Raw genomic sequence first — 56,291 nt, 5'->3', positions numbered from 1 at the left:
CAACCACACCGCCGAGGGCAACGAGAAGGGCCCCACGCTGTCCTTCCGGGGCATCGACAACGCCTCGTACTACCGCCTGGTCGACGGCGACTGGGCGCACTACTACGACACCACGGGCACCGGCAACAGCCTGCTGATGCGCCACCCCTACGTGCTCCAGCTGATCATGGACTCGCTGCGGTACTGGGTGACCGAGATGCACGTCGACGGGTTCCGCTTCGACCTCGCGGCCACGCTGGCGCGGCAGTTCCACGAGGTGGACCGGCTGTCGGCGTTCTTCGACCTGATCCAGCAGGACCCGGTGATCAGCCGCGTCAAGCTCATCGCCGAGCCGTGGGACGTCGGCGAGGGCGGCTACCAGGTGGGCAACTTCCCGCCGCTGTGGTCGGAGTGGAACGGCAAGTACCGCGACGCCGTACGGGACTTCTGGCGGGCGGAGCCGCACACTCTGGGCGAGCTCGCCTCCCGGCTGACCGGCTCGTCCGACCTGTACGCCCACAGCAGGCGGCGCCCCCGCGCCAGCGTCAACTTCGTGACCGCGCACGACGGGTTCACCCTGCGCGACCTGGTCTCGTACAACGACAAGCACAACGAGGACAACGGCGAGGGCAACAGGGACGGCGAGAGCGTCAACCGCTCCTGGAACTGCGGGGCGGAGGGCGACACCGACGATCCGGCGGTGCTGGAGCTGCGGGCCCGGCAGCAGCGCAACTTCCTGGCCACGCTGCTGCTGTCGCAGGGCATTCCGATGCTGAGCCACGGCGACGAACTGGGCCGCACCCAGGGCGGCAACAACAACGCCTACTGCCAGGACAACCAGGTGTCCTGGATCGACTGGCGGCTGACGGGGGAGCAGCGCGACCTGGCCGGTTTCGCGCGCTCCGTCATCGCGCTGCGGGCCGCCCACCCCGTCCTGCGCCGACGCCGCTTCTTCCTCGGCGAGACGGTGACGCACGCCGGCCAGCCGCTGCCCGACCTATTGTGGCTGCGGCCGGACGCGCGGGAGATGACCGACCGGGACTGGCAGCGCTCCGACGCCCACTGCGTCGGCGTGTTCCTCAACGGTGACGCGATCGCCGAGCCCGACCCCCACGGGCGCCCCGTGATCGACGACTCGTTCCTCCTGCTCCTCAACAGCTCCTGGGAACCGGTCGGCTTCCGGCTGCCGGACGCCGCCTACGGCGAACGCTGGTCGACCCTCATCGACACCGCCGAGCCCCAGGGCACCCCCGAGGAGGCGGAACACAAGGCGTCCACCGCCCTCACCGTCGAACCCCGCAGCCTCGTTCTGCTGTCCAGGCCGTCCTTGCGGGGGGAGTGAGCCCCCGAGCACGGATCACCCCGGGGCCCGCGGACCCCGGGGGTGATGATCCCTGACTCATGAGCGCACGCGGCGGGACGTCACCGTGAACTGGGCGCCGTCCTGGTCGCGCAGGACGGCTTCGTCGGCGGTCATGCGCAGGACGCTGCCGCCTTGCTGCTCGGCGGTGCGGGCGCAGGTCGTCACGTCCGAGACGGCGAAGTGGACCTGCCAGTGCGGTCGGATGGTGGGATCCGGCGCCGACCCCAGCGCCCCCGACTGGATGCGGGCCACGACGTCACCCTGACTGCGCAGGACGACCTCGTCGCCCTCGTAGCGGACCTCGCAGCAGCCGGCGCGGTCCGAGGCCCACTCGAGGATCTCGCCGTAGAAGATCGCCGCATCGAAGGCGTCCCGGGTGTGGAGCCGGATGAAGGTGGGGGCCGCCCGGCGCCAGGTCTCCCAGGCGCCCATGAGCTCCCCCTCCCAGATCCCGAAGGTCGCGCCGTCCCGGTCGGCGAGCAGCGCGGCCCGCCCGGGTGGGAAGGACAGCGGCCCCACGGCCGCCGTCCCGCCGCGTTCCCGCGCCCGGGCCACGGCCTCGTCGGCGTCCGGTACGGCGAAATACGGCGTCCACGCCACGGCCATGTGCCACATGGAGGCGACCGCGGCGATCCCGGCGACCGGCACATCGTCCGCCAGCGCGATCCGGAAGCGGTCGCCGAGCCGGTTCCTGCGCCATTTCCAGCCGAGCACGGCCGAGTAGAAGTCCTGTGTGGCGTCCAGGTCGCGGCTGGTGAGGCTCACCCAGCAGGGCGCGCCGAAGACGGAGTGCGTGGAGACGACCTCGGCCGTGCCGGGGGAGGGTTTCGTGTCGTGGTTCATGGCACTCGCGTCCTGCTCTCGTCGTTCGGCACCCCGGTCTTCCTCCAGTGTCCGGCCGGATCCGCTCGGGGCGCCTGCCGAGGAGCCCGGTGGCACGATGGAGGGCTGGCACGAGTACCCCCGCAGCCCGACGACGAAACGGGCCTGATCTTCCACCTCCAGGAAGAGGTCGAGCAGCTCAAGGAGGCGATGGTCTCGCACGCCGTCGTGGACCAGGCCATCGGAATGATCGTGGCCCTGGGGCGCGTCACACCGGACGACGGCTGGGTGGTGCTCAGGGAAGTGTCCCAGCACACGAACATCAAACTCCGCAATGTCGCGGAACTCATTCTCATCTGGGGCCGCAGCGGCGAAATGCCCCCGGAAATCCGGGCGGAACTCGAGGACGCCCTCGACCGTCACGGTCCCACCCAGGTTCCGGGGGCACCCCCGCTGGAGTGAGACGCCCCGCGCCTCAGCGTGTGCCGCCCGTCTCGCGCCTCAGCGCGTGCAGCCCGTGTCGGCGAGCACCTCCTTGCGCAGCCGGGCGAAGCAGCCGCTGAGCAGCCGTGAGACGTGCATCTGGGAGATGCCGAGCTGCTGGGCGATGCGGCTTTGCGTCATGCCCTGGAAGAAGCGCAGGTAGAGGATGGTCCGTTCGCGTTCGGGCAGGGCCTCCAGACAGGGCTTCAGGGCCTCACGGTCGACGACCGCGTCGAACCCCGGGTCCAGGGCGCCGATCGCGTCCTGGAGGGCGTAGCCGTCGGTGCCGGGCATCTCGGCCTCCAGCGACAGCGCGGTGAAGCACTCCAGGGCCTCCATCCCGATGCGCACCTCGGCCTCGGTCAGCTGCGCGTGCTCGGCGATCTCGGCGACCGTCGGCGCGCGCCCCGGGATCGTCTGCGCCAGGTCCTTGGACGCGTGCCGGACGCGGTTGCGCAGGTCCTGGACACGACGGGGCACGTGCAGGGTCCACATGTGGTCACGGAAGTGCCGCTTGATCTCGCCGGTGATCGTCGGCACCGCGTACGCCTCGAAGGCGCGGCCGCGGTCCGGGTCGTAGTGGTCGACGGCCTTGACGAGGCCGAGGGCCGCCACCTGGTACAGGTCCTCCAGGCTCTCGCCGCGGCCCCGGAAACGGACGGCGATCCGCTCGGCCATCGGAAGCCAGACCTGGACCAGCTCGTCCCGCAGCGCCATGTGCTCCGGGCCCTCGGGCAGCCCCACGAGCCGGACGAAGGCGGCGGCCGTGTCCGGGGCGTCGTCGTGGGGGTGCTGTCGTGTGCTGCCGGCGGTACGCATCGGCGCGCCTCCCTGAAGCAGGTGCCGGTGGACGGACACCGTGGGAAGGGGCGCGTGCCGGGCCGGGCGAAGTGCGCCGCCAAAGACCGGTCGGGCCGGTTCCCACGGATGTGCCTCCTGTCCGAAGCACTTGAAGTGCCCTTGCCCAGAGAGGGGAATTCCAAAACAAATCGGGATGAATTGACCAATAGGCCCATCCCTTGACCACCGCTTGGGTTTATTACCTCTGCTACAGAGATAACGTCGAGGGCATGGAACAGCAGACCTTCCCGCAGGAGTTGGCCGACACCCTCGTCGGCGTCCAGCGGCTGATCCGGCGCCGGCTGCGCGCCGGGCTCACCGTGCCGCGGCTGCGCGGCGCCGAGGTGGAGCTGCTGCGCCTGGTCGAGACCCGGCCCGGCATCGGCGTCTCGGAGGCCGCCAAGGAGCTCCACCTGGCGGGCAACTCCGTGTCGACGCTGGTCAACCAGCTGGCCAAGGAGGGGTACCTGCTCCGCGAGACGGACCCCGCCGACCGGCGCGCCGCCCGCCTGCTGCTCACCGAGGCCGCCGAGACCCGGCTGCGCGCCTGGCAGCAGCGCCGCGCCGCCCTCGTCGGCCGCCATCTGGCCCGCCTCGACGAGGCGGACCGCGAGGCCCTGCGCGCGGCCCTCCCGGCCCTGCGCAAGCTCGCCGTCACCCTGCACGAGGAGGCCGAGGAGTCATGACGAGCGACGCCGCCGCCGAGGCGGTCACCTGTACCCGGCTGGCCTACTCCTTCGGAGGGACGAGAGCGGTCGACGGGCTCGACCTGACCGTGCGGGAGGGCGAGGTCTTCGGGCTGCTCGGCCCCAACGGCGCCGGGAAGACCACGGCGATCCGCTGCATCACCACCCTCCTGCCGGTCCCGTCCGGCATGATCGGCGTCTTCGGCCACGACGCGGCCCGCGACCGCATGGCGGTACGGCGCCTGCTGGGCTACGTCCCGCAGCAGCTGTCCGCCGACGCGGGCCTCACCGGCCGGGAGAACGTCGACCTGTTCGCCCGCGTCTTCGACGTGCCCCGACGCGAACGCGCCGAACGTGTCGGCCAGGCCCTGGCCGCCGTCGACCTCGCCGACGCCGCCGACCGGCTCGCCGGCACCTACTCCGGCGGCATGGTCCGCCGCCTCGAACTCGCCCAGGCGCTGGTCAGCGCGCCCCGCCTGCTCATCCTCGACGAACCCACGATCGGCCTCGACCCGATCGCCCGGACGAGCGTCTGGGAGCACATCGAGGCCGTGCGCGCGGCCACCGGCATGACCGTCCTGGTGACCACGCACCACATGGACGAGGCCGACCAGTACTGCGACCGGGTCGGCCTGATGCACCGCGGCCGCATCCGGGCCCTCGGCACCCCCGCCGAGCTGAGGCGGGGACTCGGCGAACGCAGGCAGGCCGAGGGCACGGCGGGCACCGGCCCGCTCCCCACGCTGGAGGACGTCTTCCGGGACGTCGCCGGCAGCGGCCTCGACGACGAGTCAGGAGACTTCCGCGATGTCCGAAGCACCCGCCGCACCGCGCACCGCGTCGGCTGACCGCGCCCGCCGGGAGGGCATCGGCCTCCTCGTCCGGCCGCCGGAGCCCCGCGCGGGCTGGCGGCTGCTGCCCGCCCGGGTGGCGGCGATGTGCGCCGTAGAACTCCAGAAACTGCGCCACGACCGCACCGAGCTCTACACCCGGGCCGTCCAGCCCGCCCTGTGGCTGCTGATCTTCGGTCAGACCTTCACCCGGATCAGGGCGATCCCCACCGACGGAATCCCCTACATCGACTACCTGGCGCCCGGCATCATCGCCCAGTCCGCGATGTTCATCGCCATCTTCTACGGCATCCAGATCATCTGGGAGCGCGACGCCGGCGTGCTCAACAAGCTTCTCGTCACTCCGACCCCGCGCTCGGCGCTGATCACCGGAAAGGCGTTCGCGGCGGGAGTGAAGTCGCTGGTCCAGGCGGTCGTCGTGATCGTGATCGCCGCACTGCTCGGGGTCGCGCTCACCTGGAACCCGCTCAAGCTGCTCGGTGTCGCCGCGGTCGTCGTCCTCGGCTCGGCCTTCTTCTCCTGCCTGTCGATGACCATCGCGGGCATCGTGCTCAGCCGCGACCGCCTGATGGGCATCGGGCAGGCGATCACGATGCCGCTGTTCTTCGGCTCCAACGCCCTCTACCCGGTGTCCATCATGCCGGGCTGGCTCCAGACGATCAGCAAGGTCAACCCGCTCAGCCATCAGGTGGACGCCCTGCGCGGGCTCCTCCTCGGCACGCCCGCCGATCTTCCGGCCGACTTCGCGGTGCTCGGTGTGGCCGCCGCGCTCGGCATCGCCGCCGCGTCCTCGCTCCTGGGCCGGCTCGCCCGCTGATCTTGGCCGGGAACGTGATGTGCGGCACGCTCGGAAAAGCGGTTGCGCGACCCGGAACGGGATTGTTCCTGCGCACGGCTTGATCACCGATCAAAAGGGGTGAAGTCCCTGGCCACAGCGCATTCTGCTCATTTGACAGTGCGCTGAGCGCACGGATAGGAAGCAGCCCGAAGAGTCGAGAGGTGGACTGTGTACGAGCCGAACGTGGTCGGGGACTGGCACGAGTACGACGAGCATGCCGGTCTGCGGGTCCGCGTCCACCGCCTGGAGCCGGCCGAGCCGCCCCGCGGACGGGACGACGCGGCCGAGGGCATGACGTACTTCCGTCTGCGCGTGACCGTCGAGAACCGCGGCAGCCGCCACTACGGCATCCACCTCGAGGACGGCCAGATCGACGTGCGCATCGGCCCCGACGGCGAGAGCGCCTTCCTCGACTGGCGCAACTCGCAGTTCATCGAGGGCTTCGACGTCTACCCGCTGCGCCGGGCCACCGCCGTGCTGTACGCGGCCGGCCCGGAGGCGGCGCTGAGCCAGGTGGACGTCCAGGTCCAGCTGCGGGTCGAGGAGGAGTGGACCGACCGCCGGCTGTGGACCGGCGGCATCGGCCTGAACGAGGGGTCCGCCGGCACCCCCGCCCAAACGGGGCGCGAGAGCCTGGCCCGCCAGGTGAGCAACTTCCTGCGCGACCAGGCGGAGGAGGGCACGGCCTGACGCCGGCCCGCCCGGGCACCGCCCGACACGGGCCCGCCTCGCAGCGGTCAGCGGTCAGTGCGGGATGCCGTCGATGATCTCCCGCGCGCCCTGCCGCAGCAGGGCCACGGCGACCGACGTGCCGAGGGTGGCCGGGTCGAGCGGGCCCGCCCACTCGTGGGCGTTCAGCCGCGTCTTGCCGTCCGGTGTGAACACGCACGCCCGCAGCGAGAGCTCCCCACTGCGGTCGACCTGCGCGAACCCGGCGATCGGGCTGTTGCAGTGCCCCTGCAGGACGTGCAGGAACATGCGCTCCGCGGTCGCCTCCCGGTGGGTGGCGGGATCGCCGAGCCCGCTGACCGCGTCGATGACCTCGGTGTCGTCCTCACGGCACTGCAGGGCGAGGATGCCCGCGCCGATCGGCGGCATCATCGTCTCCGGGGACAGCACCTCGCTGATCACGTCACACCGGTCGATGCGCTCCAGGCCGGAGACCGCGAGGAGCAGCGCGTCCGCCTCGCCGGCCGCCAGCTTCTCCAGCCGCCGGTTGGCGTTGCCGCGGAACGGCACGCACTCCAGCTCCGGGTGGGTGGCGGCCAGTTGAGCCCTCCGACGCACCGACGAGGTGCCGATCCGCGTCCCCGCCGGGAGTTCGTCGAGTGTGAGCCCGCCCGGATGGATGAGCGCGTCCCGGATGTCGTCCCGCTTCAGGAAGGCGGCGAACACCGTGCCCGCGGGCAGCGGCCGGTCGGCCGGCACGTCCTTGACGCAGTGCACCGCCAGATCGGCCTCCCCGGCCAGCAGCGCCGCGTCGACCTCCTTGGTGAAGGCACCCTTGCCCTCGACCTTCGACAGGTCCCCCATCCACTTGTCGCCGGTGGTCTTCACCGGTACGACCTCGGTGCGGATGCCGGGGTACAGGGCGGTCAACTCGGCGCGGACACGCTCCACTTGGGCGAGAGCCATCGGGGAGTCGCGGGACACGATACGGATCAGTTCCGGGACGGACATGCGGGACACGATAGACCCTCGGGCCGGGTGCGCGTGCCGCACTCCGCCACTGTCAGGGGGTCACGGGCAGGCTGTACCGCAGCTTCTCCTGCACCGTGCCGCGGGCGCCGAGACGGTCGTAGAAGCGCGCCGCGCGTTCGTTCCAGACGGGGGTCTGCCACTGGACCTCGGTGAGGCCGAGGCGGCGGGCCTCGGCGATGACCGCGTCGACGAGCAGGGCACCCAGGCCGAGCCCGCGGTGTCCGGGCGCCAGGAACAGGCAGTCCATGTGGAGGTACCCGCGGCCCTCCCAGGTGGACACCGCGGGCTCGCACGTCGCGTAGCCGACGACCTCGCCCTCGGGCAGCTGGGCCACCAGGCAGCTGAACCGCGATGCCGGGGTGTCGAACAGCAGGGCGGCCAGGCGGGCGTCGAGGCCGGCGGGGGGCGGCGCGGCGCGCTCGTACTCCGCGTGCTGGGCGGCCAGTTCGGCCACCCGGGGCAGATCGGCGGGCTCGGCACGGCGCACCACGGGGACGCCGGTCACCGCACGGTTCCCTCGACGGTGTCCGCGCCCCAGGCGGTGAGGCGCGCCGCCAACGGCCCGGTGCCGTCGAGGACGTTGCGGGAGAACGCATCGCGCTCGTGGGCCAGGACGGCCGCCTCCCAGACGCAGGGAGCGAGGCCCGCGCGGCCCGGCCGCAGCAGGTCGGGCTGTCCTGCGGGACCGACGAAGACCGCGAGGTCCGACATGTAGCCCTCGATCCAGGTGTGGACCAGCACGTAGTCGCCGTCGCCGCCCGCGTGCACGACCAGCACGGCGAGTCCGAGCGAGCCGTGCAGCCGCCCCAGTCCCAGGTGGGCGTCGGCGACCCGCAGCGCGGCCTCCGCGTCCCCGTCGGTCACCGTGCGGCCCGGTGCCTCGATCGCATACACCTTCACCAGGTGCCCGGCGGCCTCGCGGGTGCCCAACGGCCGTGCAGCGCGGGCGTGATGCTCCTCGGTGAGGGTGAGCAGCGCCTCGGCCGCCACCGCGGACGGGAGTTCCTCGTGATGATCCATCCGGACATCATGGGGTGCGTGCCTCGGGTCCGTCCATGGCGGGCCCCCGCCGCCTCAGGACAGCGGCACGCTGAGTTCGACCGCGCGCAGGGCGGCCGCGAGGGCCGGTTCGTCACCGACGTCCAGGGCGGTGTCGGTGAGCTTGAGGACGTGCTCGTCGCCGTGGGCGAGGGCGCGTTCGAGGACCTCCTCGGGGGTGCGCAGCGCGGGCGGCGCGTAGGGGACCGGCTCGGCGGGGGCGTACATCGCGGTGACCGCCGCGGACGCCGTCCACGCCGCGTGCAGGCTCGGCGCCCACAGGTCGCGGGGGAGGGCACCGAGCGTGCGCAGCACGGCGTTGGGGGCCGTCGCAGCGTGCACGAGCATCGTCTCCTCGCCGTGTCCGTGGGTGGCGTACCGGTGCGTGGCGGCGCGGACGAGTTCGGTGAGCCGTTCCCGCGCGGTGTCGGGGTCGGTCACGTCGTCCGCCCAGACGGGCAGCGCGCGTACCACCGCCAGCCGGTCGGGGAATTCCTCGCTCGGCGTGTGCACGGCGGGCACGGCGTCGAGGGAGGCCGCGGCCGTCGGCGCGCCGGGCAGCGCGGTGATGCCGGAGACGGTGTGGTGCCGGGCCGCCCAGTAGCCCAGGCCGTGGGCGAGTTCGGTGCGGCGGGGCGCGCTCTCGCCCGCTTCGAGGGCGCGTACGGCGTGGCCGACCCGGATGACGGGGTGGGTGGAGCCGCCGTAGAGGCCGGGCAGCAGGCGGGGCCACCACTCGGCGAGGACGTCGCGCCACGGGTGGTCCGCCAGGGTTCGGCAGAAGTGGTCGATCCAGTCGGCGGCCCGGCGGGGATCGCCCAGCGCCTCGTGCCAGTTGTCGTCGGTGACGAGGGCGACGCGGGGCGGGAAGTCCTCCAGCTTGCCCTGGTACAGGTCCAGCCAGCGGTGTACGGCGTCGGCGTGGCCGTGGGCGGCGAGCGCCTCGACCACCATGGGGGCGTGGTTGGTGAAATGGCCGACGCGCTCGGGTCCCGCGCTGTGCAGCCGTTCCAGGGCCTCGTCGAGGTGTCCGCTCGTATCGCTGATCTCCATGAGCGGGACGCTATGCCGCGCCGCGGGCGACCGGGATCGGGCGGGAGACGTAACTCGAGGGCGCCTCGTGTCGTACGTCCCCGGCCCGATCCCGGGCCGGGCTCAGGCGTTGGGGTCGAACGCGATGCCGGACGGCTTCGCCGAGGTCAGGTGCGCGGCGAAGTTGGCGTCCTTGAGGCCGAAGTTGGCGCTGCCGAAGTCGTAGGCGCTCAACTTGTCGCGCAGTCCGGCCGGGTAGCCGTTCCAGCCGACCAGCGACGGGTACTGCCAGGTGCCCTTGTGGTTCTCCGGCGGCTCGTCGTTCGAGCCCGCCAGCCGGAAGCAGTGCGTGCTGATGCCGTCCTTGTGGTACACGATCTTCGGGTGCGTGCCGTCGAAGCGGACCGCGGAGGCCGCGCTGATGGTGAACGAACCGTGGTTGGACGTCGACACGTACTTGACCTGGTTGTCCTGCACCCACACCACGACGTGCTCCCAGTCGTTGCGGTGCCCGCCGATGCTGCTGTTCGCGACGGCCTGGTCCTTCTCGAAGTACAGGCCGTACATGTAGGCGCACCAGCCGTTGTTGCACTTGTAGCGCGAGTAGCCGTTGGTGTTGTCGAGGTCCGAGGCGTCACGGCAGTCGCCACTGAGCGAACCGGTCGGCTTGAGACCGCCGTTGATGGTTCCGTCGGGGCCTATCGCGGGAGTCGGGTAGCAGCCGTCCGTGTCGTAGTCGTAGGCGGGCTGGTACGTCTTCTCCAGGCTCTCGGCGTTGCCGGGCAGCGCCTGGGGCGGGGCGGCGAAGGCGGCGGTGGGGAAGGCGACGACGAGGGCGGCGGCACCGGCCAGTCCGGTGAACCATCTCCTGCGGTGTGCCTTGAAGGTCGGTGACGACACTGCGTCCTCCTCCTGGTCCGGGCGCAGCCCAACGGCTGTGGGGGGAAAGGAGGTTCAGCTTCCCCGCTTTCCCCTTCCGCGCCAAGAGGTCGCAGACGTATCCACAGTGAAGCGCGGGCCAATACTTGGATCATGACGTCGTTTCAGACGGCATCATCCGGAATGTCGGCCGCCGCCTCCTCCGGCGTGAGGTCCGGGCGCAGCCGCAGCCACGACGGCTGCCGCAGCATCCCGGCCCGGGTACGGGTGCTGTAGCGGACCTCGCCGACCAGCCGGGGCACCACCCAGCGCGCGCCCGGCACCCGCGGCACCGGGTCGAAGGGGCACACGTCACTCGCGGCGGCCGCCAGCAGCTCGGCGAGCAGGGCGCGTTCGGCCCCGCTCCAGCCGGTGCCCACCCCGCCCACGTACCGCAGGCGCCCCGCCGCCCGCTGGCCGACCAGCACGGCGCCGGGCAGACCCGACAGGCGTCCCCTGCCGGGCAGCCAACCGCCGACGATCACGTCCTCGCTGCGCATGTTGCGGATCTTCAGCCAGGCGCGGGAGCGCACCCCCGGTTCGTACACCGAGTCGAGCCGCTTGCACACCAGGCCCTCCAGACCGTGCTCGACGGTGGCCGCCAGGGCCTGCCGGCCGTGGCCGACGATCGCCGCCGGCGTCGACCAGAACGCTCCCGCCAGGCCGAGCTCCTCCAGCCGGGCCCGCCGCCGCGCGTAGGGCTGCGGGAGCAGGGAGTCCCGCCCCAGGTGCATCACGTCGAACAGCACGAGGTGGACCGGGACCTTCGCGGCCTGGCGGGCGGCGCGGCCGGGGGCATGGGCCAGGCCCATCCGGGACTGGAGCAACTGGAAGTTGGCGCGGCCCTCTTCGTCGAGAGCGAGGATCTCACCGTCCAGGACGGCGGGCGTCGTGCCGAGGGCGCCGCCCAGTGCCGCGAGTTCGGGGTAGGCGCCGGTGATGTCCTCCCCGGAGCGGGCGCGCAGCACGACGCTTGCGTCCCCGGCGAGATAGACCACCACGCGCTGGCCGTCCTGCTTGGTCTCGTAGGCCCAGCGCGCGTCCTGCGCGGCGGGCGGCAGGGTGCCGGGAGTGGCGAGCATGGGCGCGATCAGGGGCAGGGGCACGGGTGACGTCACGGGTGAAGATGTCGACGCCCCCGGTCGCCGCTACGCGCCGCGTGGGGCGGTTTCCCCTGAACGGCGTCAGGGGCCCGCGGGCGGCGGTGGCTGCACGAGGCCCGACTGGTAGGCGATGACGACCAGTTGCGCCCGGTCCCGCGCCCGCAGCTTCGTCATGGCGCGGTGGACGTGGGTGCGCACTGTCAGCGGGCTGAGGAACAGCGTCTGCGCGATCTCCTCGTTGGAGTGCCCCTCCGCCACCCAGGCCATCACCTCGCGTTCACGGGCGGTGAGCCCGGAGAGGTCCTCGGCCGCCGCGAGAGGGGGGCCCGGCGTGGGGGAGGCCAGGAACCGGGTGATGAGCGCGCGGGTGGCGAGCGGCGAGAGCAGGGACTCGCCGGCGGCCACGGTACGGATGCCGTCGAGGAGCACGTCGGCGGTGACGTCCTTGCCGAGGAAGCCGCTCGCCCCGGCCCGCAGCGCCTGCGCCACGTATTCGTCGATCTCGAACGTGGTGAGGATCAGCACGCGGGTCTCGGACAGCTCCGGCTCGGCGCAGATCGCGGTCGTGGCGGCCAGGCCGTCGGTGCCGGGCATGCGGATGTCCATCAGGACGACGTCGGGTCTGTGGGCGCGCACGAGATCGATGGCCTCGGTGCCGTCGGCGGCCTCGCCGACCACCTCCATGTCGTCGCAGGAGTCGATCAGGATCCGGAAGGTGGCCCGCAGCAGGGCCTGGTCGTCGGCGAGCAGTACGCGGATGGTCATGGGGTCCGTTCTCGGTGCCGTGCTGTCGGGGTGAGGGGGAGCCGGGTGGTGACCTCCGAGCCGCCCCGGGACGGAGACCGGCCTGAAGGGCGACCGTCGACGGAGTACGCCCACTCGCGCGGGCCGATCGCACCATAGCGGTGGCCCGGCGCGGGAGTCCCGCAGGCGGTGGTCGTGCCGTCGTCGGTGACGGTGATCGTGAGCCGGCCGGATGCCCCGACCAGAGTTCCCGCCCAGGGCCCGCACGTCGTCGTGCGGCTGCCGACATTCACGCGTACGCGCCCTGCAGTAGAAGCCCCGGCCCGGTCATACCGGAGGACCAGTTCGGCGATCACCCGGCGTGGCGGCGGCCGCGTGCTTCGTCCTCCAGGCGCGGGCGCTCACCACACGCACGGCAGTTCCACCGTGACGACCGTCGGGCCGCCGGTCGGGCTGCAGACGTGGACCGTGCCGTCGAGTGCCGCGACCCGGCGCCGTATCCCGAGCAGTCCGGAGCCGCCGGCCTCGTCGGCGCCGCCCCGCCCCTCGTCCCGCACCCGCACGCTCAACCCCCTGTCGGTACGGGCGAGCCGGACGTCGGCCCGCTCGGAGCCGCTGTGCTTGGCGGCGTTGGTCAGCGACTCGGCGACGACGAAGTACGCGGCCGCCTCCACCGCGGCCGGGGCGCGCGGACCGTCGTCGGCCGGGCCGTCGACGTCCACCGTGACCTCGAGCCCTCCCCCACTCTCGGCTTCGCTCGAGCGGGGGGACCCCCAGCTCGCGGCGAGCGCCCGCACGGCCCCGACGAGTCCGCGGTCGGTGAGGATCGGCGGGTGGATGCCGCGCACCACGTGCCGCAGCCCGGTGAGGGCCTCCTCGGCCTGGTCCTGGGCGTCCGTCAGCAGCTTGCGGGCGGCGTCCGGATCACGCTCGTACGCCCGTTGCGCCAGACCTATCCGCATGGACAGCGCGACCAGGTGGGCCTGGGCGCCGTCGTGCAGGTCGCGTTCGATGCGGCGCAGTTCGGCGCCGTGCGCGGCGACCGCGTCCGCCCGGGTCGTGGTGAGCCGCTCCACCCGGGCGGCCAGCAGCGCCTTCGGGGACGGCCTGAGCAGCGCGGCCGACCAGGACGCCTCCAGGTCGGCGAGCCGCACGATCAGCGGCAGGACCACCGCCTCGCGCCGCAGCAGCCCGCACCACACCCCGTCCACGACCAGGGCGAGCGGCCACAACGGCACCAACAGCACCGGCAGCCAGCCGTAGGCGTAGTAGGCGAGCAGCCACCGGAAGTCGGTGAGCGTGCCGGGATCGCGGACCGACGTGGTCAGCCGCTCGCGCAGGGTGCCGGTGATCGGCTGGTACGCCTCGGGAATCTCCCGGCCCGTCCACGCAGCCGTCAGCCTCCGCTTCGCCCCGGCGATCCGCCGTACCAGCAGCACGGTCTCGGGCAGCAGCCAGCAGCCGACCACCGCGGCCGTGCCGGTGGCGGTGATCAGCAGCACCGTGATGAAGAGGTACGACCCGAAGGCCAAGGCCGCGGAGGCGACGAGCCGGCCCGAGGCCCGGGCCGCCTGCCGCAGACTCGATCGCATGATGACGTCGTTCCTCTCGACACGGTCTGTACAGGGGGTTCGTGGGGAGCAGGCCGACGGAGGCCCGCCGCGGCCGTTGCGTAGGCTTCCGTCCCGGAAACCGCGGTGTCGGCGGTGGCCCCGGACGGTTTCGAGGGACTGGCCGCCCAGGGGTGGCGCGCAGTCCCGGTACGGTGGTGATCATGACGGGCAGGGCGGTACGGGCGGAGCAGGCCGGGGCGACCCGGGAGCTGATCCTGACCGCGGCCGAGCGGCTGTTCGCCGAGCGCGGGGTGTACGCGGTGTCCAACCGCCAGGTCAGCGAGGCGGCCGGGCAGGGCAACAACGCCGCCGTCGGCTACCACTTCGGCACCAAGACCGACCTGGTCCGCGCCATCGTGCGCAAACACGCCGCACGCATCGAGGAGGGCCGCGCCCGGCTGGTGGCCGGCCTCGACGGTTCCGCGGACCTGCACGACTGGGTGTCGTGCCTGGTGCGCCCGGTCACCGAGCATCTGGCGGCGCTGGGATCGCCCACCTGGTACGCCCGCTTCTGCGCCCAGGTGATGACCGACCCCGCCCTGTACCCGATCATGGTCGAGGAGTCCCTCACCTCACCGTCGATGCGGCTGGTGGTCGACGGCCTCGCCCGCTGCCTCAGCGACCTGCCCCCCGAGGTCCGCGCCGAGCGCGGCGACATGGCGCGCCATCTGATCCTGCACACCACCGCCGAGCGCGAGCGCGCCCTCGCCGAGGGCATGCCCACGCCCCGCGCCACCTGGCACGACGCCGCCACCGGTCTGATCGACGCCATCGCCGGCCTGTGGCCGGCGCCCTACAGCCGGTGAGCCGACCGCGACTCAGTCCTCGTCGTCGAGGGTGACGACGACCTTCTCCGCCGCACCCGGGGTCAGGGTGAGCTCGAAGGCCCGGTCCACCTCGGAGAACGGCACACGGTGGCTGATCAGCCTGGCGAACCGTTCCTGGTGCTCCACGAGTTGCGGCGTCACCTCGAAGATCTCGGTCGGGTAGCCCTGCGAGGCGACGAGGGTCAGCTCGCTGCGCAGCATGCCGCCGAGGTCGATGTCGGAGCCCTTCTTCTGCACCGCCACCATGACCAGCTTGGCGCCCCATTTCGCCGACTGCACCACGGTGTTGAACACCACGGGGGCACCGGCCGCGTCGATGAAGACGTCGGTGCCCGGCCGGGGCTGGCCGAGGGCGTTGGCGCTCTGCCCGTGCAACTCGGTCAGACGCGCCGCCACGTCCTCCTCGGCGGAGTTGATGACCGCGTCCGCCCCGACGGCCAGCGCCTTCTCCAGCCGTGCGGGGATGACGTCGGCCACCACCACGTGCTCCACGCCGCGCAGCTTCAGCCAGATCGCGGCGCCCAGGCCGATCGGCCCGGCGCCGAAGACGACGACCTTGTCGCCCGGCTTCGCCTCGGAACGGTTGACGGCGTGCCGGGACACGGCCATCGGCTCGTTGAGCGAGGCGACGTCGAAGGGCACCGTGCCGGGGAAGACGGCGACGCTCCTGCCGACCTCGGCGTTCTCGATCAGCAGGTACTCGCTCATCCCGCCGAATCTGCCGCCGCAGCCGATGATGCCGGTGGGGGCGTCCTGCGGGTTGACCACCACACGGTCGCCCGCCTTCAGGCCGACCACCTCGGCGCCGACCTCGACGACCTCACCGGCCGGCTCGTGGCCCAGGGCCACCGGCACCAGCTCGCCGCCGAGGTGGGCACGGGCCGGCATGCCGCCCATGTGCAGGAACGTGACGTCGGTGCCGCAGATGCCGCAGGCGCGGATCCGGACGAGCGCGTCCTTGGGGCCGGGCGCGGGACGCTCGACGTCCACCACCTCGACCTTGCCCACACCGGCGGTCTGAACGGACTTCATCGTGGTCATGGGGGAGTGCCTTTCACTGGTGAGCCGGGTGCTTCAGGGTGTTCGGAGGGCTCGGAGCGCTCGGAGGGCCTAGGACTGCTGCGCGCCGACGGCCTTCAGGACGGCGTTCGCCATGCCCTGCTCGCCGCGTTCGTTGGGATGGACGGAGGCGGCGGGCGCGCGGGGGACGACCGGCTCGACCCAGCGCACCTCCCGGGCGGCGCACGCGTCGCGGCCCGTCGAGGGGGTGTACGTGTCGACGTAGTGCACGCCCGCGTCCTCGGCGCGCCGCCGCAGCATCGTGTTGAGCTGCCGTTCCTTCTGGTCGAGGTAGGCGACGTCACCGGGTGCGAGGCCCATCTCGCGGCCGCAGTCGGTGTTCTTCGACGGCAGGATCGCCGGGTAGCCGACGACATGGACCTCGGCCCCGGGCGCCCGGCGCCCGATCTCGCCCAACGCACGGTCGAGCCGCTCCTCGGCCGCCTCGATCCTGCGCCGCACCTCGTCGGTGCCCCCGGAGACGTAGCGCGCACGGCACGGCGCGTCGCCGGTGTGGAATCCGACGCTGCTCGCCGCGTAGGAGAGGACCCCGGACTTCACACACTGCTCGACCAGCGAGGCGAAGCCGATGTCGTTGCCCATCTGGAGGGTGACCAGGCGGGTGCGTGGCGACAGGGCCGAGAGCTGGGCCGGGTTGGTGCCGTCGTCGGTCGGCTGCGGTGAGGTCAGCGTGGCGAGGGTGGCGCCGCTGCAGCTGACGTCGCGGAAGTCGGCCGCGTCCAGACCGAGCCGGCGGGCGACCAGCGCCGGGTAGTCGCGGTCGGAGCGGTCGCAGCCCGCGGGCGTACCGGACCGGTCCGGGATCTCGGGGCCGGCCGTGTAGGAGTCGCCGAGTGCCACGTACGGGCCCTTCGGCGGGGCGGGGTCCCGGTCGTGGCCGGGCCGGGTGACCAGGATCGCGGTGCCGAGCACGCCGCATGCGAGCGCCCCGGCGAGGGAGGCGCGTACTGAGGTCTTCATCGGGGTGTCCTGTCCTGGATCCCGGCCGATCGGACGGGTGGGTGGAGGTGCCGCCTCCGCTCAGGACGGCTCCGCTGGTGTTGCTTGAGTTAGGCAAGCATGATGAATTACTTGAGTCAAGCAATCGAAGAGATTACTTGAGTCAGGCAAGCAGAACGGTAGGGTGAGTCCATGCGCCAGTTACCGCAGGCAACGCCGGCCGCGAAGCTCGCCCGCGGCGCCGGTCAGCACGTCCTGGTCGTCGCCGGTGAACCGGACGTCGCCGATCTGCTCGCCACCACCCTGGAGCTCGCCGGCTACCGGATCGGCGTCACCGCCACCGTCACCGAGGCCCTGGGCCGGCTCGCCGCGCAGCGGTTCGATCTGGTGGTCGTCGACATCACGTCACCCGACATCGAGGCGATGGAGGGGAGCGGCCGACCGAGGATCGCCCATCGCCCACCGGTCCTCATGCTGACCGCCTGTGACTCCCTGGACCGGATCCTCCCCGAACTCGGCCCGGGGGAGCGGGACTACGTCACCAAGCCCTTCCGCATGGCCGAAGTCCTGGCCAGGATGCAGGTGTTGCTGCGCGCGGCGGGCCCCGCTCGCCGGGAGGTCCCCCTGGGCTACCAGGAACTGGCCCTGGACGACGCCCGCTGCCAGGCCCGGCGCGGGTCGCGGGCACTCCACCTCACGCCCGCCGAGTACCGGTTGCTGCGCCACCTCCTCGTCAACGCCCACCGCGTGCTGTCCAAGGAGCAGATCAGCCGGTACGTCTGGGGCGAATTCCGCGGGGACAACGCGATCGAGCAACTCGTCTCCCGGCTGCGGCGGAAGGTGGACCAGGGCGCACCGGCGCTCATCCACACCCGGCGGGGCTTCGGCTACTGGCTCGGGGAGACCGAGAAGGCGGACCGCGCGTGATCCAGGTCACGTCAGGCTTCTGTCAGGGAACTGACCGGAAGGCGTCAGCCCCCTCTGTTTGCATGTGCTCATCGAGGCCTCGCCCCTTCACCCCGGCTCTCCGGCCCGCCCGGAGCCCCCCACCGACCGAGGAGAACCATGGCCCATCCCCTGGCCGGTCCCGCGCCCGAAGCGCCGGACGCCGTCCCCGAGTTCCCGATGCCCCGGGCGGCCCGCTGCCCGTTCGACCCTCCGCCCGCGCTCAAGGAGCTCCAGGAGCAGGGGCCGTTGACGAAGGTGCGGCTGTGGGACGGCAGCGAGCCGTGGCTGGTGACCCGCTACGCCGAGCAGCGGGCGCTGCTGGGCGACCCGAGGGTCAGCGCGGACACCGACCGCCCGGGCTACCCGACGAAGGCCTCACCCGAGGGCGGCGAGGGCAAGCTCAGCTTCATCATGATGGACGACCCCGAACACGCCCGGCTGCGCCGGATGGTGACGGCGCCGTTCGCCATCAAGAAGGTGGAGGCCCTGCGGCCCGCCGTGCAGCGGATCGTGGACGACCTGATCGACGGTCTGCTCGCCGGTCCGCAGCCCGTGGACCTCGTGGAGGCGTTCGCCCTTCCGATCCCCTCGCTGGTGATCTGCGAACTGCTCGGCGTGCCCTATGCCGACCACGACTTCTTCCAGGACAACACCAAGACCATGGTCCACCGGGACGCCACCCCCGAGCAGCGAGGTGCGGCGAGCCGGGAGGTGGGCGCCTACCTCGCCACACTCATCGGCGAGCGGCTCGCCAAGCCGCAGGACGACCTGCTCTCGAGCATCGCCGGACGGATCACCGCAGGGGAGATCGACCACCGGCAGGCGACGGAGATGGCGCTGCTCCTGCTGATCGCGGGCCACGAGACCACCGCGAACATGATCGCCCTCGGCACCCTCGCCCTCCTCCGGAACCCCGACCAGCTCGCCCTGCTGCGCGACACCGACGCCCCCGAAGTCGTCTCCTCCGCGGTCGAGGAGCTGCTGCGCTATCTGCACATCACCCACCTCGGACGGCGCCGGGCGGTCACCGAGGACATCGAGATCGCCGGCCAGGTCCTGAAGGCCGGCGAGGGCGTCATCATGGTCAACGAGATCGCCAACCGCGACCCCGGGGTGTTCCCCGACCCCGACCGGCTCGACCTCACCCGCGACGCCCGCCGGCACGTCGCCTTCGGCTTCGGCGTCCACCAGTGCCTGGGCCAGCCGCTGGCCCGGATGGAGCTCCAGGTCGTCTACGGCACCCTCTACCGGCGCATTCCCACCCTGAAGCTCGCCTGCGCCGTCGAGGACGTCCGGTTCAAGCACGACGCCTTCATCTACGGCGTGCACGAACTGCCCGTGACCTGGTGACGGTCCCCCGTCCCGCAACCGAACAAGAACCACGTCCGACAAAGCCGCGTGTGAAAAAGGGGATTCCCATGAAGGTGGAACTCGAAGCCGACAAGTGCGTCGCCTCGGGGCAGTGTGTGGTCGCCGCCATGGAGGTGTTCGACCAGGACGACGACGGCATCGCGATCCTGCTGGACGAGCAGCCCGGCGCCGAGCTCCTCGACGACGTGCGGGAAGCGGTCGCCGTCTGCCCCGCCGCCGCGATCCGGCTGGTCGAGAAATGAACCGAGTCGTCGTCGTGGGCGCCTCGGCCGCCGGGCTTGCCGCGGCCGAGACGCTGCGCCGCGAGGGCCACGACGGCACCCTCACCCTCGTCGGCGACGAACCGCACCTCCCGTACGACCGGCCGCCGCTGTCGAAGCAGCTCCTGGCCGGGGAGTGGGAGGCCGACCGGCTGGCGCTGCGCACCACCGACGACCTCGCCGCCCTCCACCTCGACCTGCGCCTGGGCGTCGCCGCGACCGGCCTCGACCTGGCCGACCGGGTCGTCCGGCTGGCGGACGGGTCGCAGGTGCCGTACGACGGTCTGATCGTGGCCACCGGGGTCGGGCCCCGTCGGCTGCCGGGCGGGGGCGGGCATGTCCTGCGCACCCTGCACGACGCGCTCGCCCTGCGGGAGCGGCTGCGCCCCGGGCGGCATCTGGTCGTGGTCGGCGCCGGGTTCCTCGGGGCGGAGGCCGCCGCCGTGGCCTGGCGCCTCGGGGCCCGGGTGACGCTCCTCGAACCGGCGCCGGTGCCGCTGGCCCACGCGGTCGGCGAGGAGGTCGGCCGGGTGCTGTCGCAGGCCCACCTGGACCGGGGTGTGGAGCTGCGCACCGGGGTCATCGTGACCGAGGTGACCGACCATGCGGTGCGGCTCGCCGACGGCGAGGTCGTCGAGGCCGACGAGGTGCTGGTGGCGGTCGGCTCGCTGCCCCGCACCGAATGGCTGGCCGGCAGCGGCCTGACCGTGGGCGACGGCGTCGTCTGTGACCAGTACCTGCAGGCCGCCGACGGCGTGTACGCGGCCGGTGACGTGGCCCGCTGGCACAACCCGCTGTTCGGGCTGCCGATGCGCATCGAGCACCGTACGAACGCCGCCGAACAGGGCATGGCCGCCGCCCGCAACCTGCTCGCCCCGGGCGCGCGCAAGCCGTTCGCGCCGGTGCCGTACTTCTGGTCGGACCAGTACGACATGAAGGTCCAGGCGTACGGCTTCCTGCGCGGTCACGACGAGGTCGCCGTCGTGGAGGGCGACCTCGCGCAGCGCCGGTTCGTGGCCGCGTACCGCACCGGCGACCGGGTCAGCGGGGCGCTCGCGGTGGGCATGCCGCCCAGGGTGCTCCGGACGTGGCGCCAGTCGATCGCGTCCGCGGCGGCCTGGGAGGAGGCCGTGCGGGCGCCGGTGTAGCACTGTGATCCCAGGGGCCGGTGGGCCCGGGGCAATGCGGAGAGTAATTTAATTGAGTTACGCAACAAGATGGTAAAGTGGGGTCCATGCCCACCGAACCGCTCCCCACAGCCTCCCCGGAAGTGATCGAGATCGAGCGTGCGCTCAGCCGGATCACCTACCTGAGTACCCGGGCCCGCCAGCACGAACGGCTGATGGCCCTGGCCGGCGTGCCGCTGGACCGGGCCGCCGTGGCGCTGCTGCGTCAGATCGCCGACTCGGAGCCGTTGCGGCCGGGCGAGCTGGCCGCGCGGCTCGGGGTGGAGGCCTCGCACGTCACCCGGACGGTCCAGCAGCTCCAGAAGTCCGGCTACGTCACCCGCGTCCCCGACCCCGACGACGGCCGCGCCCAGCGCATCCAGCTCACCGACACCGGACGCCAGGCCATCGACCGGATCCGCGAGGCCGGGGCGCGCGGCATGCAGCTGGCCCTGGCCGAATGGGCTCCGGAGGAGCTGCGCCGGCTCGCCACGCTCTTCCACCGCATGGTCGACGACTTCCTCACCTACGCCGTCGAAGACGAGAAGGAACAACAGCTGCCCACGACCTGACGGACCTCGGCCGGCCGACAGGGGAAGCCGGCAGGGCGGCGTGCGTGTCTCGCCGCCCCGCCCGTGTGCCGTCGGCCGATCTCCTCCGGGGTGTAAGGGACTTGGGAGCGACCGACCCGGTGGTCGGTCCCCGGCTACCGTCCCGTAATATCGCGCGGCAGGTCGTCAGAGGAGGAACCGTGCCACGGTCCGAACGCTCATCCCTGCTGCTCGCGGGCCTGTTGGTCACCGCGGGTGTCGCCCACTTCGCCGCGCCACGTTCGTTCGACGCGACCGTGCCGCGTGCTCTCCCGGGCTCGCCCCGGACCTGGACGTACGCCAGCGGCGTCGCCGAGCTCGCGCTCGCCGCGGGCGTGGCCCTGCCGCGGACGCGGCGGATCGCCGGCCTGGCCACGGCGGCGTTCTTCGTCGGCGTGTTCCCCGCCAACGTGAAGTTCGCCGTGGACCGGCGCCACCGCCCCACGCCTCAGAAGGCCGCCGCGTTCGGCCGGCTGCCCCTCCAGCTGCCGCTCGTGCTGTGGGCGCGCAGCGTCGCCAAGAGCGCGGAGGGCCGGTCATGACGGAGAGCGTCAAGGTCGGCGACCGGATCGAGGACTTCTCGCTGCCGGACGAGACCGGAACCGAGCGCAGCCTGTCCGGACTCCTCGCCGAGGGCCCGGTGGTGCTCTTCTTCTACCCCGCCGCCCTCACCCCCGGCTGCACCGCCGAGGCCTGCCACTTCCGTGACCTGGCCGCCGAGTTCGCCGCCGTCGGCGCCCGCCCCGTCGGCATCAGCGGAGACACCGTCGACCGCCAGCAGGAGTTCGCCGGACGCCACACACTCGGCATGCCACTGCTCTCCGACGCCGACGGAAAGATCCGGGAGCTGTTCGGCGTGAAGCGCGGCTTCTCGCTGGCGCCCACCAAACGGGTCACCTTCGTCATAGCGCCCGACCGGACCGTCCTGGAGATCGTCCGCAGCGAACTGCGCATGAACACCCACGCCGACCGGGCCCTCGCGGCAGTGCGCGCCCACTCGTCGTAGGAGCCGGCCTCCGCCGCGGTTGATGCTCCGCCGCATCGGGACCATTCTGGACACTATGGAGCATGTCGCCGCTGCGGCGATCATCGACGCCCACGGCAGGGTGACGGGGTGGAGCGAGGGTGCGCGGGTGCTCACGGGCTACTCGGCCGAGGAGGCCGTGGGGCGCCCCGCGGCCGACCTGCTCGCGGAGGAGGTGTCGTCTCGGACGCTCACCGAGCGGACCGGTTTCGTCATGCTGCGCCACCGTGCCGGGCACCCGGTCCCCGTCACCCTGACGGCGTGCCCGGTGCTCGGCCCGGACGGCGAGGCCACGGGCTTCGCCGTCACCACCGAGCGGCCCCGGGACCCGGAGGCCACCCTGGCGGGACAAGCGTTCGAACAGGCGTCCATGTCGATGTCGGTCTTCGACACCCGGCAGCGCTACCTCCGCCTCAACGACGCCGCCTGCCGGGTGATGGGTGTCCCGGAGGAGGCCCTGCTCGGCCGCCACTTCCCGGAGACCGTCGAGGACGCCGTGCACAGCCGCGGCTTCAACAGCAACCTGCGCCAGGTCACCGAGACGGGCAGGCCCGTCCGCTACGAGAGCTTCACCGGTGCGCCCGCCCTCAACCGGGAGCATGCCTGGAGCATCGAGATGTGGCCCGTGCGGGACCCCGCCGGGGAGGTCACCGGGGTCGCCCTGGCCGCGTTCGACAGCAGCGAGCAGTACTGGGCCCGCCAGCGCCTGGCCCTGCTCAACGAGGCGGCGGCCGCCATCGGCACCACCCTGGACGTCGTGCGCACCGCCGAGGAGCTGATCGAACTCCTGGTGCCCGGCTACGCCGACTTCGCCAGCGTCGACCTGCTCGAATGGGTCCTCGGCCCCGACGAACCGCCCCCGGTCCCCGACGGCGAGATCATGATGCGCCGCGTCGCCCACGGCTCCGTCACCGAGGGCACCCCCGAGGCGGCCGTCCACCTGGGCGAGACGGACATCTACCCGCCGTTCTCCCCGCCCGCCCGGGCGCTGCGGTCGGGGCGCGCGATCCTCAGCCAGGCGGGCGAGCCCGACTTCATGCGGTGGGTCGCGGAGCGCAACACCCGCGCCCCGGGAGGCCGCCCCTACCGCCGGGGCGTCCACTCGATGCTCGCCGTCCCGCTGCGGGCCCGCGGCACCACCCTGGGCGTCGTGGTGGGCATCCGCATCGGCGCCGTCGACGACTACGGCGCCGACGACGCCATCCTGGCCGAGGAACTCGCCAGCCGGGCCGCCGTCTGCATCGACAACGCCCGCCGCTTCGCCCGCGAACGCACCACCGCGCTGGCCCTGCAGCACAGCCTGCTGCCGCGCGGCCTGCCCGGACAGGCCGCGGTCGAGGTGGCCCACCGCTATCTGCCCAGCGGGTCGCTCGCGGGCATCGGCGGCGACTGGTTCGACGTCATCCCGCTCTCCGGCAGCCGCGTCGCCCTCGTCGTCGGCGACGTCGTCGGCCACGGCATCCCGTCCTCGGCGACCATGGGCAGGCTCTGTATGGCCGTCCGCACCCTCGCCGACGTCGACCTGCCGCCGGACGAACTCCTCACCCACCTGGACGACCTCGTCACCCATCTGGCCGCGTACGACGGCGGCGAGGACGTCGCGGAGCTCGGCGCCACCTGCCTCTACGCCGTCTACGACCCCGTGGCGCGCCGCCTCACCGCCGCCGCGGCGGGCCACCCGGCCCCGGCCGTCGTCCTGCCCGACGGCACCGCGCGGCTCATCCGCATGACCCCCGGGCCGCCGCTCGGCGTCGGCGGCCTGCCCTTCGAGGCGACAGAACTCGAACTGCCCGAGGGCGCGGTCGTCGCCCTCTACACGGACGGCCTGATCGAGGACCGCGACCGCGACGTGGACCGCGCCACCGCCGAGATGTGCCGCGCCCTGGTCGCGCCCGTCGACTCGCTCGACGACCTCTGCGACACCGTCCTCAAGGCCGTACTGCCGGAGGAGCCCAGCGACGACGTGGCGTTGCTCCTGGCCCGCACCCGCGTGCTGGGCACGGACCAGGTCGCCACCTGGGACGTCCACCCGGACCCCGCGCTGGTGGCCGCCACCCGGCAGGCCGCCACCGACCAGCTGACCGCCTGGGGCCTCGACGAGGCCGCCTTCGTCACCGAACTCGTCGTCAGCGAACTCGTCACCAACGCGATCCGGTACGGCGAACCGCCCATCCAGCTACGGCTGATCCGTGACCGCTCCCTCATCTGCGAGGTCTCCGACGGCAGTTCCACCTCCCCCCACCTGCGCCGCGCCCACGCCTACGACGAGGGCGGACGCGGCCTCCTCCTCGTCGCCCAGCTCACCCAGCGCTGGGGCAGCCGGCAGACGAGCAACGGCAAGACGATCTGGGCCGAACAGCCCCTGCCGCCCCTGTGATCACTGGAACGGGCAGCCCGGGTTCGGCGCGTCCTCGGAGAACGGCGCGCCGTGCGGAAGCACGTACAGCACCTCCAGGACGACCGGTGTGTCGCCCAGGTTGCGGCCGATGTGCACGTTTTTGGGCCCGGCGGGCTCCTGTATGGCGCTGCCCCTCGGATAGACGCCGTCGGAGGCGCAGGCCGAGTCGAAGTGGCTGAGCGTGCCCTGCTTCACCACGCCGTACAGCGGACCGTCGTGGTAGTGCCAGCCGGTGGCCTGACCGGCCGGTATGGTGATCTCTCTGAGGACGTAGTCCGTGTCGCCCACGGTCGACCGGGCGATCAGCCGGGCACTCACACCTGGCCCGGGCGGCGTCGCCTGTGCGCTTGTGGTGCCGACGAAGACGGTCGCGGCGACGAGAGCGCCGGTCAGGGCGGTGCGGAGTGAGGTGCGCATACGAAGGGCCTCCTGGTTCGCACGGGCGAGCACGACGTGCCGTCGTGTCGCTGCGAACATAGAGGCGCGCAAGGGCAGTTCGGGCCGCTTTCCGCGGATCGCCCTGGGGCCGGGGATGCTGGACGGCGGGCGGGGCGCGCGGCGCCGGGGGACGCCGGGGCGGGCGCGTGGTCTCGGGGGCGATGTCGGTCGGCGGGCAGGTCGCTCAACCTCGCTCATTCCTCCGCGGCGACCTGGCCGAGCGTGCGGCCCGTGCGCGCCGACCGTGCCCGGCGCGGGTCGGGCGTCCTGTGCCCCTGCCGCTCTCCGCGGCCGGCCCTGACGAGCAGCCACGCCTCCTCGCCGTCGTCCCCGCCCCGGAACCGGGTCAGCGCGTACTCGCCGTGCAGCTTCGACCCGTGCAGCCGGAACGTCGCATGCCCCCGCCGCAGGGACTCCTCGAAGTCGACGGCCCGCCCCTTGCGGTCGTGGCTGAGAGGCTCGTAGGTCCCGCGGTCCCAGACGATCACGGTTCCGCCGCCGTACTCGCCCCGGGGGATGACACCCTCGAACTCCTCGTACTCCAGCGGATGGTCCTCCGTGGGCACGGCGAGCCGCTTGTCCTTCGGGTCCTGAGACGGCCCCTTCGGGATCGACCACGACTTCAGTACGTCCTCCACCTGCAACCGGAAGTCGAAGTGCAGCGTGCTCGCGTCATGGATCTGCACGACGAACCGGGGCTCCTCCCCGGCCCGCGCCGTCCGTCCCCCGGGCTCCGCGGTCCGGGCGAAGTCGCGCTTGCCGTGGTACTCCCGCAGCCGCTCCTGCTCACCCACGTGCTCACTCCTTCCGGCGGCGCTCCGGCAGCCCACCGGGTACCCCGGCCCGGGGGCTCAGAACTCCTCGTGCGTCTCGGGGTCCCCGCCGATGCGGTGGTGCGCCCGGTCGGACACCGCCCGCATCTGGGCGGGGCCGAGGGAGAAACCGAAGACGTCGAGGTTGGCGCGCTGCCGCTCAGGGCTCGCCGACTTGGGGATCGGCACGGCGCCCAGCTGGACGTGCCAGCGCAGCACGACCTGGGCGGGCGTGACGCCGAGGGACTCGGCGGTCGCGACGACGGCAGGGTCCTCCAGAAGACGTGTGCCGCGGCCCAGCGGGGACCAGCTCTCGGTGCGGATGCCCTTGGCCTCGTGGAAGGCGCGCAGCTCCTCCTGCGGGAGGTGGGGATGCAGTTCGATCTGGTTGACGGAGGGGAGGACCCCGGTCTCCTTCTGCAGACGCTCGATGTGGGCGGCGGTGAAGTTGGAGACGCCGATCGAACGGACCAGACCGTCCTCACGGAGCTTGATCATGGCCTTCCACGCGTCGACGTACCGGTCGACGCGGGGGAGCGGCCAGTGGATCAGATAGAGGTCCACGTACTCCAGGCCGAGCCGTGCCCGCGACTCCTCGAAGGAGGCGAGCGTCTCGTCGTGACCGTGGTGCCGGCCGGGGAGCTTCGTCGTCACCACGACCTCTTCGCGCGGGACACCGCTGCGGGCCAGGCCGCGGCCGACGCCGCTCTCGTTGCGATAGTTCGTCGCCGTGTCGAGAAGGCGGTAGCCCTGGCCGAGGGCGCCTGCCACCGCCTCCTCCGCCTGGGCGTCGTTCATCGGCCAGGTACCGAGACCGATCGCGGGGAGCGCCGTGCCGTCGTTGAGCTGGTGCGCCGGAATGTCGATCACCGTGGAGCCTTCCCTTCGACTGAGCCGTACCCCCAGCGTCACGGATGGGGAGGGGATCGATCAAACGCACGGGCTCAGAAATTGGAGATCACGCTGGTCAGCACCTGGCCGATGACCCTCGGGTCCTTCGCGTCGTACGCGCGGGCTCCGGTCGCCGCGGCGATCTTTCCGAGTACGGTCCTGCCGCCCGCGTCCTGCTCGTCCGCGTCGGAGCCGTAGGCGATGGTGAAGATCCGGATCCGGTGGTCGGAGCCACCGACACGGGAGAGGACCTCCTCCAGCGTCGGCCGGGCGGGCACGCCTTCGTTGCGCCCGTCGGTGAGCAGCACGATGGCGTTGATGGCGTCCGGGTCGTAGTCCTCGCGCAGGGCCTTCGCCGCCGCGTCGACGGTGCCGTACAGCCCGGTGGCGCCGTTGGGGACGAGGGCGCCCACTTCTGTGGTGAGCTGCTTGCGGCGGGTGACGCCGTCGGCGCCGGGCGCCGGACCGTCCATCGGGCCGATGGGCATCAGCTCCTTGTAGTGGTGCTTGCCGTCGAGGTTCGCCGCGTTGGAGAACTTCCACAGACCGACCCGGTCGGCCGGTCCGAACTCGCCGAACAGGGCCGGTTCGGCGTCCTTCAGCAACTGCATCTTGGTCTTGCCGGTGCCGGGCACCTTGTCCTCCATGGACAGCGACGTGTCGATGACGACGAGGACGTGGGCCGGGCGGCGCAGCCGGGACCAGGTCTGCTGGATCCGTTCGAGGGCCGGGCCCTTCGGCGCGTTGTAGGCGGAGAGCTCGGTGCCGGGCAGCGCGCCGTTCTGCTCGGTGATCGACGGGCCCGGCTTCCGGTCGTGGGTCCGGTACCCGTAGGGCGCGAAGTACTTCTTGTACACGGCGGGGTCGTGCAGGTGGTGGAGGAAGTCCGCGGAGACCGTCCCCTTGGCCGCGGGCAGGTCGTTGAGCGTGACGTAGGGGTGGTCGCTGACCGGGTTGCTGTCCTTCGGGTACAGCGACACGAGCGGGGTCCTGGGTTTGTCGGTCTTCGCGCACTCCGGCTCGTCGCTGTACGCGCCGCAGGGGTAGCCCTGGTTGTAGGCCACGACCGCGTTCTCCTCGACGGTGACGGCGGAGATGTAGCGCGTCGCCTCGTCCTCACCGCCCGAGTCGTCGGCGGCGCGCAGGTTCGCCAGGAACGTCAGGGTGGTGTCGCCGTAGTGGACCACCGACTTCTCGATGGTCTTGACGAGCGCCTGGTTGGCGGGGGCGTCGATGTCCTTCGCGGACAGTTCGCCGCTGGTGCCGGTGCGGGCGTAGAAGGCGCCGATGGTCGCGTTGAGGCCGGAGGTGGAGTAGTGGGGGTTCGTCTTGCCCAGCTTGAGGGCGCCCCACTGCTTCTCGCCCCGCTCGGTCCAGAAGTCCGCCGGGTCCTCGGCCCACTTCGCCAGGTCCTTCCAGCCGATCCGCTGCTCCGGCCAGCCCAGGGCCGTGGCCATCGTCTTGGGCATCGCGATCGTCAGAGGGCTGGTGACGATCGGCTGGGCCGTCTCCGGGAGTCGCTCGAGAGCCTTGGGCGTCGCCTTCGTACGGGCCAGTGCCAGCCACTCGCTGCCTGCGGGCGACCACACGTCCGGGGGCGTGGGTCCGTCGGCCTCGGTCCAGCCCTTGGCCAAAGCGCGCATCGCCGTACCGGAGTTGACGCCGCTGACGGCGATCTTCACACAGTGGCCGTCGGTGCGCCGGGCCCCGTAGTCGGCGGCGGCCTCCTGGAGCGACTTGGACAGATCGATGGAGGCGGCTATGCGCAGGGTGGTGTCGGCCTTGTCCGCGGGGCAGGTCGGCAGGCTGGAGGCGAAAGGGTTCCCCGGGCCGGGGCCCGCCCCGTCGTCTCCGGAGAACAGGACGGGGACGAGTGCTCCCAGGATCAGGACGAAGGCGAGCGCGGTGGCACGGAGCGGCGTGAGGTGCCTGCGTGCGGCCCGCAGGCCTCGTAAGAGGGGCGCGCGGAGCCCGGACAGCAATAAGGGGTCTGCGGCCTGCGAGGCCCGGTGGGCCGGCTTCCGCCCAGGCACCCGGGCGGCGCCGGGGCCGGCGGCGGCGTCGTCGGTGCCGGGCGAGGCGGCCGGGGCGGCCGGGGCGGAGGATCCCGGCGGGTCGGAGAGGGGCGTCGCGGTGGAGGCGGAGGGCGCCGACCGGCCGGTGCCGGGGCCGTCCGAGAAGACGGCGAGCGCGGGCGATACCGGGCCTTGGCGGGTGGCGGGGCCGGTCAGGGTGGGCGGGGGAGCGACGGCGGGTCTTTCCTGCGCGCCTCTTTCCGGAATGGATCTTTCCGTCGCCACGGGTTCCGGTACGGGTCTCTCCGCGGTGGGCGCGGGCTCCGGCGCGGGTCTCTCGGTGGCGGCCGCGGGTTCCGGCGCGGGTCTCTCGGTGGCGGCCGCGGACTCCGGTATGGATCTCTCGACGGCGGCCGCGGGTTCCGGTACGGGTCTCTCCGTGGCGGCCGCGGGTTCCGGTGCTGGTCTTTCCATGGCTGCCGGTTCCGGCACTCCGGTTGCTCCGGGACCGGCCGAAGCTCCGGCGTCTGCCCCCACCGCGGAACCGTGGGCCGGCAGGGAACTCCCCGCCCCTCCACCACCCTGCGCCGCCAGGGCCCCGACGCCGTGTCCGGGATCCGGCCGCGCCACGACGCTCTTGGCGAACTCCCTGAGGACGGCGACGGCGATCGTCGCGGCACGCGAGGCCGCGATCCGCTGGGTGCCCTTGGCGTCCGCCTCCCGCTTGCGGCCGTCGGCCTTGTCGCTGATGCAGCGGATCGTCAGGGTGTCCAGCCTGCCGCTGACGTGCGCGGCCCGGGCGACCCCGGCGCTCTCCATCTCGATGGCGACGGCGTCGTTGTAGTTCTTCTCCAGGTGCTCCGAGAGGTTCGACGCCCGGTCGTTGAGCACCACCTCGCCGGCGGCTATCGGCTTGTAGTGGACCGTGACGTCCGGCTCGTGGGTGGCCCGGTACGCCGCCTGCAACAGCCGCCACGAGGCGTCCCAGGCGCGGGGGCGGGCGAGGGAGGCGCCCGGGTTCACCTTCGCGCCGTGGTAGGCGTAGATGCGGGTGGCGACGACGACGTCGCCGATCTCGAGATCCTCGCTCAGCGCGCCCGCGACCCCGACGAAGAGCAGGGCCCTGGGGCCGAACAGGTTGTAGGCCTGCCCGGTGATCAGGGCCGCGTTCTCGTTGCCCTCGCCGATCAGCGCCACGGCGGCCGTGAGGCCGGTGTCGGCGAGCCGCCCGCAGTCGAAGACCGTCCCGTAGTCGTCCTCGCGCCGCACCACGTCACTGAGGTGCGCGCGTACGGCTGCGTACTCCACGGGCAGCGCCGTGAGGATCACCACGGTGGGAGGAGAGTCTGTCACCTGATAACCGGGCCTCTGCTCCGACTTGTCGACTGCGACCTGGGGGAAACACCGTAGCGGCGAGGTGCCGTTATGGCAGCAAGTCCGGCAAGCCCGAAGGCCGTTGAGCTGAAATCGTGACGGGATTCGATTCGATTCGACGGGACGGCCCCCTTCCGGCCCCCTTCCGAAAGGCCCTGTCGCCCCCTCGGGCGATCGCTGTCACGATCTCCCCGGAGCCGGTACCACGACCAGACGATCAACGGAGCGCGCATGAGCACGGACTGGGGCACGGGGGAGAGGGACACGGGGGAGAGGGCGGAGCGGACGGCGGGGATCGAGGCGCGGCCGGTCGCCGGGCACATCGGTGCCGAGATCACCGGCGTCGACCTGGCCGACGGCCTCGACGACGCCCAGGTCGCGGCGATCAGGGCGGCGGTGCTGCGCTGGAAGGTCGTGTTCTTCCGCGGACAGCGGCTCGACCACGCCGGGCACGTGGCCTTCGCGCGCCGCTTCGGCGAACCGGTCGTGCTGCGCAAGCGCGGAAGCGCCTCACCGCCGCAATACCCCGAGATCGAGACCACCGCCGACCGGCTGGAGCTGGGCGGCCGCTTCGGCATGGAGCACGACGAGTGGCTCCAGCGCCGGCGGCACACCCTGCTGCGCGGCTGGCACTGCGACCACGGCGCCCGCATCGACCCGCCCGCCGCCACGATCCTGCGCGCCGAGACCGTCCCGCCCTACGGCGGCGACACCACCTGGTCCAACCTGGCCGCCGCGTACGCCGGACTCTCCGCGCCGGTACGGGAGTTCACCGCCGGCCTGCGGGCCGAGCACCGGCTCGGCGTGGGCTACCAGCCGCGCCCCGGCGACGACGCCTACCTCCGCCATCTGCTGGACCACCAGGTCGCGTCCCTGCACCCGCTGGTGCGCGTCCACCCCGAGACGGGAGAGCGGGTGCTGTACGTCAACGGTTACTACGTCGAGCAGATCGCCGACGTCTCCCGGGCGGAGAGCCGGGCGCTCCTGGACATGCTGCTGGAGCAGGCGGTCCGCCCCGAGTACACCGTCCGCTTCCGCTGGGAGCCGGGCAGCGTGGCCTTCTGGGACAACCGGGCCACCATCCACCTCGCCCCCGGCGACAACGCCCACCTGGACTTCCCCCGGACCATGCACCGGGTGATGCTCGCCGGGGACGTGCCGGTCGGGGTGGACGGCAAGCCGTCGGAGCCCATCACGGGGACCGAGCCGGGCCGCTGGTGAGGCCGACCCGGTCGGGACCGGCGGCGTCAGGCGGGCTCCGCGCGGGTCACGAACGGGCGGCCGTCCTGCGGGATGAACACGACGAACTCACGGTGGCCGTGGACCACGCGGGCCAGTCCCAGGCGCCGGTCCGCGCGCACCACGGCCTCGATGGGTTCGCCGCCCTCGACGATCCGCTCGCGGTGCGCGTAGTGCCGGACCAGGTCCTTCGCCGGCCCGCTGACCCAGAGCCCGACCTCCGCTCCCTGCCGCAGCGCCGCCAGCAGTTCCTCGCGCGGCCGACCGGGGACCGCGCCCCGGACCCGGTGCTCCAGGCGTTCCTGGAGGCTGGGCTCGGGATCTCCGACCGTCTGCGCCCTGCAGCTCGGGCAGGCCGTGTCCCGGGTCGGATCGAAGGGGCCGCGGTACACGGTGAGCCGGTCCCGCGGAATGCCGCACAGGCTACGGCCCGCCGCCAGCGCGTGCCCCACACCCGGTGCGTAGGTTTCCTCGCAGTGGGCGTAGAACGGGGGCCGGCGCCCCGGCCCGTCGCGCCAGCCCTGCAGTTCCGGGGCGGACACGGCGTCAGCCGCGCGCTGCGGGCTGCCACCCGAGCGCCGGCCCGAGCTTGGCCGCCATGTCGGTGAGGATCTGCACGTAGTCCTCGTGCTCGAAGGTGAAGGGCAACGCGAAGGCGACCTCGTCGATCTCGCGGAACGCGGCGTGCGCGTACAGCTGCTCGGCGATCTCCTCGGAAGTGCCGACCAGGTCCGGCGCGAACAGCAGCCGGGCCGGGCCCTGCGGGGACGTGGTGCGCGGCAGCCGTTTGGCGACGAACTCCTCGTACTTCGCGCGCTGTTCGGGCGACGCGGAGTCGGTGGGGATGACGACGAGGCCCTGGGAGACGCGGGCGGCCTCGCCGTCGGGGTGGGCGGAGCGGAAGGCGTGGACGTGGGAGAGCTGGATCTGAGCGAAGTCCCGCGTGTCGTCCGGGCCTTCGGCCTTGACGACGCTGCTGGTGAGGAAGTTCATGCCGTGCTCACCCGCCCACCGGGCCGAGCTCAGGCTGCCCCCGCCGTACCACAGGCGGCCTCCCAGGCCGGGAGAGTGCGGCTGCACCCGGTCGGAGAACACCTCGAATCCCTCCATGCCGCTGAAGTCGGTGGCCGACTTGCCGCGCACGAAGTCCAGCAACCGCCGCACCCGCTCGTAACCAAAGTCCTCGGCGTCGGCCGTGTCCGGGTACAGCGCGTCCTTCACCTGGTCGTAGTGCATCGGCGGGCCGACGCTGATCCCCGGGTTCAGGCGGCCCCCGGACAGGATGTCGACCGTCGCCAGGTCCTCCGCGAGGCGCAGCGGGTTCTCCCAGCCCAGCGGTATCACGGCGGTGCCGAGCTCGATGTGCCGCGTGCGCTGCGAGGCGGCGGCCAGGACGGCGACGGGGGAGGAGATGCCGTACTGCAGATGGCGGTGGCGCACCCACGCGCTGTCGAAGCCGAGCCGCTCGCCCAGCTCGATGATCTCCAGCGTGGTCTCGTGGCCCCGGCGCGGGTCGGCCTCGTCGAACAGTCCGATGGTCAGGAAGCCCAGCTTCCGCAGGGGTTGTGAGGTCGTCGGCACGGGCTTCCTCCATCGTTCACGGCGGGTACGGCCGTTCAGCGGTGCTGTTCGATTGTCGCAGGTGGGTTCGGGCCGGCTCAGGTCAGCGGGATGGTGACCTCGTCCTCGACCGGCGGGTGGAGTTCCTGTGCACGGTTGCCCGTCGCCGCGAAGCAGCGCAGCCGGATCGCCTCCGGGGTGACGTCCAGGCGCAGGAAGCACTTGAAGAAGGGCGGGCTGTAGGTCGCCGAACCCGGTGAGAACAGCGAGGTGTAGATCTTGCGTACGGGCAGCCGGAACCGCGAGGTGCGGTCGGGGCGGCCACCGGCGCCCAGCAGACTCGCGACCAGCCGGGTCCGCAGGGTGACACGGGCGTCCGGGCCAGGAGCACGGGCCGGGGTGATGCCGAGGCGCTCCGCGATCACGGCCGTGGCCTCCGCCTCGGTGAGCGTGAAGAAGCGGCGCAGGCGCAGCCGCCGGCCGTACAGCCCGCTGTAGAAGGCGAGGGAGTCGCCGCGCAGCGGATAGCAGCGGAAGTCCTTCTCGGTCACGCCGGCGATGTCGACCCGGGGGATGATGTGCGTGGCGTGCATGAAGGCACCGCCGCCACCCGAGACCACGTACTGGAGGGTGCGCCCGCCGTCCAACCGCACCGGGTAGCGCTGGTAGTTGTGGATGTCGCCGCCGATCGCCGCGACGTAGTGGTGCTCGGGGTCGCGGACGATCTCGTCGACCGTGCCGCCGCCGTCGATCGGGCAGGGGTGGTGCTCGCCGTCCACGTACAGCGGCGAGCCGGTGATCAGCACCTTCGGGCGGGGGCCCTTGGACACCTCGCGCAGCCACGCGCCCTGTTCGGCGTCGAGCGTGCCCAGCAGACCGGTGTCGATGCCGATGATCCGCACCGGTCCGGCGTCGATCGCCCAGTACGGGCCCGGCTGGACGGCCCGTTGCCCCGCAGCGGACCGCAATTGCCGCACCTCGTCGAGGTGTTGACCGTCCGTCGCGCGCGGCCGGTGCCACAGCAGCGACCGCGTCCAGGCCCGGGTGAGCGGGCGGGGCCTGGGCTCGGGGGCGAGCGGCGGGGCGTCGTCGCAGAAGACGCGCATGAACGCGCCGAGATCCTCGTACCAGTCGTGGTTGCCGGGTATCGCGTATATGGGCGCCGGATACTCCTGGTAGGGCCGGAAGAACTTCGTGCCGTAGTCGTCGGCGCTGCCCACGGGGTAGATCACGTCGCTCGCGAGGACGGCGAAGTCCGTGCCCTGACCGATCTTCAAGAACCCCGGCACGACGGCGTACTGGGAGTCGTCGCCCTCGCCGGTGTCACCGATCACCATGAAGGAGAAGGTGTCTTCGCCGGCGCGCCGGATCACCTTGTCGGCGGGCGCCCCCGCGGCCTGTCTCTGCGCCACCCAACGGCCGCGGGTACGGCCCGTGGGGTCCCCGAACCAGGAGGCCACCACGCCGTTGCGGGCCGCCCACAGCGTCTTCGGGTTCAGCCAGGAGAGCTTCTCGACCCTGGGCGGCATGAGCTTCTTGTACTCGCCGCGTTCGAGGGTGCCCCAGCCGGCGCCTTCGGCGGTATCGCGTGAAGAGTCAGACACCGGGGCACCGTAGCAACGATCTACGACGGGACCGGGACGGGGGTCCACCCCGCCCGGCCCGGTGCAGAGTCGACCCCCGAGGCGCTCGTGGGCGGACGCGTCCCCCACCGTGCCTTCCTCAACGGCCGGGGCCGGGCGCCGCGTTCCGGCAGCCCGACAGGTGGGACGCCGCCTCGGCCGCCGCCGCGTCCGCGTCCCCGGCGCGGATCGCCGCCACCAGCCGGGCGTGGTCCATGTAGTCCTCGGGGCGCAGTCCCGCGTCGAAGTGGCCGCGCAGCGACCGCCGGATCACCGGGGCGAGGTCGGTGTACAGCGCCTCCAGCACCTCGTTGTGGGACGCGGCGACCACCGCCAGATGGAAGGCGGCGTCCGCGTCCACGAAGGCGTCCCGGCCCCCGTTCTCCCAGGCGTCCTCCCGCCGCCGCAGTGCCTTCTCCAGCAGCGCGAGATCCTCCGCCGTGCGCCGCAGCGCGGCCACCCGTGCCGCTGTCACCTCCAGGGAGCCCCGCACCTCGACCACGTCCCGCTGCTCGGCGTCGGCGAAACGGCGCTGCATCACGCCCGCCAGCTCGCTGGTCGCCGCGACATAGGTGCCCGAGCCGTGCCGGATGTCCAGCAGGCCGTTGTGTGCCAGCGCCCGTACCGCCTCGCGCACCGTGTTGCGGGCCACCCCGAGCTGCGCCACCAGCTCCGGCTCGGTCGGAATCCGCGACCCCACCGGCCACGTACCACTGGTGATCTGCCGCCGCAGCCGGGCGACCACCCCGTCGAACAGCCCCGTCGGGCGGGGGACTGGACGTAGACTCATCCCATGATTATACGATGCGAAGGTGTCGTATGACGAAGCAGTGGCTTCCTGCCGGGGTGACGAACAGCGGGACTCCGCCCGCCCGGGGGTATGGCTGCGCCGCCTCGCCGTCGTGGCCCTGATGTCGGCCGCGGTGAACCTGAGGCCCGCGGTCACCGGCGTCGGCCCCGTACTGGAGGAGGCCCGGGCGGGCCTCGGGATGAGCGCGACGCTCGCCGGACTGCTCACCTCGATGCCGGCCGTGTGCTTCGCGCTGGTCGGCTTCACGGCCCCGCGGCTGGCTCGCCGGCACGGCCCGGACGCCGTCGTCGTGGCCGGCATGGCCGCCGTCACGGCCGGGCTCGCCCTGCGCCCGCTCGCCCCGAATGCCGCCCTGTTCGTCACGCTCAGCATCCTCGCGCTGGCCGGGATCGCCGTCGCCAACGTCCTGCTGCCCGTCGTGGTCAAGGAACGCTTCCCGGAGCGCGTCGGGGCGATGACCGGCTTCTACTCCATGGCCCTCAACGTCGGCGCCTCCACCGCCGCCGCCGTCACCGTGCCGCTCGCGCAGGCCTTCGGGGGCGACTGGCGGATGGGGCTGGGGGCGTGGGCGCTGCTCGCGGCGGTCGCCGTACCACCGTGGCTGGTGCTGGCACGGGACCGGGCGAAGGCGGCACATCGCGCGTCCGGGAAGACCACGCCGTCCGATGCCACGGTGGCCCGCGCGCCCACGCCGGCCAGCGCCACCGCGCCCCGCCGGGAGGCACCGTCCGACGTCACGGCGTCGCACGCCCCGCCGGGCCCGCCGCGGTCCCGGCCATCGGTGAGCGGTGCCACCGAAGAGCCTTCGCCACCGCTCCCGCTCACCCGTGACCCGACCGCCGGGGCTGACGCCACCGCGCCCCGTCAAGAGGCGCCGTCCGAGGTCACGGCGTCGCACGTTCCGCCAGGGCTGCCGCGTTCCCGGCCATCGGTGAGCGGTGTCACCGATGAGCCTTCGCCACCGCTCCCGCTCACCCGTGACCCGACCGCCTGGGCCCTCGCCGTGTACTTCGGGCTCCAGGCCACCGCCGCCTACGTCGTCATCGGCTGGCTGCCGCAGATCTTCCGTGACGCCGGCCTGTCCGCGGAGAAGGCGGGAGTGCTGTTCGCGGTCACCTCGGTCCTCGGCATCCCGCTGTCCCTCGCGCTGGCCGCTGTGGCAGGCCGGTTGCGTGACCAGAGCGCGGTCGCCGTCACGATCGGGCTCTTCGGCCTCGCCGGGTACGCGGGACTGTGGGCGGCCCCGGCGGCGGCACCGTGGCTGTGGGCCGTCCTCCTCGGCGTGGCCAACTGCTCCTTCCCCCTCGCGCTCACCATGATCGGGATGCGCGGCAGGGACGGCGCCACGGTGATCCGGCTGTCGGCCTTCGCGCAGAGCACCGGCTACCTGCTGTCGATCCCGGGCCCCGTCCTCGTCGGCGCGCTGTACCAGCACACCGGCGGCTGGCACGCGCCGCTGCTGCTCCTGTCCGCGCTGATGCCGGTGCAACTGGTGGCGGGCCTGCTCGCGGGCCGCGACCGCCCCGTCGGCTGAGCAGACCCGCACCACGTCACCCCACCGAGAGAGGCTCGGCATGAGCAAAGACGGCAGCTTCCTGGACCTCGTCCCGGACCCCGAACACCGCCAGGACCGGCTGCTGTTGGGTATCCGCCGCTTCGACGAGCCCTTCCTGCTCACCGTGTCCCTCTCCCAGGGCCTCGGCTCCAGCGCTCTCCAGCTGGACCGGGGCAGGGCGGGCAAGGCCCGGTCGGCACAGTTCCGCAGGGTCGGCGACCGGATCCTGTTCGCCGTACGCAACAAGCACTTCCTGACCAGCGGCGACGCGGCCGCCGTACGCGCCGGGGAGGAGTCGTTCGCCCTGTCCGTGGTGTGGAGCGGGCCGGTGCTGCGCGAGGAGGACGGTGCGGCGGTCGTCGACGCCACCGACCTCGTCCTGTACGACCACGACCGGGTCGCTGAGCACCTGTGCGAGGAGGACCAGGGGGAGTACGCGCTGGACGCCTCGGCGAGCCTGCCCCTCGTCGCCGACAGCCGCAGCGGCCCGCGCGGCGTGCGTCTCCCGGCGCTCCTCACCTTCCGCGGCCCGGGCCGGGGCAAGGCCGTACGGGCCGTCGCGGCCGACCCGCGCGCCGTGACCGTCGTCCAGCAGCTGAACCTGCTCAGGCTGCCCGACTCCCCGCTCCCGCCCCGCCGTTACCACCCCGCGTCGGGCGGCTACGGCATCGGGCACGACGACCACGCCCTCGTCGGCCTCGCGGACCGGCAGGTCAGGTTCCAGCCCCGCTTCCGGGTGGAGCCGGGCGGTCCCGCGATCGTCTTCCAGGTCGACCCCGCCATCCCCGAACCCTTCCGCTCGGCCGTCGTCGAGGGCGGCAACTGGTGGCGGGACGGCTTCGCCCGGATCGGGTTCCCCGACGCGTACCGAGTCGAGGTCGGCGGCGACGACTTCGACCCCTACGACCCCGACGTCAACGGCGTGGTGTGGGTGCACCGGGCGGGCCGCGGCTGGTCCCTCGGGCAGGGTCTGACCGACCCGCGCACCGGCGAGATCCTGCACGCCCGGGTCCGCCTCGGCTCCCAGCGCATCGAGCAGGTCCGCGCCCTCGGCGAGTCCCTGCTCGCCCCCTACGGTCGCCCCGACGAGGCCGAACGGATCGCCACCGTAGAGGAGTTGGTCCTCGCCCGGCTGCGGCAGCTCGCCGCGCACGAGATCGGTCACGCACTCGGCTTCATGCACAACTTCGCCAGTACGCACCATCCGAAGCCGTCCGTCATGGACTACCCGCACGCCCGTATCCGCGTCACCGCCGACGACACCCTCGACCTCTCCGCCGCGTACGCCACCGGACTCGGCCCGTGGGACCACTTCCTCGTCGCGCACGCCTACGGCCACTTCCCGGACGAGGACACGGCGCTCGCCGCACTGCGCCGACAGGCCGCCGCCTCAGGCCTGGCCTACGTCACGGACACCGACGCCCAGGGCCCGCACGCGGCCCACGCCGACGGCGTCCCCTGGGTGACGTCCCCTTCCGCCCTGGAGGCCCTGGACACGGTCCTGCGTGCCCGCCGCATCGCCCTGGACGGCTTCTCCCACGCGGTCCTCCCTCCCGACCGCCAGACCGGCGAACTCGAGGAACGCGCCGCCCTGCTCCACCTCCTGCACCGGCACGAGGTGACCGCCGTGGCCCGCCTGGTGGGCGGCGTCCGCTACACCTACGGCTTGGCGGGGGAGCGGAGCGCAGCCAGTACGGAGCCGGCGGACGCGGGGGAGCGGAGCGAGGGCGGCCCGGACCCGGCCGGTGCGGGTGAGCGCAGCGGCGGCGGTACGGAGCCGGTCGACGCGGACACCCAGCAGCGCGCCCTGCGTCGACTGGCCGCCCTGCTGCGCGCCGAGCATCTCGCCCTGCCCACGGCCGTCCTGGACACCCTCACCCCGCCGGCCATCCGCTACACCCGCACCGACCAGTACCTGGACACCGCCGCGGGCCATGTCTTCGACCCCTTCGAAGCGGTCCGGGCGGCCGCCGCCCTGGTGACGGAACCGTTGCTGGAGCCCACCCGCCTCAACCGCCTCGCCTGGCAGCACGCCGTCCATCCGAAGGTGCCCGGTGTCACCGACCTGCTGGACGCGCTCCTGGCCGCGACCTGGCACCGCCGCGAGCCGCTGCCCGCCGACCTCCCCGGCGGGACGGCGGTGCAGCACACCGCCGACTGGACCCTCCTGAACCACCTCCTCGCCACCCTCGACGACCCCGCCCTCCAGCCACCCGTCCGCTCCTCCCTGCGCAGCACCCTGCGCCGCCTGGCGACGGACCTGCGCCGCAGGGACGACGACCACGCACACGAGGCTGCCGACCTGATCGGCCGCCATCTGACCGACCCCGGCCCGGTACGCCTGGACCGGCTCCCGAGGGTGCCGCCCGGGGCGCCGAACTGACCGGTTTCCCGAGGAGGTCCGGCCTTCGCGAGAATGCCGTGACGACCGATCAGCCACGGCCGGAGGAGCCCGGACATGAAAACTCCCCAGCACGCCCACGCCAGCCTTGACGGGCTCGTCATGGGTGACGCCTTCGGTGACGGCTGGTTCACGCTCTCAGGCGAGCCCGTCGAGGAGATGTGGTCCGCGCGGGAGCTGCGTCCCGCGCCGTGGCTGTGGACGGACGACTCGGCCATGGCGTTCGTCCTGTTCGCTCATCTGACGGCCCATGGGGAGGTCCGCCCGGACGACCTGGCGCGGGAGTTCGCCGCCGAGTACGACCGCGACCCGGGTCGCAAGTACGGCCCGTCCATGCACGGTGTGCTGCGGCGCATCGGTGAGGGCGAGAACTGGCGGACGGTCACCACGGGACAGTTCGGCGGGCAGGGTTCGCACGGCAACGGCGCCGCGATGCGGGTCGCCCCGCTGGGTGCCTGGTTCCGGGACGATCCGGCGGTCGCGGGCGAACAGGCCAGGCTGTCCGCGCTGACCACCCACGCCCACCCGGAGGCCGTGGCGGGTGCGGTGGCCGTGGCCGTCGCCGCCGCGCTGGCGGCCGCCGGCGCGGGTCGGGACGCTTCTCCGCGCGCCGATCTCCTGCGGGAGGTCGCCTCGCACGTACCCGAGAGCGACGTCCGCTCGGGGCTGCTGGTGGCCGCCGGCTTCCCCGACCGCACCTCGGTGCGGCATGCCGCCTCCGTGCTGGGCTCGGGCACGCTGATCTCGGCCCAGGACACGGTGCCGTTCGCCCTGTGGTCCGCCGCGGGACACCTGGACGACCTGCCCGAGGCGCTGTGGCAGACCGTCGCCGGCTGGGGCGACCGCGACACGACCTGCGCCATCGCGGGAGGCGTGGTCGCCGCCCGCACCGGCACGGCCCGTCTCCCGGCCGCCTGGCGGCAGGCCCGAGAGGACATCCCCGCGTGGAGCGGCTGGGACTCCCGCGCGGCGGGCCGCTGACTCCTCCCCCACCTCCTCAAAATTTCGAACACTAGTTTGATTGAGTGGTGGGGTGGAAGACGCCGTGCATGGCGCACACCTCGCTCCCCGGCCAGCTCGTCCGCACCGCCCGCTTCACCCGCGGTGTCCCCGACCGCTTCACCGTGACGTCCGACGGAGGGACCGTCCTGTATCTGCGCGGCCGTGCGGGCGACGCCCCCGCCGCCTGCCTCTGGGCGCTGGACGTCGCCTCGGGTGCGGAGCGGATGCGGGCCGGGCCCGCGGAGGGGGTCGACGCCTACGGGACCGACGGGACGGGTCGCCTCGTCGCCTTCACCTCGGCCGGTGCGTTGTGGGCGGTCGACATCGACCGGGGTGAGCCCCGGCCGCTGCCCGCCGCGTCCGAGGTGGCCGACCCGCGCCCCGACCCCACCGGCCGACGCATCGCCTACGTCCGTGGCGGCGCCCTGCGTGTCATCGACGCGGACGGGACACGGGACCGTGCCCTCGCCCAACCGGACGCCCCCGACGTCGAGTTCGCCGCGGCACCGCACCTGGACGGGGCGCGCGGATACTGGTGGTCGCCCGACGGCACCCGGATCCTGGTCGCCCGCACGGACTCCTCGCACGTCCGGCCCTGGCCGGCCTGCCCTGCCGAGGACGCCCCGCCCGTGAGGCACCTGGCCGCGGCCGGTACCCCCAACGCCGACGTCACGCTGTGGCTCGCCGACCTCGACGGCTCACACACCGGGGTCGAGTGGGACCGGAAAGCCTTCGAGTACGTGATCGGCGCGGGCTGGGACACCCACGGCCCGTACGTCGCCGTACAGTCCCGCAACCAGCGCACCGTCCGCTTCCTCGGCATCGAGCCGAGCGACGGCGGGACAACCGTACTGGGCGAGCAGCGCGACGAGGCGTGGGTCCAGCTCGTGCCCGGCCTCCCCGCCCGCATGGTCTCCGGCTCCCTCCTCACCCACCGCGATCTGCGCGACACCCGCCACCTCACGGACGACGGTGTCCCCGTCACCCCGCCGGGGCTGCAACTGCGCGCGGTACTCGGCATCGACGGCGACGACGTCCTGTTCACCGCGTCCGACGAGCCCACCGAGACCCACCTGTGGGCCTACCGCGCGGGCTCGGGCATCCGACGCCTGAGCGACGAACCCGGCGTGCACGACGGGGTGAGCCGCGCCGGCACCCTGGTCCGCGTCACCCGCGACGGCGCCCGTCCCGGCGGCCGGGCGGTGGTCCTGCGACAGGCCGAACCCGCCGCACTCCGGCGCGGGAAGCCGACCGTCCCTGTCTGCGACCCTGCCCCCGTTCCCCTCGCTTCGTACGCAGAGTCCCCCGCTCTCGACCTGCACGCCCTCCGTCTCCGTCTCGGGCCGCGCGAGCTGCGCGCCCGTCTGCACTTCCCCTCCTGGCACCGCCCGGGCGGTGGACCGCTCCCGGTGCTGCTCGACCCGTACGGCGGAGCGGGCGGCCTGCGGGTCACCGCGGACGTGGACTGGAAGACGCTGGTCTCGCAGTGGTTCGCCGAGCACGGGTTCGCGGTGCTCGTCGCCGACGGCCGCGGCACTCCCGGACGCGGACCGGACTGGGAACGCGAGGTTCACGGCGACCTGTTCGGGCCCGTCCTCGACGACCAGGTGACCGCCCTGCACGAGGCCGCCCGCATCCACCCCGACCTCGACCTCGGCCGGGTCGGCATCCGAGGCTGGTCCTTCAGCGGCTCCCTCGCCGCCCTGGCCGTACTGCGCCGCCCGGACGTCTTCCACGCGGCGGTGGCCGGGGCGGGCGTCACCGACCAACGGCTGTACGACGCCCACTGGCGAGAGCGGTTCCTGGGCCACCCCGACCGGTTCCCCGAACGCTACGACGCCTGCTCCCTCCTCCCGGAAGCCCCGCACCTCACCCGCCCTCTCCTGCTGATCCACGGCCTCGCCGACCCCAAGGTCCCGCCCGCCCACACCCTCCGCCTGTCGGAGGTCCTGCGAGGGGCCGGACGCCCGCACGAGGTCCTGCTCCTCCCCGACGCCGGCCACCAGCCCGTGGGCACGCACCGCACAGAGGACCTTCTGAACCGCCAAGTCGACTTCTTCCAGGCTCACTTGCGGGCGGGTGGGACGTCGCCCCCTGGGCTCACCGCGGAAGATCGTGCACGGACTGAGGGCGCAACGGCGGTGCGTCCTCCCCGGCGGTGACGACACCGGCCGCCGCGGCGTCGAATCCCGCGGGCCAGACGGTGGTGGCGTCGGCCACCGCGCCCAGGAGGCCGGCCGCGCCGGGATCGGTGCCGGTCAGATCCGCACCGCGCAGGTCGGCCTGGTCCAGGCGCGTGCCCTTGAGGACGGCTCCCGTCAGGTCGGCGCCGGTCAGGTCCGTGGCCCTGAGGTCGGCTCCGTCGAGTCGTGCGTGCCACAGGAGCGCACCGCGCAGGTCGGCCTGGTGCAACAGGGCGTCGATGAGAACGGCACCCGCCAGCCAGGTCCCGGTCAGCTGTGCCCGCCGCAGATCGACGCCCTGGAAGCCGGCCACCGCGAGGTTGCTGTAGTGCAGGTCGGCGTCGGCGAGGTCGGCGAAGGGCAACCGGACCTGCCGGAGGTTCGTCCAGTCCAGGGTCAGCCGCTGCCGGTCCGGCCGCCGGGGCCTGCGGCCGAGCACCGTCAACGCCGCCTGACGGTCGACGGCGCGTACGGCCATGGGCCCGTCCTCGCGGTGGCCCAGGGCGAGTTCGCGTTTGTGCGCCGCGTCGCGCGGCACGGGCCACGCGTGGAACGGGTCGGTCGTTCCACTGCGTTTGACGAAGGCGCACAGCACCTCCGCGATCGTGGCGTCGTCGTCCGGCGAGTCCCGGGCGATGCGCTCCAGCGCGTACACAGCGCCGAGGCGCACATCGGGACTGGCGCTGCCCAGTTGCTCGACGGCCGCGGTGAAACGCTGGGTTATCTGGCCCTGCCGGCTGACCTGCACCTGCCGCCAGGTGAAGAACGCGCCGATGAGCACGGCGAGTGCGGCCAGGCCCTGGAGCAGCGTGGTGCGGATGTCGTTGACCGCCTTGGCCCGCTCGGCGTCGGGAGTGGCCGGGGCCTCCCAGCCCAGCAGCCAGCGAGGGGCCACCACGGTGACGAGGACGACCACGAGCAGACTCCCGCACACCACGCCCGCGTTCACTGCCCGCGACGCGCCTGCCCGCCGCACGGCAGGACGCGTCCGTTCGCGCACCGGGTGCCCGGGCAGCGCCCGCTGTCGCCGAGTCGACCTCGCCATCCCCCACCGCTTCCGCGCTCGCGCCGACCGCACTGGCAGGAGGATGCGCCCGCGTCGGGCGCTTCAAACACGGGCCCCGGACCCGGCGGCCGGCCTCGGCCGGGCCGCCGGGAGCCTCAGTCGAGGGGATCCAGCGTCAGATAGGCCTGCCGCGGGCTGCCGTCGTGGACGAGGGACTCGTGGTGGCCGACGTCGTCGAAGGCGAACGCGTACGCCGTGCCGTCGGACATCTGGGCGTGGATCTTGCGGGCGTAGTGGTTGGTCACCGTGTCCTGGTAGAAGTTCGCCGAGGAGGTGTCCGGCTGGTCGGGGTTCACCAGGAGGGTCGAGCGGTTGAAGCCGGCGCACAGGGTGCGGGAGATCGGGCCGCGCACCGCGTCGTTCGGCGCGTCCAGCAGCTTGTGGCAGCCGAAGACGCTGTCCGCGTCGGGCTTCTGGAAGCTGGTGACGATGGCGCCGGTGCTGTTCGTGAAGTTCAGGGCGCCGCCCGAGACCCGGCCGTAGTACTTCGTGCCGGGCTGGTCCGCGAACGGGGTCACCGTCAGCGTGGTCGTGGCGTACCTCCGCCAGACGCGGTTGACGTAGTCGTCCATGACGGACCGCGGCAGGGCTCCCGTCTCCACACCGTAGAGCGGGGAGAGCGCCCGCAGGACGGTGCCGTCGGAACGGGCCTGGATCAGGTTCGCCCAGCCGCCGGGCTGCCCGCGCAGGGCGTTGAAGAAGCCGCGGTAACCGCCCGGCTTCAGCCGCCCGGTGCTGCTCACGCTCCCGTCGGCGCGCTGTACGCCGACCGCGTACGGGGCGGAGAACATGTCGACCTGGGTGCTGTTGAGCCACAGCCCGGAGTCGTTGAGCGTGTACTCCGACCAGTTGAAGAGGATGTCGCGGTTCGGGTCGCTCGGGTTCTGCACGGCCGGCTGCACGAGCCCGCCGGTGGTCAGCTTGAACACCAGCTTCTGCCCGTACGAGAAGTAGATCCGCCCCGAGAACTTGGGGATGCGGATGGTCGTGGACTGCCCGGCCGCCGGGCCCGCGATCGAGGCGTCGGGTGCCGCAGTGGGCGGGTTGCCGCCCGCGGGCCACGCGTGGAACGTGCCGTTCGCGTCCGCCCAGCCCTGCCGGCCCGTCGTCAGGAGGGTGCCGAGGTTGTAGACGTAGAGGGGCTCGCCGCGGCCCGAGTTGTTCGTGATCTTGAGGGGGATGGTGTCGGGGACGGCGGCCTGGGCCGGCGGCCCCAGGGTGAGCAACGTGCCGACGAGAGCGGCGGCTCCCGCCGCTGTCGCGAGCCGGGACCTGAGGGTGCGAAGCACTCTCCACCTCCGTGCGGGTAGGCCTGTGGGGTTGGTCCGTACCTAGTTGAGAGCGCTCTCAACGTCGCATCGAGGTGTGGGCATGTCAATGACTTGCGCACGAAGAGGCGCCCGCGGCCGTCCGTCGCGGGCGCCCCCGAGTGATCAGAACGTGCGCTTGAGCAGGTCCAGCAGCGCCACCCAGTGCCGCTCGTCGCCCTCCTGGTGGTACGCGGCGGTGTCCTTCTGCGTGAAGCCGTGGTGGGCGCCGGGATAGACCTCGCACTGGTGGCGGACGCCGGCCGCGGTCAGCACGTCCTCCAGGCGCTCGATCTGCTCGGGCGGCAGGGAGGGGTCGTCGTCGGCGTGGCCGAAGTAGAGCTCCGCGGTGACGCGTTCGGCGACCAGGTGCGGGCTGTCCGGCGCGTCCGTCGCCAGCCGCCCGCCGTGGAACCCGGCCGCCGCCGCGACCCGCTCGGGATACGTGCCCGCGGTCAGCAGGGACAGCCGGGCGCCCATGCAGTAGCCGGTCAGCGCCACCGGGCCGTCGGCGACGAGGGGGCTGCCCTCGAGCCACCGCAGATAGGCGTCGGCGTCCCGCATGGCGAGCTCAGGCGTCAGCGACTGCATCACCGGGACGATCGCGTCGAAGATCTCCGGGCGCGCGGTGGTGTCGATGAACTCGGGCAACTCGAAGACGGGGGCCCGCCCGTGCCGGTAGAAGACGTTGGGCACCAGCACGGTGTAACCGGCCGCCGCCAGCCGGTCGGCCATCGACCTCAGGTGCGGACGCAGCCCGAAGGCGTCCTGGTAGAGCAGCACGCCCGGACGGGGGTTCGTGTCGCCGGGGTGCGCCAGATAGGCGTCGGCGGTGCCGTCCTCGGTGGGGATGTCCACGGCTGTTCCCTGAACGGAGGTCATGAGCAACCACCTCTCTGCGCAGTCGACGGTGAGCTGAGTCGCCGGCCCGACGGGCCGGGCCGCGATCATCGTTGCACGCACCATCCAACCGGCCGCGAGGGCCCCCGACGCGCAGACCGTCCCTTTAAGGACCCCTTACTCGAACCGCCCGGTGTCCCCCGCGCCCCGCCGGACGATCTCCGCCTCGCCCCCGGAGAAGTCGATGACCGTCGTCGGCTCGGTGCCGCAGTCCCCGGAGTCGACCACCCCGTCCACCGCGTGGTCGAGCAGGTCCTTGATCTCCCACCCCTGGGTCATCGGCTCCTCCTCGCCGGGCATGAGAAGGGTGCTGGACAGCAGCGGCTCACCGAGCTCGGTGAGCAGCGCCTGCGTGACGACGTGGTCCGGGATGCGCACACCGACCGTCTTCTTCTTGGGGTGCTGGAGCATGCGCGGCACCTCCTTCGTCGCGGGCAGGATGAAGGTGTAACTCCCGGGTGTGGAGGCCTTGATCGCGCGGAAGACGTCGTTGTCCACGTGCACGAACTGGCCCAGCTGCGCGAAGTCCTGGCACACGAGGGTGAAGTGGTGCCGGTGGTCCAGCTGCCGGATCGTCCGGATGCGGTCGATGCCGTCACGGCTGCCCAGCCGGCACCCCAGGGCGTAGCAGGAGTCCGTCGGATACGCGATGAGCGCCCCCGAGCGGACACTGTCGGCCACCTGGGAGATGGTCCGCGGCTGCGGGTTGTCGGGGTGCACGTCGTAGTACTTGGCCATCTGTCGAGCTTATGCCGTCCCCGGCCCCCGCTCATGTCGCCCCCGGCCCGGGGCGACCGCGCCCGGTGGTCGTGGCGGCGCTCACATCGGCGTGAGGTAACGTCCCCGAACGGGGGGTGCGCGCAGGGCTGACGCTAGGGACGAGGAGAAGGCCGAGATGGCTGGCCGGGACGAACGGTACCGCCGTACGGACGTGCCCCCGGGAGGGGACGCGGCGTGGGCGGAGGAACTCCTCGACCATCTGCGACCCGCGGGGCGCGATGTCCGCAAGGTCGTCGACTGGCTCGCCGGCACCCTGGGGGCGACCGCCTCCCTCCAGGACGACACCGGCGCTCTCCTCGCCGGACCGCCGCCCCCGCCGACCGACCACCTGCTGGCCGACATCCGCACCGGCCGGATCGCCTCCGCCGCCTGGGAGGGCGGAGGACAGCACCTGCGCCTGGTCCGGGTCGCGCTCCCGCATCCGGGGTCGGCCGGCGTGCTCGTCGTCGCGCGCACGGCCCCGTTCGACCGGCGCGCCTCTGACGTCGTCACGCACACCGCCGCGGTGCTCGAACTCCTGCTGCGGGCCCGCGAGACGACCGCGACCGGACGCCGCCTGAAGCGGGCCACCTCCGACCTGCGCCTGGCGATCCTGCAACTGCTCATGGTCGAGGACATCATCGCGGCCCGCCGCGTCGCCGCCGGCCTGTGGCCGGGCCTGCTCGACACCGAGACGGCCTGCGTCTACGTCGTCGAAAGCCGCCCCGAGGAACGCGACCGGCTCGCCGAGGACTGCATCGACGTCACGGCGCAGCAGGCCCTGGTCGTCCGCTGCCCGGCCATGGACGGACACGTGATCGTCGTGTCGCCCCGCGACACCGCGGCCGCGGAACTGCGCACCCTGCTCCACCGCAACCCCCACACCTTCCTCGGCGGCAGCACCCGGCAGAGCCTCGCCCAGACGGCCACCGCCTACGGGCAGGCCGTCAGCGCCCTCGCCGTCGCCCGCTTCCGCTCCGACAAGGCGGCGGTCTACGCCGAACGCACCCACCCCGAACGCCTGATGGACCCGGACGCGCTGCGCACCTGGACCACCCGACTGCTGCGCCCGCTCGACACCCTCCCGCACCACACCCGCGCCGAACTGCTCGCCACCACCCGCCTCGGCCTGGAGTTCACCGCCGTCAGCGCGGCCAAGGTCCTCGGCGTCAGCCGCAACACCGTGCGCGCCCGCATGGAGCGCGTGGAGGCCCTGCTGCGCGCGGACTTCTCCGACCTCACGGTCCGCGCCGCCGTCCACCTCGCCCTCAACACCCAGGTCGGCTTCATGGAGCAGGCGACCGACAGCGGGGACGAGCCGGCCGCCGTCCGGTTCGAGGAACTGCTCGGCGGGCCCGCGCTGCGCACTTGGGCACACGCCCTCCTGAGCCGCCTGGACGTCGACGCGCGCGACCTGCGCCGCACCTTGGGCGCCTGGATCGCCGCCGGAGGGAACGCCGAGCGCGCCGCACAACAGCTCGGTGTCCACGCCCAGACCGTCCGCGAGCATGTCCGTGGCGCCGAGCCCGTCCTCGAACGCCAGCTCCTCGCCAGTGGCAGCGACCTCTACGAGGTCGTCCTCGCCCATCTGGCCACCGGCGACCTCGAACGTCCCGAGCTGCACCGGGCGAAAACGGGCTATTAGGACTCACCTGTGCACGGGTGAGCCCTCCGGCGCCGGGAGCGGGCACGGACGCGATTCACAAGCGGAGCACCGTCCACGTAAATTCATCGCACCCGCGGGGGCACGACCGGAACGGGGGACCGGTCGGCGCCCCCGCGCACGTCAGCCCCGCAGCCGGACCGGCACCTCCTGCCAGCCGAACGCGATGAACGAGGGCACCTGCCTCAGCTCCTGCCCGGCGACGGCCAGTTCAAGCCCCGGGAAACGATCGAAGAGGGCGGGCAGCGCGGTCAGCGCCTCCACGCGCGCCAGCGGCGCGCCGATGCACCGGTGCACACCGATCCCGAACGCCAGATGGTCGTCGGCCCCGCGGGTGGCGTCGAAGGCGTCCGCGTCCGGCCCGTAGTGCGCCGGATCAAGGCCGGCGGCCGCGAACGTCGTGATGATCGCGTCCCCGGCCGGGATCGTGACGTCCCCGACGGTGAGGTCACTGACGGCGAACCGCAGCGGCAGCGAGGCGATGGACGGGTGCACCCGCAGCGTCTCGTCGACGACCGCGTCCCAGCCGATCTCCCCGCGCCGCACGGCCGCCAGCTGCTCGGGATGCCGCAGCAGGGCGACCACCGCGTTGCCGATCAGGTTGACGGTCGTCTCGAAGCCCGCCCCGATGACCAGCAGCAGCGTGTACAGCAGCTCCTCGTCGCTGAGCCGGTCGCCGTCCTCGTCCCGCACCCGGATCAGCTCGGTCGTCATGTCGTCGCCAGGATGCTCGCTCTTGTGGGCGATGAGCGCGCCGAGGACGGTGCCGATCTGCTCCTGCACGAACGCGGCGTGCTCCGGGCTCGGGTCGGAGGTGTCCATGATGGCCGCGATGAGCCGGGCGGTGGCCTCCCGCAACTCCTCGGGCACCCCGAACAGTTCGCAGATGATCCGCATGGGCAGCGGATGCGCGAACCCCTCCCGCAGGTCCACCACCTCGTCACCGCAGGCGTGCAACGCGTCGAGCAGGTCCTTGGTGACCGCCTCCACCCGCGGCCGCAGCGCCTCGGTGCGCCGGTGCGTGAAGCTCGGCGCGACCAGCTTGCGCAGCCGGGTGTGGTCGGGGCCGTACGTCGACAGCATGTTGACCACGCCGACCCAGCCCAGGATCCAGCCCCAGGACGGGTGTTGCCCCACTTCCGGCCACAGGTTCCAGTGCAGCCGGGGGTCCTTGCTGACCCGCGGGTCGAGGATCAGTTCCTTGAGGGTGTCGTAGTCGGTGGGCGCCCAGGCGGGGATGCCACCGGGGAGTTCGACGGGCACGATCGGGCCGAGGGTGCGCAGCCGGGCGCTCTCGCCGGGGATGTCGGCGCCGAACGGGTCGAGCGCGATGCGGTCGGTCACGGTCACGTGGGTTCTCCTGGCTGGTCGGGGGAGCGGGGGCGGAAACGCACGGGCAGCGCCGTGAGCGAGCGGTGGAAGGGGCCCGGCCGCCAGCTCAGGCGGTCCCGGGGCAGTACGGGCTCCAGGTCGGGCAGCCACTGGGTGAGCCGCTCGATGGCCTCGGTGACGAGGAGCAGCGTGTGCCGCTTCACCGGGCAGGCGTGCGGGCCCGCGCCCCAGGACAGGTGCGAGGCGTCGCCCGGGTGCCGGTCCGCGCCGTGCTCCTGCTCGGCGAAGTGCCCGAGCGCGCCGTAGGAGACCACCACCGGCACCGCGTCCCGGATCCACACGTCGTGGAAGGCGACGGGAGCGCGGGCGTAGTAGATGCCGTAGTTCGCCAGCGGCGTCTCGTGGTGCAGCACCTCCACCACCGCGTCCATGACGGGGCGGGCCCCGCTGGTGAGAGTGGAGTAGAAGGCCGGGTTGCCCAGGATGCGCGACAACGCGTTCGACAGCAGGTTCGCGGTCGGCTCGTACCCGGCGCCGAGGGTGAGGAACACCTGCCAGGTGACCTCCTCCGGGGTCAGCCCCGCGGGATGGTCCAGGAGCCGGCTCGGCAGGTCGTCGCCGGGCCGCTCCGCCTTGGCCGCGATGAGGTCCAGCACGTACGCCGCGTACTGCGCCTCGCCCTCGGCGGCCCGCGGGCCGCCCTCCATCATCGTGCCGAGGCCCTCGTTGAGCCGGTCGCCGTCGCTGTCCGGCATCCCGAACAGGTCGTTGAAGACCAGCGCCATCATCGGCCGCGCGAAGTCGGCCACCAGGTCGGCCTCGCCCTTCGGACCGACCCGGCCGACCAGCAGGTCGACCGCCCGGTGCACGCGGGCCCGCAGGTCGTACGGCTCCACCAGCTCGAAGACGTCGATGAGGGTGGTGCGGTAGCGGACGTGGGCGGCTCCGTCGGAGAACAGGGCGTTGGGCCGCCAGCGCATCATGCCGAGGATCGGCGCGTCGTCGGCGACGGTCGCCTCCCACGGCCGCGGGTCGTGGGAGAACGTCTCGGTGTCGTGCAGCAGCTCCAGCGCGGCCCGCCGGTCCGTGACGATGTACGCCGGGACGCCCGGCGCCAGTTCCGCCCAGCCGATCGGGCCCTGGGCGCGCAGCGCGGCGTAGTAGCGGTACGGGTCGAGCGCGAAACCGTCCTCCCACAACCGCACGGGCACCGAGCGGGAGAAGGCCTCCTGGGCGGGGGAAGAGGCCGCAGGGGAGGGGCTCGCGGGGGAAGGGGTGGTCAACGGCTCTCCGGAAGGTCGCGTTCCATCAGGTACTGGACCAGCGCGAGCAGCGCGTCGACGGACGAGTTCCGCTCCCGCGCGTCGCAGGCCACCATCGGCGTCCCCGGCTCCAGGTCCAGTGCGCGGCGCAACTGCTCCTCGCTGTAGTGGCGCGGCGCGTCCGGGAAGACGTTGAAGGCGACCGCGTACGGCAGCCCGCTCTCCTCCACCAGACCCAGCACGTCGAACGACGCCTCGACGCGCCGGCTGTCCACCAGGACGAGCGCGCCGAGCGCCCCATGGGCGATGTCGTCCCACAACGAACGGAACCGCTCCTGCCCGGGGGTACCGAACAGGTAGAGCACGATCCTGTCGGACAGGCTGATCCGTCCGAAGTCGATGGCGACGGTGGTCGTCGTCTTGTCCCGCAGCCCGTCGAGGTCGTCCACGTGCGCGGACGCCTCGGTGAGCCGCTCCTCGGTGTGCAGCGGCCGGATCTCGGACACCGAGTCGATCAGGGTCGTCTTGCCCACCCCGAAGGGGCCCGTGATCAGGATCTTGACGAGGTCGCGGGCGGTGTCGGGCAGGTGGAGGGCGCTCGGGCTGCCGGGCATGCTAGGGATGCTTGAGGGCGCGGAGGCCATCGGCCACTCTCTTCAGCAGGTCGGGGTCGAACCGTGCGGCGGGCGGGATCGGCGGACGGGCGAGGACGAGGTCCCTCTCGACGAGGTCGGCGGCGAGCACACGCACCGCGGAGACCGGCAGTCGCAGCAGCGCCGCCGCCTCCACGACCGTCAGCGAACCGCCGTCCAGCGCGTCCAGGAGGGCGAGCTGGGCGGCGGGCAGGCCCGCGGGCAGGTCCTCGTCGCTGCGGTTCAGGACCGAGAGCCGGTCCAGCCGCAACCCGCGGTGCTCGGCCACGCCCCCGGTCGACAGGTACGCGGGAACCAGAGGACGGCCGCCCGGGCGGCCGGTCATGCCGGTGTGTCGTCGCCGTCGGCCCCTCGTGGCGCGGCGGCCATCGCCTTCTCGCCCATCCGTGCCACCTGCGAGTGGACCCGGTGCGCGAGCAGGTCGAGACGCACCTCGCCGTCCCCGTACGCGGCCACACAGGTGCCGTGGTCGGTCGGCACGATCAGCACGTACCCGTGGTCCGACTCGATGACGACCTGCCGTACCTCGGCCCGGTCCTTGTCGGCGAAGGCGGCGGCCGCCGTACGGCACGCCCCCTGCACGGTGCTGGTGATCGCGGCCACCCGCTCGGCCGACGGCTGCGAGAGCGCGTCGGTGTACCCCGTGACGAGCCCGTCCTTGGTCAGCAGGACGGCGGCCACGACGTGCGGCACCTGAAGGATCGGTTCCAGCACCCATGCCGTGTCGCTCATGTCGCGGCTGGTCATCGGGCCGCTCCCCCCTCGTGGTCGGTCGGTTCGGTGTCGGCGGGCCACCCGTCGGTGTGTCCGTCGGTGTGCCCGCCCGTGTCCCGCTCGGCGGCTGCGGCGCGTGCCGCCGCGGTGCCGGACTGCAGCGCGCCGAGCGCCGCCGCGGCCTCCTCGGGCCGCCGCGCCGGACGTGCCGGTTCGGGCGCTTCCTGGACGGCCACCCGGCTACGGCGCCGCCGCTGCGGCAGGCCGCCGTTGTCCCCCGGATCGTGGTGCCCCGGCGCGGCCGGCGCCCCGGGGTCGTCCTGTTCGCTGCCGTAGCCGTGGGCCGATGCGGACGACGCGCCGCGGTCCTCCGGCACGGCCCGGCGGGTCGTGCGCGGCGCGCTGGCCGCGGGCGGCTTCTCGGCGGGGTCGAGACGGCTGAGCAGGTGGCTGTCGACGCGCAGGACCGCCCGCACTCCGCCGTACGGGGAGGGCGAGGAGACGTCCACGCCGAGGTCGAACTGCCGGGTCAGCCGGCCGATCGCGGCCAGTCCCATGCGGGGCGGGTCGCCTAGTTCGGTAAGCAGGATCGGGTCGCTGCCGGCCACCAGCCGCTGGGCGCGGGCCCGTTCGTCCTGCGTCATGCCCAGGCCCGCGTCGTCGATGGTGACGCAGACGCCGTGGTGGACGTGTTCGAGACCGACCACGACCTCGGTGTCCGGAGCGGAGTGCCTGAGGGCGTTGTCCAGGAGCTCGGCGACGATGATGGCGACCGGTTCGACGGCGTGCGAGACGAGGGCGGTGCCCGTCTCCAGATGGTTGTGGACCTTGACCCGGTGGTAGCCCGCGAGCCGGGCCTGACCACCGGTCACCGCGTCGACCAGGTGGGACTCCTCGCGGGCGAGCCCCACCCAGGCCCCGCACACCACGGCGGTGACCTGCGCCCGCCGCAGCGACTGCTCGTTCTCGTGGTCCAGTTGGAACAGCGTCTGCGCCAACTCCGGGTCGTCGTAGCGCTGTTGCAGTCCCCGCAGGGCGTCCTGGAGCCGGTACAGCGCCGCCTGGATCTCGCGGGTGGCGCCGCGCAGTCCGGCCTGCGCGGCCGCGTCGACGCGGGTGCGCTGCGCGAGCAGTTCGGCCCGCAGTCCGCTCAGCACGCCGTCGAGGGCGGTGCCCATGTGCGTTCCGGTGGTCTGCGGCTGCAGCGGGCCCGGCACCACGACGTGGGGGTGTGCCAGCTGACGGGCGGCGGCGGGCACGCGCCGCTCCGCGAGGTGCTCGACCTCGGCGGTGAACGCCTGGATCAGACCGTCGATCTGGGCGCGCAACGCGGTGATCTCGGTGCGCTGTCTGGCCCGTTGACGCCGGGAGCGCAACAGCCCGCCGCCGAGGGCGAGCGCGGACAGTGTGCCGGCGGCGAGACCGCCGACGGCCAGGTCCGGTAATTCGATCATCGAAGCGGTTCCATGAAAGGTCGGGCAGGGCAGGGTCCGAGAACCTCGAGTGGGGCGCTCGCAGCACAGTACACACCGCCATTGACCGATCTCGCACGGTCGAGTGATAGTTCGCTCGGAAAGTGACCGTCCTCTCTTCGTTTCTGCGTCAACTGTCTGAAATGCCATACGAGCTCATGGAGTTGACGCTAGTCACCCGACGGCGCCAGCACGGCGAGTGTCCCGTTGGCCCGACGCAGCGCGAGTTCCAGCGTCGTCGGCGGGTACAGCGCGCCACTTCCGTCGGGCGGGACGAGCCACTCCATGAACCGGCCCGGCCGGTACGGGGGAGGAACGGCGACCCACGCCCCCTTGCCGGCGTGTCGCAGTCCCGCCCCGACCCACTCGCTGCCCGGGTCGGGCGGCAGGAAGAAACCCACCCGTCGGGCGGCCGTGTCGACCAGCGTCGGCCCCGGCAGGGGCGGCGACGACTGCCACAGCAGGTCCAGCGTGAGCAGGCCCAGCCGCTCGGGAACGCTCAGCACGTCCCAGTACCGGCCGGCCTTCAGAAGCGCGATGCCGTCGCCCTGGTCCCAGTCCCGCTTGCAGGCCCGCGGGTCCGGCGCGGCAGCGGCAAGCCACTCCACGCCGCGCGCCCACATCCCATCGCTCATGTCCGGCTCCGTGTGACGTCCGCTCGGCCCACCCGGCAGGTCGATCCGGCATATGCATGCTTGTGGACATTTCTACGGCACGGAAGGGGTGGCGCACCCTGGCGCTTCCCAGCGATCCGCCAGACCGCTTCCTGGGAAGACGTGGGCTGAATGTCCGCTTCCGGCAACAGCTGTCACTGACCCGTCACAGCCCCCGGGGACGCCACAACTCCTACGGGCCGTCTCGTGTCGAACCAGGCGTCGGCGAAGAACGGGCGTATACCAGTCCGATCCGGCACACAGCCCGTACTCGACCGCATACGCCGACACGACCACGACCACACGTCTCACCTGGGGGAAACAGGCATGTCCCGCACATCGCGCACGACCCGCCGCACCGGTGTCTCCGCCGCCGTCACGGCAGCCTCGTTCCTGCTGCTGACCGGAGCCGCCATGCTGGCCGCCCCGGCCGTGTACGCGGGCGTCCCGGGAGGCACCAGCGCCGCCGACCGCAACAACGACTTCAACGGCGACGGCTACGCCGACATGCTGATCGGCGCGCCCGAAGGCAGAGTCGACGGCAAGGAGGGCGCCGGATACGTCACCGTCCAGTACGGCGCCCCGAACGGCATCGGCACCAACACCAGCGTCCCCAAGGGCCGCACCGCCGTCTTCAGCCAGTCCACGGCCGGTGTCCCCGGCACCTCGGAGGCCTGGGACGACTTCGGACAGGCGGTCGCCTCGGGCGACATCGACGGCGACGGCTACGACGACGCGATCATCGGCGCGCCCGGCGAGGACGAGGGCAGCGTCGCCGACGCCGGCCGGGTCACCGTCCTCTACGGCTCCGCGCAGGGCCTGGGCACCCGCAACGGCTCCTTCACCGCCCCGACCCCCACCGCCGGCGCTCGCTTCGGAGCGGCCCTCGCCGCGGCCCGTTTCTCCTCGGCGACCGCCAACGACGACATCGCCGTACTCGACGACGCCGGAGCCCAGGTCTTCACCTACCGCCAGGGCAAGCTCACCCGCACGGCCCGCCTCGGCACCGCCCAGCACCCCGAGGGCCACCGCATCCAGCCCGCCTACCTCACCACGGGTGACTACGACAAGGACGGCTTCGCGGACCTCGTGGTCTCCGGCTTCAGCCCCGAGGACGACTACGCCCAGGGCTGGTCGGCCGTCTATGCCGGCGGCGCGAGCATGACCCACCTCCGTGACCTGCGCGGCGGCATCTCCACCGCCTCCGGCGACATCGACAGGGACGGCTACGACGACCTCGTGGTCGGCCAGGTCAGCAGCCCCGACGACGAGGCCGAGGGCCTGACCGGCGGACTCATCGGCGTGTACTACGGCGGTGAGGACGGCCCCGTGGGCGAGGAGGACTCGGCGCAGTGGTGGACCCAGAACTCCCCGGGCGTCCCGGGCGTGGGCGAGCACGGCGACGCGTGGGGCGCCGACGTGTCCGTGGCCGACGTCAACGGCGACGGTTACGCGGACGTGGCCGTCGGCGCGCCCGGCGAGGACGTGGGCTCCGAGGCGGACGCCGGCGCGGTCTGGCTGCTGCGCGGCTCCGCCGGCGGCCTGACCGCGACCGGCAGCCAGTCCTTCGACCAGAACACCGCGAACGTCCCCGGCACCGTCGAGGCCGACGACGCGTGGGGCGCCCAGGTCCGGCTGATCGACACCGACGGTGACGGCCGCGCCGAACTGGTCGCCGCCGCGACGGGCGAGAACGCCGGTGACGGAGTGGCCTGGGTCCTGCCCGCCGGCCCGTCCGGCCTGCTGGCGAGCGGCTCCTGGTCGTACGGGGCCGGCTCGCTGGGCGCGCCGGTGGTGGGCTCCCGCTACGGCGCCGCCGTCGACGAGTGAGACACCGGCCCGCAGGCAGGTGACGTACCGGATACGCCGTGTGGTCCGGGGGGGGGGGGGGGGCCCGCCCCCCCCCCCCCCCCCACCAACCCCCCCCCCCGGGCCGCAGACCCCGTGGACGCGCACCCGCGGCGGGGGCCGCCCCCCCCCCCCAGACAAAAAA

At 72.8% G+C, this 56,291-nt stretch carries 53 protein-coding genes (1 of these 53 running past the window's edge); 22 read left to right on the top strand and 31 right to left on the bottom strand.

The features are described 5' to 3' along the window. Positions 1-1,321, top strand: partial view of a glycogen debranching protein GlgX gene (glgX, locus tag ACFYWX_RS45470; protein WP_389431348.1) — the 3' portion only. The gene continues 827 nt to the left of window position 1, outside the view; only the last 1,321 of its 2,148 coding nucleotides appear in the window; its start codon lies off the left edge, out of view; the stop codon is at positions 1,319-1,321. A gap of 57 nt (positions 1,322-1,378) precedes the next feature. On the opposite strand, the gene ACFYWX_RS45465 is transcribed toward glgX, so the two are convergent. Then, entirely contained in the window at positions 1,379-2,185 is an 807-nt protein-coding gene (locus ACFYWX_RS45465) for a VOC family protein (RefSeq protein ID WP_389431346.1), read from the bottom strand. Between the two features lie 105 nt (positions 2,186-2,290). Here ACFYWX_RS45465 and ACFYWX_RS45460 point away from each other — a divergent pair, with 105 nt between their 5' ends. Further along, positions 2,291-2,626 carry an ANTAR domain-containing protein gene (locus tag ACFYWX_RS45460; protein WP_389431355.1) on the top strand — a complete coding sequence of 112 codons (336 nt, stop codon included), beginning with the start codon at positions 2,291-2,293 and terminating at the stop codon, positions 2,624-2,626. Positions 2,627-2,665: 39 nt separating this feature from the next. Here ACFYWX_RS45460 and ACFYWX_RS45455 read toward each other — a convergent pair whose 3' ends face one another. Further along, positions 2,666-3,466: an RNA polymerase sigma factor SigF gene (locus tag ACFYWX_RS45455; protein WP_389431344.1), complete on the bottom strand. Its 801-nt coding sequence runs from the start codon at positions 3,464-3,466 to the stop codon at positions 2,666-2,668. A 251-nt stretch (positions 3,467-3,717) separates the two neighbouring features. Between ACFYWX_RS45455 and ACFYWX_RS45450 the strand changes: the two genes are divergently transcribed. The 4 genes from ACFYWX_RS45450 to ACFYWX_RS45435 all read left to right on the top strand — a co-directional run bounded on the left by ACFYWX_RS45450 (position 3,718) and on the right by ACFYWX_RS45435 (position 6,552). Beyond that, positions 3,718-4,173, top strand: a complete 456-nt coding sequence (locus tag ACFYWX_RS45450) for a MarR family winged helix-turn-helix transcriptional regulator (RefSeq protein ID WP_389431343.1) — start codon at positions 3,718-3,720, stop codon at positions 4,171-4,173. Then, positions 4,170-5,021 carry an ATP-binding cassette domain-containing protein gene (locus ACFYWX_RS45445; protein ID WP_389431341.1) on the top strand — a complete coding sequence of 284 codons (852 nt, stop codon included), beginning with the start codon at positions 4,170-4,172 and terminating at the stop codon, positions 5,019-5,021. Before ACFYWX_RS45450 ends, ACFYWX_RS45445 begins: the two co-directional genes overlap by 4 nt. Then, positions 4,981-5,841, top strand: a complete 861-nt coding sequence (locus tag ACFYWX_RS45440; RefSeq protein ID WP_389431339.1) for an ABC transporter permease — start codon at positions 4,981-4,983, stop codon at positions 5,839-5,841. The genes ACFYWX_RS45445 and ACFYWX_RS45440 overlap by 41 nt, the downstream gene beginning before the upstream one ends. A gap of 189 nt (positions 5,842-6,030) precedes the next feature. Beyond that, the gene (locus ACFYWX_RS45435; protein ID WP_389431338.1) at positions 6,031-6,552 is read left to right on the top strand and encodes a hypothetical protein; all 522 of its coding nucleotides are present in this window, start codon (positions 6,031-6,033) and stop codon (positions 6,550-6,552) included. Positions 6,553-6,606: 54 nt separating this feature from the next. Here ACFYWX_RS45435 and hemC read toward each other — a convergent pair whose 3' ends face one another. From hemC to ACFYWX_RS45395, 8 genes are all read right to left on the bottom strand, one after another. After that, positions 6,607-7,542, bottom strand: a complete 936-nt coding sequence (gene hemC, locus ACFYWX_RS45430) for a hydroxymethylbilane synthase (RefSeq protein WP_389431337.1) — start codon at positions 7,540-7,542, stop codon at positions 6,607-6,609. Between the two features lie 52 nt (positions 7,543-7,594). Continuing rightward, positions 7,595-8,068: a GNAT family N-acetyltransferase gene (locus ACFYWX_RS45425; protein ID WP_389431336.1), complete on the bottom strand. Its 474-nt coding sequence runs from the start codon at positions 8,066-8,068 to the stop codon at positions 7,595-7,597. Next, positions 8,065-8,583, bottom strand: coding sequence for a hypothetical protein (locus ACFYWX_RS45420; RefSeq protein ID WP_389431335.1), 519 nt, complete (start codon positions 8,581-8,583; stop codon positions 8,065-8,067). Before ACFYWX_RS45420 ends, ACFYWX_RS45425 begins: the two co-directional genes overlap by 4 nt. Positions 8,584-8,637: 54 nt before the next feature. After that, a complete protein-coding gene (locus tag ACFYWX_RS45415) occupies positions 8,638-9,654 on the bottom strand; it encodes a questin oxidase family protein (protein WP_389431334.1) in 1,017 nt (338 codons plus the stop codon). A gap of 102 nt (positions 9,655-9,756) precedes the next feature. Continuing rightward, a complete protein-coding gene (locus ACFYWX_RS45410; protein WP_389431333.1) occupies positions 9,757-10,533 on the bottom strand; it encodes an NPP1 family protein in 777 nt (258 codons plus the stop codon). Positions 10,534-10,676: 143 nt separating this feature from the next. Then, entirely contained in the window at positions 10,677-11,657 is a 981-nt protein-coding gene (locus ACFYWX_RS45405) for an ATP-dependent DNA ligase (protein WP_389431354.1), read from the bottom strand. Between the two features lie 78 nt (positions 11,658-11,735). Next, a complete protein-coding gene (locus ACFYWX_RS45400; protein ID WP_389431332.1) occupies positions 11,736-12,419 on the bottom strand; it encodes a response regulator in 684 nt (227 codons plus the stop codon). 380 nt (positions 12,420-12,799) lie between these two features. Beyond that, entirely contained in the window at positions 12,800-13,990 is a 1,191-nt protein-coding gene (locus tag ACFYWX_RS45395) for a histidine kinase (protein WP_389431331.1), read from the bottom strand. Between the two features lie 182 nt (positions 13,991-14,172). Between ACFYWX_RS45395 and ACFYWX_RS45390 the strand changes: the two genes are divergently transcribed. Continuing rightward, positions 14,173-14,817, top strand: coding sequence for a TetR/AcrR family transcriptional regulator (locus tag ACFYWX_RS45390; RefSeq protein WP_389431330.1), 645 nt, complete (start codon positions 14,173-14,175; stop codon positions 14,815-14,817). 12 nt (positions 14,818-14,829) lie between these two features. Here ACFYWX_RS45390 and ACFYWX_RS45385 read toward each other — a convergent pair whose 3' ends face one another. Beyond that, complete coding sequence (locus ACFYWX_RS45385; RefSeq protein WP_389431328.1) at positions 14,830-15,879, bottom strand: zinc-binding dehydrogenase; 1,050 nt, start codon at positions 15,877-15,879, stop codon at positions 14,830-14,832. A gap of 69 nt (positions 15,880-15,948) precedes the next feature. Beyond that, the gene (locus tag ACFYWX_RS45380) at positions 15,949-16,878 is read right to left on the bottom strand and encodes an SGNH/GDSL hydrolase family protein (protein WP_389431327.1); all 930 of its coding nucleotides are present in this window, start codon (positions 16,876-16,878) and stop codon (positions 15,949-15,951) included. Positions 16,879-17,049: 171 nt separating this feature from the next. Between ACFYWX_RS45380 and ACFYWX_RS45375 the strand changes: the two genes are divergently transcribed. From ACFYWX_RS45375 to ACFYWX_RS45340, 8 genes are all read left to right on the top strand, one after another. After that, positions 17,050-17,784, top strand: coding sequence for a response regulator transcription factor (locus ACFYWX_RS45375; RefSeq protein WP_389431326.1), 735 nt, complete (start codon positions 17,050-17,052; stop codon positions 17,782-17,784). 138 nt (positions 17,785-17,922) lie between these two features. Continuing rightward, positions 17,923-19,155 (top strand): cytochrome P450, encoded by a 1,233-nt coding sequence (locus tag ACFYWX_RS45370; protein WP_389431324.1) that lies wholly within the window; start codon positions 17,923-17,925, stop codon positions 19,153-19,155. A 68-nt stretch (positions 19,156-19,223) separates the two neighbouring features. Next, positions 19,224-19,418, top strand: a complete 195-nt coding sequence (locus ACFYWX_RS45365; protein WP_389431323.1) for a ferredoxin — start codon at positions 19,224-19,226, stop codon at positions 19,416-19,418. Continuing rightward, on the top strand, positions 19,415-20,584 hold the full coding sequence (locus ACFYWX_RS45360; RefSeq protein ID WP_389431322.1) for an NAD(P)/FAD-dependent oxidoreductase: 1,170 nt from the start codon (positions 19,415-19,417) through the stop codon (positions 20,582-20,584). The genes ACFYWX_RS45365 and ACFYWX_RS45360 overlap by 4 nt, the downstream gene beginning before the upstream one ends. 86 nt (positions 20,585-20,670) lie before the next feature. Continuing rightward, positions 20,671-21,174, top strand: a complete 504-nt coding sequence (locus ACFYWX_RS45355) for a MarR family winged helix-turn-helix transcriptional regulator (protein ID WP_389431321.1) — start codon at positions 20,671-20,673, stop codon at positions 21,172-21,174. 179 nt (positions 21,175-21,353) lie between these two features. Then, a complete protein-coding gene (locus ACFYWX_RS45350) occupies positions 21,354-21,734 on the top strand; it encodes a DoxX family protein (RefSeq protein ID WP_389431320.1) in 381 nt (126 codons plus the stop codon). Next, a complete protein-coding gene (locus ACFYWX_RS45345; RefSeq protein ID WP_389431319.1) occupies positions 21,731-22,198 on the top strand; it encodes a peroxiredoxin in 468 nt (155 codons plus the stop codon). The genes ACFYWX_RS45350 and ACFYWX_RS45345 overlap by 4 nt, the downstream gene beginning before the upstream one ends. A gap of 55 nt (positions 22,199-22,253) precedes the next feature. Then, positions 22,254-24,593 carry a SpoIIE family protein phosphatase gene (locus tag ACFYWX_RS45340; RefSeq protein ID WP_389431318.1) on the top strand — a complete coding sequence of 780 codons (2,340 nt, stop codon included), beginning with the start codon at positions 22,254-22,256 and terminating at the stop codon, positions 24,591-24,593. Here ACFYWX_RS45340 and ACFYWX_RS45335 read toward each other — a convergent pair whose 3' ends face one another. From ACFYWX_RS45335 to ACFYWX_RS45320, 4 genes are all read right to left on the bottom strand, one after another. Continuing rightward, entirely contained in the window at positions 24,594-25,031 is a 438-nt protein-coding gene (locus tag ACFYWX_RS45335) for a cupin domain-containing protein (RefSeq protein WP_389431317.1), read from the bottom strand. Between the two features lie 215 nt (positions 25,032-25,246). Then, on the bottom strand, positions 25,247-25,846 hold the full coding sequence (locus tag ACFYWX_RS45330; RefSeq protein WP_389431315.1) for a DNA polymerase ligase N-terminal domain-containing protein: 600 nt from the start codon (positions 25,844-25,846) through the stop codon (positions 25,247-25,249). Positions 25,847-25,903: 57 nt separating this feature from the next. After that, the gene (locus ACFYWX_RS45325) at positions 25,904-26,734 is read right to left on the bottom strand and encodes an aldo/keto reductase (RefSeq protein ID WP_389431313.1); all 831 of its coding nucleotides are present in this window, start codon (positions 26,732-26,734) and stop codon (positions 25,904-25,906) included. Between the two features lie 74 nt (positions 26,735-26,808). Further along, complete coding sequence (locus ACFYWX_RS45320) at positions 26,809-30,123, bottom strand: hypothetical protein (RefSeq protein ID WP_389431311.1); 3,315 nt, start codon at positions 30,121-30,123, stop codon at positions 26,809-26,811. A 252-nt stretch (positions 30,124-30,375) separates the two neighbouring features. On the opposite strand from ACFYWX_RS45320, the gene ACFYWX_RS45315 reads away from it, so the two are divergent. Beyond that, positions 30,376-31,365: a TauD/TfdA dioxygenase family protein gene (locus ACFYWX_RS45315; protein ID WP_389431310.1), complete on the top strand. Its 990-nt coding sequence runs from the start codon at positions 30,376-30,378 to the stop codon at positions 31,363-31,365. 26 nt (positions 31,366-31,391) lie between these two features. On the opposite strand, the gene ACFYWX_RS45310 is transcribed toward ACFYWX_RS45315, so the two are convergent. The 4 genes from ACFYWX_RS45310 to ACFYWX_RS45295 all read right to left on the bottom strand — a co-directional run bounded on the left by ACFYWX_RS45310 (position 31,392) and on the right by ACFYWX_RS45295 (position 35,355). Next, a complete protein-coding gene (locus ACFYWX_RS45310; protein ID WP_389431308.1) occupies positions 31,392-31,925 on the bottom strand; it encodes a hypothetical protein in 534 nt (177 codons plus the stop codon). A gap of 4 nt (positions 31,926-31,929) precedes the next feature. Further along, positions 31,930-32,964: an LLM class flavin-dependent oxidoreductase gene (locus tag ACFYWX_RS45305; protein WP_389431307.1), complete on the bottom strand. Its 1,035-nt coding sequence runs from the start codon at positions 32,962-32,964 to the stop codon at positions 31,930-31,932. Between the two features lie 77 nt (positions 32,965-33,041). Continuing rightward, a complete protein-coding gene (locus tag ACFYWX_RS45300; protein WP_389431305.1) occupies positions 33,042-34,547 on the bottom strand; it encodes a metallophosphoesterase family protein in 1,506 nt (501 codons plus the stop codon). 118 nt (positions 34,548-34,665) lie between these two features. Continuing rightward, the gene (locus tag ACFYWX_RS45295) at positions 34,666-35,355 is read right to left on the bottom strand and encodes a FadR/GntR family transcriptional regulator (RefSeq protein ID WP_389431304.1); all 690 of its coding nucleotides are present in this window, start codon (positions 35,353-35,355) and stop codon (positions 34,666-34,668) included. Positions 35,356-35,476: 121 nt separating this feature from the next. Between ACFYWX_RS45295 and ACFYWX_RS45290 the strand changes: the two genes are divergently transcribed. From ACFYWX_RS45290 to ACFYWX_RS45275, 4 genes are all read left to right on the top strand, one after another. Continuing rightward, the gene (locus tag ACFYWX_RS45290) at positions 35,477-36,910 is read left to right on the top strand and encodes an MFS transporter (protein ID WP_389431353.1); all 1,434 of its coding nucleotides are present in this window, start codon (positions 35,477-35,479) and stop codon (positions 36,908-36,910) included. Positions 36,911-36,950: 40 nt separating this feature from the next. Next, the gene (locus ACFYWX_RS45285; protein ID WP_389431303.1) at positions 36,951-39,314 is read left to right on the top strand and encodes a zinc-dependent metalloprotease; all 2,364 of its coding nucleotides are present in this window, start codon (positions 36,951-36,953) and stop codon (positions 39,312-39,314) included. 75 nt (positions 39,315-39,389) lie between these two features. Continuing rightward, positions 39,390-40,313 carry an ADP-ribosylglycohydrolase family protein gene (locus ACFYWX_RS45280; protein ID WP_389431301.1) on the top strand — a complete coding sequence of 308 codons (924 nt, stop codon included), beginning with the start codon at positions 39,390-39,392 and terminating at the stop codon, positions 40,311-40,313. Positions 40,314-40,381: 68 nt separating this feature from the next. Then, a complete protein-coding gene (locus ACFYWX_RS45275; RefSeq protein WP_389431299.1) occupies positions 40,382-42,496 on the top strand; it encodes a prolyl oligopeptidase family serine peptidase in 2,115 nt (704 codons plus the stop codon). Here the strand turns inward: ACFYWX_RS45275 and ACFYWX_RS45270 are convergent. The 4 genes from ACFYWX_RS45270 to ACFYWX_RS45255 form a co-directional block, all read right to left on the bottom strand. Continuing rightward, positions 42,435-43,466, bottom strand: a complete 1,032-nt coding sequence (locus ACFYWX_RS45270) for a pentapeptide repeat-containing protein (RefSeq protein ID WP_389431298.1) — start codon at positions 43,464-43,466, stop codon at positions 42,435-42,437. The two genes, ACFYWX_RS45275 and ACFYWX_RS45270, sit on opposite strands and share 62 nt — an antisense overlap. Before the next feature lie 212 nt (positions 43,467-43,678). Further along, positions 43,679-44,872, bottom strand: a complete 1,194-nt coding sequence (locus tag ACFYWX_RS45265; RefSeq protein ID WP_389431297.1) for a glycoside hydrolase family 64 protein — start codon at positions 44,870-44,872, stop codon at positions 43,679-43,681. A 144-nt stretch (positions 44,873-45,016) separates the two neighbouring features. Then, positions 45,017-45,772, bottom strand: a complete 756-nt coding sequence (locus tag ACFYWX_RS45260) for a dienelactone hydrolase family protein (RefSeq protein WP_389431296.1) — start codon at positions 45,770-45,772, stop codon at positions 45,017-45,019. A gap of 135 nt (positions 45,773-45,907) precedes the next feature. Continuing rightward, complete coding sequence (locus ACFYWX_RS45255) at positions 45,908-46,528, bottom strand: L-threonylcarbamoyladenylate synthase (RefSeq protein WP_389431295.1); 621 nt, start codon at positions 46,526-46,528, stop codon at positions 45,908-45,910. Positions 46,529-46,685: 157 nt separating this feature from the next. On the opposite strand from ACFYWX_RS45255, the gene ACFYWX_RS45250 reads away from it, so the two are divergent. Continuing rightward, entirely contained in the window at positions 46,686-48,194 is a 1,509-nt protein-coding gene (locus ACFYWX_RS45250) for a helix-turn-helix domain-containing protein (RefSeq protein ID WP_389431293.1), read from the top strand. Positions 48,195-48,335: 141 nt separating this feature from the next. Here ACFYWX_RS45250 and ACFYWX_RS45245 read toward each other — a convergent pair whose 3' ends face one another. The 7 genes from ACFYWX_RS45245 to ACFYWX_RS45215 form a co-directional block, all read right to left on the bottom strand. Further along, positions 48,336-49,562, bottom strand: a complete 1,227-nt coding sequence (locus tag ACFYWX_RS45245; RefSeq protein WP_389431292.1) for a cytochrome P450 — start codon at positions 49,560-49,562, stop codon at positions 48,336-48,338. Further along, positions 49,559-50,827, bottom strand: a complete 1,269-nt coding sequence (locus ACFYWX_RS45240) for a cytochrome P450 (protein WP_389431291.1) — start codon at positions 50,825-50,827, stop codon at positions 49,559-49,561. The genes ACFYWX_RS45245 and ACFYWX_RS45240 overlap by 4 nt, the downstream gene beginning before the upstream one ends. Then, positions 50,824-51,450 (bottom strand): ATP/GTP-binding protein, encoded by a 627-nt coding sequence (locus tag ACFYWX_RS45235; protein ID WP_389431289.1) that lies wholly within the window; start codon positions 51,448-51,450, stop codon positions 50,824-50,826. The genes ACFYWX_RS45240 and ACFYWX_RS45235 overlap by 4 nt, the downstream gene beginning before the upstream one ends. Continuing rightward, positions 51,422-51,784 (bottom strand): DUF742 domain-containing protein, encoded by a 363-nt coding sequence (locus ACFYWX_RS45230; RefSeq protein ID WP_389431288.1) that lies wholly within the window; start codon positions 51,782-51,784, stop codon positions 51,422-51,424. The genes ACFYWX_RS45235 and ACFYWX_RS45230 overlap by 29 nt, the downstream gene beginning before the upstream one ends. Beyond that, entirely contained in the window at positions 51,781-52,206 is a 426-nt protein-coding gene (locus ACFYWX_RS45225) for a roadblock/LC7 domain-containing protein (RefSeq protein WP_389431287.1), read from the bottom strand. The genes ACFYWX_RS45230 and ACFYWX_RS45225 overlap by 4 nt, the downstream gene beginning before the upstream one ends. Continuing rightward, positions 52,203-53,627 carry an ATP-binding protein gene (locus ACFYWX_RS45220; RefSeq protein ID WP_389431286.1) on the bottom strand — a complete coding sequence of 475 codons (1,425 nt, stop codon included), beginning with the start codon at positions 53,625-53,627 and terminating at the stop codon, positions 52,203-52,205. The genes ACFYWX_RS45225 and ACFYWX_RS45220 overlap by 4 nt, the downstream gene beginning before the upstream one ends. A 188-nt stretch (positions 53,628-53,815) precedes the next feature. After that, positions 53,816-54,280, bottom strand: a complete 465-nt coding sequence (locus ACFYWX_RS45215; protein ID WP_389431285.1) for a hypothetical protein — start codon at positions 54,278-54,280, stop codon at positions 53,816-53,818. A gap of 345 nt (positions 54,281-54,625) precedes the next feature. Here ACFYWX_RS45215 and ACFYWX_RS45210 point away from each other — a divergent pair, with 345 nt between their 5' ends. Next, a complete protein-coding gene (locus ACFYWX_RS45210; RefSeq protein WP_389431283.1) occupies positions 54,626-56,128 on the top strand; it encodes an FG-GAP repeat protein in 1,503 nt (500 codons plus the stop codon). Positions 56,129-56,291 lie beyond the last annotated feature (163 nt).

The organism is Streptomyces sp. NPDC002888, from assembly GCF_042888465.1.
GTDB lineage: Bacteria > Actinomycetota > Actinomycetes > Streptomycetales > Streptomycetaceae > Streptomyces.
The sequence above is the reverse complement of the archived record's forward strand: the minus strand, read 5'-3'. Positions and strand labels throughout refer to the sequence as shown.

Bases quoted from the DNA above. Each gene is read 5' to 3' on its own strand.
- ACFYWX_RS45385 (WP_389431328.1), bottom strand. From the start codon at position 15,879: ATGACCACGATGAAGTCCGTTCAGACCGCCGGTGTGGGCAAGGTCGAG.
- ACFYWX_RS45210 (WP_389431283.1), top strand. From the start codon at position 54,626: ATGTCCCGCACATCGCGCACGACCCGCCGCACCGGTGTCTCCGCCGCC.
- ACFYWX_RS45360 (WP_389431322.1), top strand. From the start codon at position 19,415: ATGAACCGAGTCGTCGTCGTGGGCGCCTCGGCCGCCGGGCTTGCCGCG.
- ACFYWX_RS45225 (WP_389431287.1), bottom strand. From the start codon at position 52,206: ATGACCAGCCGCGACATGAGCGACACGGCATGGGTGCTGGAACCGATC.
- ACFYWX_RS45355 (WP_389431321.1), top strand. From the start codon at position 20,671: ATGCCCACCGAACCGCTCCCCACAGCCTCCCCGGAAGTGATCGAGATC.
- ACFYWX_RS45365 (WP_389431323.1), top strand. From the start codon at position 19,224: ATGAAGGTGGAACTCGAAGCCGACAAGTGCGTCGCCTCGGGGCAGTGT.
- ACFYWX_RS45395 (WP_389431331.1), bottom strand. From the start codon at position 13,990: ATGCGATCGAGTCTGCGGCAGGCGGCCCGGGCCTCGGGCCGGCTCGTC.
- ACFYWX_RS45220 (WP_389431286.1), bottom strand. From the start codon at position 53,627: ATGATCGAATTACCGGACCTGGCCGTCGGCGGTCTCGCCGCCGGCACA.
- ACFYWX_RS45415 (WP_389431334.1), bottom strand. From the start codon at position 9,654: ATGGAGATCAGCGATACGAGCGGACACCTCGACGAGGCCCTGGAACGG.
- ACFYWX_RS45450 (WP_389431343.1), top strand. From the start codon at position 3,718: ATGGAACAGCAGACCTTCCCGCAGGAGTTGGCCGACACCCTCGTCGGC.
- ACFYWX_RS45400 (WP_389431332.1), bottom strand. From the start codon at position 12,419: ATGACCATCCGCGTACTGCTCGCCGACGACCAGGCCCTGCTGCGGGCC.
- ACFYWX_RS45370 (WP_389431324.1), top strand. From the start codon at position 17,923: ATGGCCCATCCCCTGGCCGGTCCCGCGCCCGAAGCGCCGGACGCCGTC.
- ACFYWX_RS45255 (WP_389431295.1), bottom strand. From the start codon at position 46,528: ATGGCCAAGTACTACGACGTGCACCCCGACAACCCGCAGCCGCGGACC.
- ACFYWX_RS45345 (WP_389431319.1), top strand. From the start codon at position 21,731: ATGACGGAGAGCGTCAAGGTCGGCGACCGGATCGAGGACTTCTCGCTG.
- ACFYWX_RS45390 (WP_389431330.1), top strand. From the start codon at position 14,173: ATGACGGGCAGGGCGGTACGGGCGGAGCAGGCCGGGGCGACCCGGGAG.
- ACFYWX_RS45455 (WP_389431344.1), bottom strand. From the start codon at position 3,466: ATGCGTACCGCCGGCAGCACACGACAGCACCCCCACGACGACGCCCCG.
- ACFYWX_RS45280 (WP_389431301.1), top strand. From the start codon at position 39,390: ATGAAAACTCCCCAGCACGCCCACGCCAGCCTTGACGGGCTCGTCATG.
- ACFYWX_RS45465 (WP_389431346.1), bottom strand. From the start codon at position 2,185: ATGAACCACGACACGAAACCCTCCCCCGGCACGGCCGAGGTCGTCTCC.
- ACFYWX_RS45375 (WP_389431326.1), top strand. From the start codon at position 17,050: ATGCGCCAGTTACCGCAGGCAACGCCGGCCGCGAAGCTCGCCCGCGGC.
- ACFYWX_RS45215 (WP_389431285.1), bottom strand. From the start codon at position 54,280: ATGAGCGATGGGATGTGGGCGCGCGGCGTGGAGTGGCTTGCCGCTGCC.
- ACFYWX_RS45315 (WP_389431310.1), top strand. From the start codon at position 30,376: ATGAGCACGGACTGGGGCACGGGGGAGAGGGACACGGGGGAGAGGGCG.
- ACFYWX_RS45260 (WP_389431296.1), bottom strand. From the start codon at position 45,772: ATGACCTCCGTTCAGGGAACAGCCGTGGACATCCCCACCGAGGACGGC.
- ACFYWX_RS45380 (WP_389431327.1), bottom strand. From the start codon at position 16,878: ATGAAGACCTCAGTACGCGCCTCCCTCGCCGGGGCGCTCGCATGCGGC.
- ACFYWX_RS45275 (WP_389431299.1), top strand. From the start codon at position 40,382: ATGGCGCACACCTCGCTCCCCGGCCAGCTCGTCCGCACCGCCCGCTTC.
- ACFYWX_RS45235 (WP_389431289.1), bottom strand. From the start codon at position 51,450: ATGGCCTCCGCGCCCTCAAGCATCCCTAGCATGCCCGGCAGCCCGAGC.
- ACFYWX_RS45440 (WP_389431339.1), top strand. From the start codon at position 4,981: ATGTCCGAAGCACCCGCCGCACCGCGCACCGCGTCGGCTGACCGCGCC.
- ACFYWX_RS45340 (WP_389431318.1), top strand. From the start codon at position 22,254: ATGGAGCATGTCGCCGCTGCGGCGATCATCGACGCCCACGGCAGGGTG.
- ACFYWX_RS45420 (WP_389431335.1), bottom strand. From the start codon at position 8,583: ATGGATCATCACGAGGAACTCCCGTCCGCGGTGGCGGCCGAGGCGCTG.
- hemC (WP_389431337.1), bottom strand. From the start codon at position 7,542: ATGTCCGTCCCGGAACTGATCCGTATCGTGTCCCGCGACTCCCCGATG.
- ACFYWX_RS45295 (WP_389431304.1), bottom strand. From the start codon at position 35,355: ATGAGTCTACGTCCAGTCCCCCGCCCGACGGGGCTGTTCGACGGGGTG.
- ACFYWX_RS45335 (WP_389431317.1), bottom strand. From the start codon at position 25,031: ATGCGCACCTCACTCCGCACCGCCCTGACCGGCGCTCTCGTCGCCGCG.
- ACFYWX_RS45250 (WP_389431293.1), top strand. From the start codon at position 46,686: ATGGCTGGCCGGGACGAACGGTACCGCCGTACGGACGTGCCCCCGGGA.
- ACFYWX_RS45285 (WP_389431303.1), top strand. From the start codon at position 36,951: ATGAGCAAAGACGGCAGCTTCCTGGACCTCGTCCCGGACCCCGAACAC.
- ACFYWX_RS45445 (WP_389431341.1), top strand. From the start codon at position 4,170: ATGACGAGCGACGCCGCCGCCGAGGCGGTCACCTGTACCCGGCTGGCC.
- ACFYWX_RS45230 (WP_389431288.1), bottom strand. From the start codon at position 51,784: ATGACCGGCCGCCCGGGCGGCCGTCCTCTGGTTCCCGCGTACCTGTCG.
- ACFYWX_RS45290 (WP_389431353.1), top strand. From the start codon at position 35,477: ATGTCGGCCGCGGTGAACCTGAGGCCCGCGGTCACCGGCGTCGGCCCC.